Here is a 57,671-nt window from a genome sequence, read left to right as displayed (position 1 = left end):
GCATTGTAGCTGCCGTGCACGCGTTGCACGGTCCCCACTTTTTGTTCTCAACGACTTATGGCTTTTAACGTAACCCTCAAGCAAAGCGGCCGGCAGTTCCAGGTCGAAACCGGCGAAACCGTGCTCGCGGCGGCGCTGCGTCAGAACGTCCATCTGCCCTACGGCTGCAAGAACGGCGCGTGCGGTTCGTGCAAGGGCACGATCTTGCAAGGCCAGTTCGAGCAGGGACCGCACTCCGCTTCAGCGCTGTCGAACGACGAGCGCACGCGCGGCCTCGCGCTGCTGTGCTGCTCGAAGCCGCAGAGCGACCTCGAAGTCGACGTGCGCGAGATCGCCGGCGTCGACGGCGTCCAGGTGAAGAAGCTGCCGTGCCGCGTCGCGGCGCTCGAGCGCCGCGCAGACGACGTGATCGTGCTGAGACTGCAGTTGCCGGCAAACGAGCGCCTGCAATATCTCGCCGGCCAGTACATCGAATTCATCCTGAAGGACGGCGCGCGCCGCAGCTACTCGATGGCGACGGCGCCGCACGAGGAAGGCCAGATCGAGCTGCACATTCGCCACATGCCGGGCGGCAAGTTCACCGACCACGTGTTCGGCGCGATGAAGGAGCGCGACATCCTGCGCTTCGAAGGCCCGCTCGGCACGTTCTTCCTGCGCGAGGATTCGGACAAGCCGATCGTGCTGCTCGCGTCCGGCACGGGCTTCGCGCCGATCAAGGCGATCATCGAGCACGCGCATCATCTGAAGCTCGGGCGCCCGATGACGCTCTACTGGGGTGCGCGCCGCAAGAAGGATCTGTATCTGCTCGACGTCGCCGAGCAATGGGCGAAGGAGATCCCGAACTTCGAGTTCGTGCCGGTGCTCTCCGAGCCAGACGCGAGCGACGCGTGGACGGGCCGCACGGGCTTCGTGCACCGCGCGGTGATCGAGGATCTGCCGGACCTGTCCGGCTACCAGGTGTACGCGTGCGGCGCGCCGGTGATGGTCGAATCCGCGCAGCGCGACTTCACGCAGCACCACAGCCTGCCCGCCGACGAGTTCTATGCGGACTCGTTTACGAGCGCTGCGGACCTCGCCCACGCCGTCTGAGCGCCGCGCGGCCTCGAAAAAAACCGCCGCGACACAGAATTGTCGCGTCGCAGCGGTTTACTTGGGGCCGCGTGATGCCTTATGCTTGCGCACATGAACCGCTTCCAGTCCTCCCTCCGACGTCGCCGCTCGCCGCTCCGCACGGATGCCGCCGGCTCGTCACGGACTCGCGCGTAACCGCTTCCTCGTTACGCGAAAGCTGTTCGAATCACCAAGCCACGGCGTCCCGTGGCTTTTTTTATTGTCTTTTCGCCGACCGCGCCCTGGAGCTTGCCGCTATGCCGCTGAACGATTTTCCGATCGACTCGCTGATGTACATCACGAACCGCCCCGACATCGTGTTTACGCACGGCAAGGGCTCGTGGCTCTACGACCACACCGGCAAGCGTTACCTGGACTTCATTCAGGGTTGGGCGGTCAACTGCCTCGGCCACTGCAACGACGGCCTCGTCCAGGCGCTGCAGGCGCAAGCGGAGAAGCTGCTCAACCCATCGCCCGCGTTCTATAACGAGCCGATGGCGAAGCTCGCGAGCCTGCTCACGCAGCACAGCGTGTTCGACAAGGTGTTTTTCGCGAACAGCGGCGCGGAAGCGAACGAAGGCGCGATCAAGCTCGCGCGCAAATGGGGCCGCAAATTCAAGAACGGCGCGTACGAGATCATCACGTTCGACCACAGCTTCCACGGCCGCACGCTCGCAACGATGTCCGCGAGCGGCAAGGCCGGCTGGGACACGATCTACGCGCCGCAGGTGCCGGGCTTCCCGAAGGCCGAGATCAACAACATCAACTCGGTCGAGAAGCTGATCAGCGACAAGACCGTCGCCGTGATGCTCGAGCCGATCCAGGGCGAAGGCGGTGTGATCCCGGCGTCGAACGAGTTCATGCGGCAACTGCGCGCGCTGACGAAGCAGCACGATCTCCTCCTCATCGTCGACGAAGTGCAGAGCGGCTGCGGCCGCGCGGGCACGCTGTTCGCGTACGAGCTTGCGAACATCGAGCCGGACATCATGACGCTCGGCAAGGGCATCGGCGGCGGCGTGCCGCTCGCGGCGCTGCTGTCGAAAGCGGACGTCGCGGTGTTCGAGGCAGGCGACCAGGGCGGCACCTACAACGGCAACCCGCTGATGACGGCGGCCGGCCACGCGGTGATCTCGCAGCTCGTCGCGCCGGGCTTTCTCGAAGGCGTGCGCGCGCGCGGCGAATACCTGAAGCGCAAGCTGCTCGAACTGTCGGACGAGCGCGGCTTCGAGGGCGAGCGCGGCGAAGGCCTGTTGCGCGCGCTGCTGCTCGGCAAGGACATCGGCCCGCAGATCGTCGAGAAGGCGCGCGACATGCAGCCGGACGGCCTGCTGCTGAACGCCGCGCGTCCGAACCTGCTGCGCTTCATGCCGGCGCTCAACGTGACGAACGAAGAGATCGACCAGATGATGGCGATGCTGCGTTCGGTGCTCGACTCGCTCTGATCGCCCATGTCGACCGCGCTCGTTGCCGACGACGTCGCGATCCGCCCGTTCGAGCACGGTGACACCGATGCCGTGCTCGCCGTGTGGCGCGATACGTTTCCCGCGTACTCGGACGCAAGCACGCCTCATCGCGATCCGCGGCGCTCGATCGAGCTCAAGCTCGCGACGCAGCCGGAGCTGTTCTTTGTCGCGATCGCCGGCGGGAGGGTCGCCGGGACCGTGATGGCTGGCTACGACGGCCACCGCGGCTGGCTGTATTCGCTCGCCGTCGAGCGCGGCGCACGGCGGCTCGGTATCGGCCGTGCGCTGCTCGCGCACGCGGAAGCGGCGCTCACCGCGCGCGGCTGCCCGAAAGTGAACCTGCAGGTGCTGCCCGGCAACGACGACGCGTGCCGGTTCTACGAAGCGCTCGGCTATTGCGCGGAAGAGCGGATCTCGTTCGGCAAGCGGCTCGCGGCGGATTGAGGCTGCAAACGCGGGCAGCGCGCCGCCGGACTGAGCGGCGCGCCCCGCCCTCGTCCGGTCACCACGGCGCGTGCGGCCCCGAGCAGGTGCCGGTTGACGTGATTCCCCACCTGCATGCCGGCCGACGCGCCACCGCAAGCGCACGCCCCTTCCCGCCGCTTGCGTCTCGCTACGAAATCGGCCCCGCGCCCGGCAACGGATTGCCGAGGCTGTCGGTCGGCACCGCCTGCTGCTCGAACGCCGCGAAATATGCGGCCCACTGCTCGCCGCCGAGATCAACGAGAAGCGCGCCGTCCTGCCACACGTCGTTGTGGTCGTTCGCGTCGTCGCCCGCCTGATGCAGAAAATGCGTGCCGGCCGATCCCTGATTCATGTGCGTGTCGTGAATCCCGTTGCCTTCGACATACGTGCGCCCGAATACGTACAAATCGAGATTCTGCTGACGCGCGGCGTCGACGAGCCGCAACACCGACGGAATCGGTTCAGGATGCTCGGTGCCGTCCATCACGTCGCTGACCCGCCACGCCCCCGTTTCGCTCAGGACGTCGCTGCGCACGTAGTCGAGCGCCGGCAACGCATCGCCGTTCGTCAGGTCGGTGTAGCCCTCCGCGGCGGCGGCGAGCGTCTGCGTGAGCGGATGATGAAAATCGTAGACGAGCTTGTACTTGAGCAAGTCGTCCGCGTCGCTGGTGCCGACATTGATCGCGACGTCCCAGTCGCCGTCGGGCAACGCGAGCGTCAGGTGGACGTGATACTGCGTCTCGTTCGCGCGCCCCACCGCCTTCAGACTCGCAACCGCTTTGATCTTCGCTTTCACGAAACCGTAATCGAGGCTCATGTGCGTCTCCGTTCAATGGCGGCGCGCACATTGTGCCCGAGCTGCGTGTCGGTTTTCGGTATGCCGATCAGCGAACGCCGCGCGTCGCGCATCGAGGCCTCGGTCGGGCACGAAAGCCGACATCGCACGTCGCTTCGAGTGCCGCAGTCAGCGGCACGCCATCGCACTCAGCCGCCCCCGATGCACACGCCGCGCCGATGCACAAAACAAAAAGCCGCCGCGGCGAACCGTGGCGGCTTCCTGAAAATCACGCCGCGCGAACCGGCGCGCGGCAAGCGTCGATCGTGCTTACTCGCCCAGATACGCGGCGCGCACCTTCGGATCGTCGAGCATCTGCTTCGCATCGCCCTCCATCGTGACCGTACCCGAATCCATCACGTAGCCGCGGTCGGCCGCCTGCAGCGCGAGACGCGCGTTCTGCTCGACGAGCAGCACCGTGATGCCCTCCTTCGAGATCGTGCGCACCACTTCGAAGATCTTCTCGACCATGATCGGCGACAGCCCCATCGACGGCTCGTCGAGCAGCAGCAGCTTCGGCTTGGAGAGGATCGCGCGCGCCATCGCGAGCATCTGCTGCTCGCCGCCCGACAGCGTGCCCGCGAGCTGCGTCGCTCGCTCCTTCAGGCGCGGGAAGAAGCCGAACATCCGGTCGACATCCTTCTTGATCCCGTCCGTGTCGTTGCGCAGATACGCGCCCATCTGCATGTTCTCGACGATCGACATCCGCGCGAAGATCCCGCGGCCTTCCGGCACCATCGCAAGGCCGCGCTTCAGGAGCTCGTGCGGCGGCACGCCCTTGATCGACTGGCCGTCGTACTCGATGTCGCCCGCCGAGTACGGTTTGAGACCCGTGATCGCCTTCATCGTCGTCGTCTTGCCCGCGCCGTTCGCGCCGATCAGCGTGACGAGTTCGCCCTGACGGACTTCCATGTCAACGCCCTTGACGGCCTGGATGCCGCCGTAGTTGACTTGCAAGCCCTTGATTTTCAACATTGCCGCTGCCATCAGTGCACCCCTGCGCCGAGATATGCCTCAATCACCTTCGGGTTCTTCTGCACGTCCTGCGGCAGACCCTCGGCGATCACCTTGCCGTAATCGAGCACCGTCATGCGGTTGCACAAGTGCATCACGAGCTTCACGTCGTGCTCGATCAGCAGGATCGTGCGGCCGTCCGAGCGGATCTTGTCGAGCAGGCGCGTCAGCTCGACCTTCTCTGTCGCGTTCATGCCCGCCGCCGGCTCGTCGAGCGCAAGCAGCTTCGGATCGGTCGCGAGCGCGCGCGCGATTTCCAGCCGACGCTGATGGCCGTACGACAGGTTGCGCGCGGTGTAGTCCGCGTACTGCAGCACGCCGACGTAGTCGAGCAGCTCGATCGCGCGCTCCTTGATCTCGCGCTCTTCCTTGCGCTCGGCGGGCGTCTGGAACACCGCGCCCAAGAGGCCGTGCTTCGTGCGCACGTGGCGCCCGACCATCACATTCTCGAGCGCCGTCATTCCGCCGAACAGGCGGATGTTCTGGAATGTGCGCGCGATGCCCGCCTTCGCGACCTGGTGGACCGCGGTCGGTGTGTACGTGTCGCCGTCGAGCCGGAACTCGCCGGAGTCGGGCGTGTAGAGCCCCGTGATCACGTTGAAGAACGTGGTCTTGCCCGCGCCGTTCGGGCCGATCAGGCCGTAGATCTCGCCTTCCCGGATCTCGAGGCCGACGTCGGACAGCGCCTGCAGGCCGCCGAAGCGCTTGTTCACGCCTTTGACGGACAGTCGAATTTGTTCGCTCATTACCTTTTCTCCTGTGTCGACCAGCGTCGTTTAAGCGCGCACCGGCTTCTTGCCGCCGCGCTTCGCCAGCTTCGCGATTCGGTCTTCATGCTTCGGCGCGGGCCACAGGCCTTCCGAGCGATACAGCATGATGATCACCATCGCGAGGCCGTAGAGGCCCTGGCGGATCACTTCCGTATCGATGACGTCGTGACCGAACAGCATGTGCTGCAGCGGGCTCATCGTCGAGCGCAGGAATTCGGGGAACACGGCGAGCAGTACCGCGCCGAGGATCACGCCGGGAATGTGGCCCATGCCGCCCAGCACGACGCAAGCGAGCACGACGATCGACTCCCAGAACGTGAATGATTCCGGCGACACGAAGCCCTGGAACGCGCCGAACATCGCGCCCGACAGGCCGCCGAACGACGCGCCCATCGCGAACGCGAGCAGCTTCACGTTACGCGTGTTGATGCCCATCGCCTTCGCAGCGATCTCGTCCTCGCGGATCGCGGCCCACGCGCGGCCGATCCGCGAATGCTGCAGGCGCGTACAGACCCAGATCACGAAGAGCGCGCAGATCACGAACAGGTAGTAGTACATGTAGACCGACGGCAGCGAGAACCCGAAGATCTCGTGCGTCTGCGCGAGGTTGAAGCCCGCGACATTGACGGGATCGATGCCCGTGATCCCCTGCGGCCCGTTCGTCACGTTGACCGGACGGTCGAGATTGTTCATGAAGATCCGCACGATCTCGCCGAAGCCGAGCGTCACGATCGCGAGGTAGTCGCCGCGCAGACGCAGCGTCGGCGCGCCGAGCAGGATGCCGAAGAACGCGGCGAGCGACATCGCTATCGGCACGATCACGAAGAACGGCACGTGCAGGCCGCCCGGCAGCAATTGCGCGATCCAGTCGAAATGCGACGTCAGGTGCGGCGAGCTCAGGAGCGCCGCGGTGTACGCGCCCACCGCGTAGAACGCGATGTAGCCCAGGTCCAGCAGGCCGGCGAAGCCGACCACGACGTTCAAACCCAACGCGAGCATCACGTACAGCATCGCGAAGTCGAGCACGCGCACCCAGTAGTTGCCGCCCGCCGCGCCGATGAGGAGCGGCGCCGCGACGACGAGCGCCGCGGTCAGCACGCCGATGGTGACGGTCTTCGCGGTGTGGCGCTCTTCGACGAGCGAAGCCGACGTTTCGATCGGTTGAATGGATGTCATGTTGTTCTCCTTACGCGCGATCGGCGACACGTTCGCCCAAGAGGCCCGACGGCCGGAACACCAGCACGATGATGAGCACGATGAACGCGAACACGTCTTGGTAGTTGCTGCCGAACACCCCGCCCGTCAGATTGCCGATATAGCCCGCGCCCAACTGCTCGATGAGGCCGAGCAGCACGCCGCCCACCATCGCGCCGCCCAGGTTGCCGATCCCGCCCAGCACCGCTGCCGTGAACGCCTTCATGCCGGGAATGAAGCCCATGTAGAAGTGCACGTTGCCGTATTCGGAAGCGATCATCACGCCCGCGAGCGCGGCGAGCGCCGAGCCGATCATGAAGGTCGCCGAAATCACGAAGTTCGGATTCACGCCCATCAGGCTCGCCGTGTTCGGGTTCTCGGCGATCGCACGCATCGCGCGGCCGAGCTTCGTCTTGTGCACGAGCAGCAGCAGCCCCCCCATCACGATGAACGCGACGATGATGATCGTGATCTCGGTCATCGAAATCACCGCGCCCGGATTATTCTCGCCCGCCTTGATCACGTTGATCGGATCGGTCGGCAGCAACTGCGGGAACGGCAGCGGATTGCGCGACCAGATCATCATGGCGGCCGTCTGCAGCAGGATCGACACGCCGATCGCGGTGATGAGCGGCGCGAGACGCGGCGCCCGGCGCAGCGGCCGATAGGCGACGCGTTCGATCGTGAAGCCGACGCATGCGCAGACGATCGCCGCGATTCCGAGCCCGATCGCCAGCGTCGCGACGTGGCCAAGACCGGGGAAGTGGTTCTGCAGCACCGTGATCGCGGAAAGCGCGACCATCGCGCCCACCATCAGCACGTCGCCGTGCGCGAAGTTGATGATGCCGAGAATGCCGTACACCATCGTGTAGCCCAACGCGATGATGGCGTAGACACTGCCGAGCACCAGTCCGTTGAGGATCTGCTGGACGAAAATATCCATTTAAAGCTCCTTGGCCCGTGCCGCCGGATGAGCGCTCCGCCACGCGGATAAGCGATGGAATCGCGCCAACTCGACGACACTGCGGGTACTAAATCAATACCGGTAAGGTGATGTCGGCCCGGCGCGGACGGTGCGGACTGTGCGACCGCGCGTCTTGCCGGGACGGATACGAAAACGGCACCGCACTGAAGCTTCGGTGCCGTCGCGAGTCCCGTCTGTAATTCACGACTTGAGGACGGTGTGCTTGGCCTCCTTGAAGTCGTAGAGCGTCCATGCGCCAACCTTCGCGTCGTCGATGCGGCCGCGCACGACGTCGGCCGTCGCCTCGCGGGCAGGCGCCGGCATCGGATGCGGCACGTCGAATGCTTCGCTCGGGTCGGCGCGCCTCGTGGTGTCGGCGGTCGCGCGCACTGCGTCGTTTGCGATCGGCGCACGTCCGGACGACGCCGTCGCGCGAACGACGGCCTTTCGTCTCGCGACCGGGTCGCCCGGCGCGCCGATGCCGACGAACACGACGACGTTGGTGCGCGCGCGCTTGATCTGAGTCGGCATCGTGACGAAATTCGCCGCAGGACGCCCGCCCCTGGCGACGGGCACGTCGCTCGGGGAAGCCGTCGGGGCCGCCTCGGCTTGCGCCGCCGCCCCGCCGTCGCGTCCGTCGGCGGCCGCTGCGAAGAGCGCAACCGCAGCGTCGACGGGCCCGGCGTCAACCAACTTCAGATGCATCGAATAAGGTCTCCAGCGCCTTGCCAAAACCATGTTTCAAGGCCACCAGGCCTGAAAACGGGCGCATTGTAACTCTATTTATAGGACGACCAATATTCCTGATTCGACAGGGTTTTCCTGCATTGCAACCTTTTTTGAGCACGCCATTTCAGAAGACATTGCAACCTGGTTGCACTGTCACGGTGCCGAATGGTTGCTCCACGGGACATTTCGCCCAAAATAAAAGCGCGCCCTAAGGCGCGCTTTTTGCAATCTAACTGAAACGAAACCGGCGATCAGGCCGCGGGCGACAGATTCAAGCCGCGCGGCAACGGGAACGACACGTTCTCCTCGATGCCCTCGAGCGCACGCACGTTGGTCACGCCGAGCTCGCGCAAACGCGCGATCACCGCTTGCGCGAGCACCTCGGGCGCCGACGCGCCCGCCGTCACGCCGATCCGGCGCTTACCGGCAACCCAGGCAGGGTCGATCTGCTCGGGTGCGTCCACCATGTAGGCGGCAACGCCGCGCTTCTCGGCGACTTCGCGCAAGCGGCTCGAATTCGAGCTATTCGGGCTGCCGACGACGATCACGACGTCGCACTGCGGCGCCATGAACTTCACCGCATCCTGGCGGTTCTGCGTCGCGTAGCAGATGTCCTGCTTCTTCGGTTCGCGGATCGCGGGAAATTTCGTCTTGAGCGCGCCGATGATCTCGGCCGCGTCGTCGACCGACAGCGTCGTCTGCGTGACGAGCGCGACGCGCTCCGGATCGGGCAGCTCGAGCTTCTGCACGTCGTCGACGCTTTCGACGAGATGCATCCCGCGCTCCACCTGGCCCATCGTGCCTTCGACTTCCGGGTGCCCCTTGTGGCCGATCATCACGATGTCGACGCCCTCCTGACGCATCTTCGCGACCTCGACGTGCACCTTCGTGACGAGCGGACACGTTGCGTCATAGATACGCAGGCCGCGCACGGCCGCCTCGTCGCGCACCGCCTTCGACACGCCGTGCGCACTGAAGATCACCGTGTTGCCGGACGGCACTTCCGCGAGCTCCTCGACGAAAATCGCCCCCTTCTTCCTCAGATCCTCGACGACGTACTTGTTGTGCACGATCTCGTGGCGCACGTAGATCGGCGCGCCGTGCATCGCGATCGCGCGTTCGACGATCTCGATCGCGCGATCGACGCCTGCGCAGAAACCGCGCGGCTGAGCGAGCAGAATCTCGGCGTCGGCCGCGGCGACCTGACCGGACAGCGTATCGGTGGTGCTCATGATTACAGAATCCCGATGATTTTCACTTCGAACGTGAGCGCCTGGCCCGCGAGCGGATGGTTGAAATCGAAGAGCGCGGACGTCTCGCCGATCTCCTTCAGCACGCCCGCGTAGCGGCCGCCGTCCGGCGCGTTGAATTCGATCAGGTCGCCCGGCGCGAAATCGTCGCCGACCATGCCGTTATCGCGCAGCGTCGCGAGCGACACGCGCTGGATCATGTCCGGATTGCGCGGCCCGAATGCTTGCTCAGGCGTTAGCCGGAAGGTCGAATGGTGGCCTGCCTTGAGGCCGATCAGAATTCCTTCCAGCGACGGCGCAAGCTGCCCCGCGCCGAGCAGGAGCGTGGCGGGCTTGTCGGAGAATGTGTTGACGATGTCGGCGCCGTCGGCAAGGGCGAGCCGGTAATGAAGCGTGACGTGCGAACCGGGCTTCACTTCTGCAAGGTCGATGAGGCTCATGTGGTACTCGTTCAATCGGCGCCCGAAAACGACGGGCGGCACAACGCAAAGGCTTTATTGTAAGTCACCTCGGCGATCGAGGCGGAATGCGGACGTGATTCGCCTTGCGAGCACGCAGGATATTGGAGGTCGGCAGCATGCAGTATGAGACTTTTACAGTCGGCGAGAACGTCGACGACGAGCCCCCACGCGATCGGCTCGCCCCGCCGCCGGCCGCTCCGCCGGCTCCGGCTGCACCGCGCCCGCGGCCCGCCGCCGCGGCGCACCGCGGGCGCGACCTGCCGCGCGAACGCCTGCTTGCGCGCGGGCCTGCCGCGCTGTCGGACGCGGAGCTCGTCGCGCTCCTGCTCGGCTCGGGCCTGCCCGGTCACGACGTGTTTGCGCTCGCGCACACGCTGCTCGCGCGCTTCGGCTCGCTGCGCACGCTCCTCGACGCGGCGCCCGACGACTTCAAGGGCCTGCGCGGAATCGGCCCCGCGCGCACCGCAATCTTGGTCGCGGTCGTCGAGCTGGCGCGCCGCGCGCTCGCCGAAAAGGCTCGCGAGCGGCCGCTCGTCGATTCCCCGGGCGCGGTCGAGGATTATCTGCGGCTGCTGATCGGCACGCGGCAGCACGAAGTGTTCGTATGCCTCTTCCTCGATGCCAGGCATCGGCTGCTGCAAACGGAGGAGACCGCGCACGGGTCGCTCACGCGCATGGCCGTCTATCCCCGCGAAATCGTGCGGCGCGCACTATCGCTGAACGCGGCGGCGCTCATCGTCGCGCATAATCATCCGTCGGGCGCGGTACGACCGAGCGCCGCGGACCGGCGCTTGACGCGCGTACTGCGCGACGCGCTCGCGCTCATCGACGTGCGATTGATGGACCATTTCGTCGTCAGCGCAAGCGACACGTTTTCATTCGCGCAGGCAGGCTGGATCTAGCGTGTCGCCGGTCCCACGCCACCGGCCCACCCTGGCCCCGCATCGCCTGGGCCGACGCCGTGCGATCCCCATTGCGAAATTAGGTTTGATTTTCCTGAAGTTTTTCTGTTAAAATTGCCGTCTGTCTTTTTTCCAACCAGTTCTGAAGCCGCTGAAGCGGTCTCGTGGCCTTGTCGATCAAGGATCAACCACGGATCGGAGGCGCTTTTCCTGGCACGGCCGAGACTTACGTGGTCGCGCAAAGAAGAGAACCTTCACCGGCGATCGAACCCCGAATTCAGCGTATTAGGAGTGCTCTCATGGCACGCGTATGCCAAGTAACTGGGAAAGCGCCGATGAGCGGCAACAACGTTTCCCACGCCAACAACAAGACGAAGCGTCGCTTCCTGCCGAATCTGCAAAACCGCCGGTTCTGGGTTGAAAGCGAAAACCGTTGGGTGCGTCTGCGCGTTTCGAACGCCGGCCTGCGCCTGATCGACAAGAACGGCATCGATTCCGTGCTCGCCGACCTGCGCGCACGCGGCGAAGCCTAAGTCCAAGGAGCACTAGCATGGCGAAAGGCGCACGCGACAAGATCAAGCTCGAGTCGACCGCTGGCACGGGTCACTTCTATACGACCACGAAGAACAAGCGCAACATGCCGGAAAAGATGGAGATCATGAAGTTCGATCCCGTCGCCCGCAAGCACGTGGCGTACAAAGAAACCAAGATCAAGTAATTCTCCGGTTTCGAAGAGCCTGATGACGACGAAAAGCCCCGCAATCGCGGGGCTTTTTGCGTTGGCGGGCGTACACCCTCTTTTCCGACGCGGTATGCTCTGCCCTTTCCGCTCGCATTGCGCACGGCGGAAAAGATAAGACAAAACGCGCAAGAAACGGAGATGCAGATGAATTTCGATGTGGCGATCGTCGGCAGCGGCCTCGCCGGCTTGTCGGTCGCGCTCAATCTCGCACAAACGCGACGCGTCGCGCTGATCGCGAAGCGGTCGATGATGGAGGGTGCGAGCGACTACGCGCAAGGCGGCATCGCCGCGGTGCTCGATTCGGCGGACAGCGTCGAGAATCACGTGAACGACACACTGATCGCGGGCGGCGGCCTGTGCGACGAAGCCGCGACGCGCTACATCGTCGAGCACGGCCGCGAAGCGATCGAATGGCTGATCTCGCAGGGCGTGCCGTTTACGAAGGACGACGCCGCGGAACTCGGCTTCCACCTGACCCGCGAAGGCGGCCACAGCCATCGCCGCATCATTCACGCGGCCGATGCAACGGGCCACGCCGTGCTCGCAACGCTTTCCGAGCGCGCCCGCACACACCCGAACATCACGTTCTTCGAGGATCACCACGCGATCGACCTCATCACGTCCGATCGCCTCGGGCTGCCCGGCCTGCCGGGCCGGCGCTGCGTCGGCCTCTACGCGCTCGACGTACAGACCGGTCAAACGGTGACGATCGAGGCGCCGCACACGGTGCTCGCGACGGGCGGCGCCGGCAAGGTCTATCTGTACACGACGAACCCGGACACCGCGACAGGCGACGGCATCGCGATGGCGTGGCGCGCGGGCTGCCGGATCGCGAACATGGAGTTCATCCAGTTCCATCCGACCTGCCTGTTCCACCCGTACGCGAAGTCGTTCCTCATTTCCGAGGCGGTGCGCGGCGAAGGCGGCCTCCTCAAGCTGCCGGACGGCACCCGCTTGATGCCCGCGCACGATCCGCGCGCGGAGCTCGCGCCGCGCGACATCGTCGCGCGCGCGATCGACTTCGAGATCAAGAAGCGCGGGATCGACTGCGTGTATCTCGACATCAGCCACCAGCCCGAAGCGTTCCTGCGCGAGCACTTCCCGACGATCTTCGCGCGCTGCCTCGAGTTCGGCATCGACATCTCGAAGGAGCCGATCCCGGTCGTTCCGGCCGCGCACTACACGTGCGGCGGCGTCGTCACGGATCTTGCCGGACGCACCGACATCGCGGGCCTTTACGCAGTAGGCGAGACGTCGTGCACAGGCCTGCACGGCGCGAACCGCCTCGCGAGCAATTCGCTCCTCGAATGCCTCGTGATCGGCCGCGCGACCGCCGACGCGATCGAGAGCGCCGGCTACGATTCGGCGACGCACGGCCCGCTGCCAGCATGGGACGAGAGCCGCGTGGCGGACGCGGACGAGGAAGTGGTCGTCGCGCACAACTGGGACGAATTGCGCCGCCTGATGTGGAACTACGTCGGCATCGTGCGCACCGACAAGCGCCTCGAACGCGCGCAGCATCGCCTGAAGCTGTTGCGCGACGAGATCCACGAGTATTACGCGCACTTCCGCGTGAGCCGCGATCTGCTCGAGCTGCGCAATCTCGTCGACGTCGCGTCGCTGATCGTCGACAGCGCGCGAGCGCGCCACGAAAGCCGCGGCCTGCACTACAGCCGCGACTGGCCGCAGGCATTGCCGAAGGCGCTGCCGACCGTACTCACGCCGACGCGGCGGGCATCGAAATGAAGCACAAATGAAGCACGCATGACGCGCGCCGAAAACGGCGCGCAATGAACAAAGGGCTGCCGGCGCATGGCACGCCGACAGCCCTTTGCTTCAGCCCAGCCGCCCGCCCGACGATCCGGACACGCGCAGCCGTTACATCATTCGACGATGCGCATCGAGTAATCGGTCGCGCGCACGTCCTTCGTCAGCGCGCCGATCGAGATCCGGTCGACGCCCGTCTCCGCAATCGCACGCACCGTGTCGAAATTCACGCCACCCGACACCTCGAGCACCGCGCGGCCCTCGGTGACGCGCACCGCGTCGCGCATCATGTCGAGCGTGAAGTTGTCGAGCAGCACCGACTGCGCGCCGTGGGCAAGCGCCGTGCGCAACTGGTCGAGCGTTTCGACCTCGATCTGCACCGGCACGTCGGCGTTCAGCGCGAACGCCGCGTCGAGCGCCTTGTCGACGCCGCCCGCCGCCGCGATGTGATTCTCCTTGATCAGGATGCCGGCATAGAGCGCGAGCCGCTGGTTCGCGCCGCCGCCGACGCGCACCGCGTATTTCTGCGCGAGCCGCAGGCCCGGCAGCGTCTTTCGCGTGTCGAGGATGCGCGTGCGCGTATCCTCAATCCGGTCGACGTAGCGGCGCGTCGCGGTCGCAACGCCCGACAGCAGTTGCAGGAAGTTGAGCCCGTTGCGTTCGGCCGTCAATAGCGACCGCGCAGGACCGCGCAATTCGCAGACGGTCGAGTCGGCCGTCATCCGATCGCCTTCGCGATACCGCCAGTCGACTTCGATCGACGGATCGACCGCGCGCACCACCGCGACGAACCACGGCACGCCGCACAGCACGGCCGCCTCGCGCACGATCACGCGCGCGCAGCGCGGTGCGCCGTCCGGCACGAGACGCCCGGTCTGATCGCCGCTGCCGACATCCTCGGCAAGCGCATCGGCGACATTACGCGCGATCGCCGCTTCGAATGCGGCGCCGTATTCGTGCGAGATCTCAACGAAGAGCGGCGACACTGCGTCGTTCGTCATGCCGCCCCCACGTTCGCGAAGAGTTGCTGATCGCGCTGCAGATCGCCGCTCGCCTGTACGCGCCTCCTGTGGCGCGCGGCGAAGTCGAGCATCCGGTCGATCGGCACGCGCGCGCGTTCGGCGATCGGCGCGTCGACGAAGATCTCGTTGTGGCCGCGCTCGAGCACCTCGGACAGGTTCGACAGCGCGTTCATCGCCATCCACGGGCAATGCGCGCAGCTCTTGCACGTCGCACTGTTGCCGGCCGTCGGCGCCTCGATGAAGGTCTTGCCGGGCGCCGCGAGCCGCATCTTGTGCAGGATGCCGAGATCGGTCGCGACGATGAAGCGCCGCGCATCGTGCTTCACGGCCGCGTCGATGAGCTGCGTCGTCGAGCCGACGACGTCCGCAAGCGCGACGACGCTCTCGGGCGATTCGGGATGCACGAGGATCTTCGCGTCCGGATATTCGGTGCGCAGCAGATCGAGCTCGACGCCCTTGAACTCGTCGTGGACGAGGCACGAGCCCTGCCACATCAGCATGTCGGCGCCCGTTTTCTTCTGAATGTATCCGCCGAGGTGACGGTCCGGCGCCCAGATGAGCTTCTCGCCGCGCGCATGCAGCTCGGCGACGATCTCGAGGCCGATCGACGACGTGACCATCCAGTCCGCGCGCGCCTTCACCGCGGCGCTCGTATTCGCGTAGACGACGACCGTGCGGTCCGGATGCGCGTCGCAGAACTGCGAGAACTCGTCGATCGGGCAGCCGAGATCGAGCGAGCACGTCGCGTCGAGGTCGGGCATCAGCACGCGCTTGTTCGGGCTCAGGATCTTCGCCGTCTCGCCCATGAAGCGCACGCCGGCGACGACGAGCGTCTGCGCGTCGTGATCGCGGCCGAAGCGCGCCATTTCCAGCGAATCGGCGACGCAGCCGCCCGTCTCGTCCGCGAGCTCCTGCAGATCCGCGTCGACGTAATAGTGCGCGACCAACACGGCCTTCTCGCGCACGAGCAAGGCCCTGATCTGCGCCTTCAGCGCGTCGCGCTCGCCGGCGGCGAGCGGCTCAGGCACCTTCGCCCACGCCTCGCCGACGCCGCAGGCCGCCCCTGCCGCGAGCGGGCGGTCGTACTCGACGGGTTTGATCGCCGATTGCATCTTCATCTCCTGTCGACCAGAGTTGGCGCTCGAGCCCGCACTCTGGTTCCGTACCAAGTTCAGCCCTGCTGATCACCGCCGCGGAAAAACGGCCGGCCCAAAAGAAAAACCCCGCCAGCGCGGGGTTTGTGACGTCCTGAAATTCTAATCGATTTCGGCTCGGACGACTCAGGCGTAGCGGCGCAGGCGCGTCGCGAACTCTTGCAGCGCCTTGATGCCGCTTTGCTCCGCGCGATGGCACCAGTCCTGCAGTTGCGCGAGCAACTGTTCGCGCGACGCATTCGAACGCTCCCAGATCGCGGCAAGTTCGGCGCGCAGCTGGAAGAACGTGTGCAGCTTCTGGCTGTTCGCGAAGATCTCCGGCAGCATCCGCTTCTGCGGCTCGTCGAGGCCCGCCTCGTCCTTGTGGAACCACTTGCGCGCGCCGCGCATCAGCTGGTACTTCTCGCGTGCGCCGAGCTCCTTCAGATGCGCGAGCTCCTGCCTGTACGCGCGCTTCAGCGTCTTCGCGTAGCGCGCCATCACCTCGTAGCGGTTCGACAGCACGGCCTGCAGCGTTTCCTGGTCGAGCACGGTCTTGCGCGCGGCGAGGCGCGGCGTCGGCGCGATCTTCTTCACCTTCGCGAGCCCGAACGCCGACATGATCCGGATGTACATCCAGCCGATGTCGAACTCGTACCACTTGTTCGACAGCTTCGCCGACGTCGCGAAGGTATGGTGGTTGTTGTGCAGTTCCTCGCCGCCGATCACGATGCCCCACGGAAAGAGGTTCGTGCTCGCGTCGGCCGCGTTGAAGTTGCGATAGCCCCAGAAGTGGCCGAGGCCGTTGACGACGCCCGCCGCCCAGAACGGAATCCACACCATCTGGACCGCCCACACGGTGAGGCCGACGAGGCCGAACAGCGCGACGTCGATCACCATCATCACGCTCACGCCGAGAATCGGATACTTCGAGTAGAGGTTGCGCTCGAGCCAGTCATTCGGCGTGCCGTGGCCGTACTTGCGCATCGTCTCTTCGTTCTTCGCTTCCGCGCGATACAGCTCGGCGCCTTCGAGCAGCACCTTCCAGATGCCGCGCGTCTGCGGGCTGTGCGGATCTTCCTCGGTCTCGCACTTCGCGTGGTGCTTACGATGGATCGCCGCCCACTGGCCCGTCAGCATGCCCGTCGTCATCCACAGCCAGAAGCGGAAGAAGTGGCTCACGATCGGATGCAGATCGAGCGCGCGGTGCGCCTGGCAGCGGTGCAGATAGACGGTCACGCCGACGATCGTCACGTGCGTGACGGCGAGCGTGAACAGCACGATCTGCCACCACGTGAAGCGCAGAAGCCCGTTGGCAAAGAAATCGAGCAGGGAATTCAACAAGGCAGTTACCTGTACAAGTAGTAAGGACGCCGGCTCAAATGACCTGCGTCAAGAAAATGAAAGCATACCGCGTAGTAGGACGGGATTTTACTTCATCCGTTCCAAGTCTTTGTAAAAAATGAATATTTCTTGCGGCAGTGCAATACGCGCGCGGGTGTTTTCGGGCTAAAGGGGCGCGCGACGGCGCCCCGCCCCGCTATGCGTCCTGCCGCGTCCGCTCTGCCGCGAAGCCGTTTGCGCCGGCTGCGGGCGCGATACCGTCCGGCAGCCCGATCACGCGAACTTCGCGCTGCGGAAACGGGATCGAAATCCCGTGTGCGACAAAAAGCCGCCAGACGTTCCGGTTGACCGCCGAGCGCACGCCCGCCGTTCCCTTCGCCGCGTCGGCAATCCAGAAACCGAGTTCGAGATCGATGCCGTCCGCGCCGAAGCCGACGAGATACGGCGTCGGCTTCGGCTCCTCGAGCACGCGCTCGACGCCCTGCGCCGCCTCGACGAGCAACGACATCGCGTGCTCGACATCCGACGTGTACGCTACCTGCACCGCGATCTTCGCATAGCCGCGCGTCAGGTACGACGACTGGTTCTGCACGACGTCGGTGATCAGCTTCTCGTTTGGAATCAGCGTCTCGTTGCCGTCGAGGCCGCGCACGACCGTGTAGCGCGTGCGGATTTGCGTGACGACGCCCTGCAGGCCGCCGACGTTGATCGCATCGCCGAGCCTGAGCGACCGGTCGAGCAGGATGATGAAGCCCGATACGTAATTGCTCGCGATCTTCTGCAGGCCGAAACCAAGCCCGACGCCGACCGCGCCGCCGAACACGCCGAGCACCGTCACGTCGATCCCGACGAGCGACAGGCTGATCAGCACCGCCGCGAAGATGAGCAACGCGCGGCCGACGCGCGCGAGCACGACGCGCAGGTTCGCATCGAGCGAGCGCGCGCGCATCAGCCGCTCTTCGAGCACCGAGCCGAGCCACATCGCGAGGACGAGCGTCACGCAGACCCACAGCGCGCCCGACACCACCGACAAGAGCGTCAGGCGCGCGTTCGCGACGCGAAACTGGACGCTGTCGAGCCATGCGAGCACGTCGCGCTGGATGCCGAGCACCGTGAGCGCCATCGCGACCCACACGACGATCGACACGACCTTCTCGACGATCGACAGCCACGCGTGCGTGTGGCCGTCGCGCGCGAACACGCGGCGCGCGACGAAGAACAAAATGTAGATGAGGCCGATGCCGAAGAGCGGCACGAGCGCGAGTTGCAGGAGCGACGTCGGCATCAGTTCGTCGAACACCGTCTCCGCGAACCACATGAACGCGCCACCGATGAGCGGAAACAGCGCACGGTTCAGGCTCAGCGCGCCCGCCCCGGGCGGCCGGCCGGCCGCCCGGCGGCGCGCGTCGATCCGGCCGCGCAGAAAACGCGCGACGAGCCAAGCGAGCGCGAGCGAGCCGAGGAACGCGACCGCCTGCCAGATCATCGCAGGCTGGCCGAAGTCATGGGCGACCGCCGCGAGCCGCCGGGTCAGGTGATTCGTGACCATCCGCGAACCCGCCCGTTATTGCGTGCGCCGCTCGAGGACCGCGGCGAAGAAGCCGTCGGTCGCATGGCGGTGCGGCCAGAGCGACAGGTAGTCGCCCGTGTCGAGCGTGATCCGCTGCTCGGCGAGCAAGCGGTTCGCCGGCACCAGCACGAACTCCGGATGCGCGGCGAGGAATTCGGACACGATCGCCTCGTTCTCCGCTTCGAGCACACTGCAGGTCGCGTAGACGAGCCGCCCGCCCTTCTTTACGAGGCGCGCGGCGCTCGCGAGGATCGACGCCTGCTTCGGAGCGAGTTCGGCGACCGACTCGCGCGACTGGCGCCACTTCAGATCCGGATTGCGGCGCAGCGTGCCGAGGCCGCTGCACGGCGCGTCGACGAGCACGCGATCGATCTTGCCCGCAAGCCGCTTGATCTTCGCGTCGTGCTCGCTGTCGATCAGCACCGGGTTCACGTTCGACAGCCCGCTGCGCGCGAGGCGCGGCTTCAGCTTCGCGAGGCGCTTCTCGGACACGTCGAACGCATACAGGCGGCCCGTCGAGCGCATCATCGCGCCGAGCGCGAGCGTCTTGCCGCCCGCGCCGGCGCAGAAATCGACGACCATCTCGCCGCGCCGCGGCGCGACGAGCGAGCACAGCAGCTGGCTGCCCTCGTCCTGAACTTCGATCTGCCCCTCTTCGAACAGCTTGAGCTTCGTGAGCGCCGGCTTGCCGACGACGCGCACGCCGAACGGCGCGAACGGCGTCGCGCCCGCATCGACGCCCGCCGCGCGCAGGCCGTCGATGACCTGGTCGCGCGTCGCCTTCAGCGCGTTCACGCGCAGGTCGAGCGGCGCCGGATAATTGACGGCGGCGGCGAACTGCGCGAGGTCATCCGCGCTGACACGCTCGGCAAGCGCCTGATGAATCCAGTCCGGCAGGTTCGTGCGCACGCGCAGCGGCAGGCTCGCCGGATCGATCTTCGCGACGTGGTCGAGCCACGCCCACTCGGCGTCCGACACGAACGGCTTGAGCGCCGAGCGGCCGACCGTCTGCATCAGACCGAGCAGCGCGAGGCGTCGCGCCGGCGCGCCCGTGCCGCTCTCGGCAAGGTGCGCATATTCCATCTTCCGCCGCAGCACCGCGAACACCGCCTCGGCGATCACGCCGCGCTCGGCGTGGCCGAGCTTCGGATGCGCGCGGAAGAAGCGGCTCGTCGTGACGTCGGCCGGGCCGACGAATTTCAGGACCTCGGCGAGCAGCGCCTCGGTCTGGCCAATCAGGAAACCGTGCAGCTTCATACGCCCTCGCTCGTCGATGTGTCGATTGCATCCGTGAACAGCCAGCGCGCCTCGTCGGGCGCGACGACCGCGCGCCCCGCCTCGAGGCGCAGCTTCCCTTCGACGAACCAGCGCACCGCGCGCGGATACAGCACGTGCTCGGCCGCGAGCACGCGCGTGGCGAGCGCGACGGCGTCGTCGCCCGCGACGACGGGCACCGCCGCTTGAGCCACGATCGCGCCGCTGTCAAGCTCCGGAATCACGAAGTGGACGGATGCGCCGTGCAGCGCGACGCCCGCGTCGAGCGCCTGCTGGTGCGTATGGATGCCCTTGAAGCTCGGCAGCAGCGACGGATGGATGTTGAGCATCCGACCCGCATATCTGGCGACGAAGGCCGGCGTGAGTATGCGCATGAAGCCGGCGAGCACGATGAGATCGGGGCTGAAACGGTCGATCTCGGCGGCGAGTGCCGCGTCGAAGCTGTCGCGGCCATCGAATGCGCGATGGTCGACCACGGCGGTCGCGATGCCGTGCGACGCCGCGAATTCAAGGCCCGCGGCGCCCGGCCGGTTGGAAATCACAGCGGCAACCTCGGCAGGCCAGCCCTCGCGCGCGCAAGCGCGTACGATGGCCTCCATGTTGCTGCCGCGGCCGGAAATCAGGATGACGAGTTTTTTCATCCGCGGATTTTACCATTCGGCCCTGCCGTTTCCGGCATCCTGAGCCGCCCGGCCGCCCGAGCGTTTATAATCTTTTGCTTTGCGGCATCCGGCCGCTCATCCCCCACGCTGCCATCCGCTATCGTGAAAGTCTTTCGCGGCCTGCCCAACGCCGAAAGCCGCGCCCCGTGCGCGCTGACGATCGGCAACTTCGACGGTGTCCATCGCGGCCACCAGGCCCTGCTCGCGCGCGTGCGCGCGGCGGCGGATGCGCGCGGGCTGCCCGTGTGCGTGATGACATTCGAGCCGCACCCGCGCGAATTCTTCAATCCGGCCGGCGCGCCGCCGCGGATCGCGATGCTGCGCGACAAGCTCGAAGCGCTGCGCGAGCACGGCGTCGACCGCGTGGTCGTCGAGCACTTCAACCACACGTTCGCGAGCCAGTCGCCCGAGGCGTTCGTCGAGCGCACGCTCGTCCACGGGCTGCACACGCGCTGGATCATGGTCGGCGACGACTTCTGCTACGGCGCGAAGCGCGCGGGCAATTTCGCGTCGCTGAAGGCGGCGGGCGAGCGTTTCGGCTTCGAGGTCGAGCAGATGGAAACGCTCGCCGACGCCGACGGCGCGCGAATCTCGAGCTCCGGCGTGCGCGCCGCGCTCGCGGCGGGCGATCTCGACGCGGCCGCGCGCGCACTCGGCCACGGCTACGCGATCAGCGGCCACGTCACGCACGGGCTCAAACTCGGCCGCGACCTCGGCTTCCCGACGCTGAACCTGCCGATCGCGCACAAGCGCCCGGCGCTGTCCGGCATCTTCGTCGTCCACGTGCACGGCATCGGGCCCGAGCCGCTGCCGGGCGTCGCGAGCCTGGGCGTGCGGCCGACCATCGACGATTCGGGCCGCGTGCTGCTCGAAGTGCATCTGCTCGACTGGCACGGCGACGCGTATGGCAAACTCGTTCGCGTCGAATTCCTGAAGAAGCTGCGCGACGAGGCGAAATTCGTCGATCTCGAGACGCTCGCGCGCGCGATCGCGCAGGACGTCGTCGATACGCGCGCGTACTTCGCCGCACACGGCCGCGCGCCAGGCAGCCGCGCGACCGGTTTCGCGACGTCGGCCACCGACCGAATTAGCTGATCGACGCTGCGCCCGCGCCGGGCGACGCCGTCCGCCGCGCCGCCCGCAGTCCGCGCCGCACCTCCCCGATTTCACGACGCACGAGCGTCCCCAAGATTCCATAGCGATCCCGACATGAGCAACAAAAAAGCCGATTCGAAACCGCAGGCCAAGTATCCGGTCAACCTGCTCGACACGCCGTTCCCGATGCGTGGCGACCTCCCGAAGCGCGAGCCGCAATGGGTGAAGGACTGGGAGGCCCGCGGCGTCTACGACAAGATCCGCGCGGCGAGCCAGGACCGCCCGAAGTTCATCCTGCATGACGGCCCGCCGTACGCGAACGGCGACATCCACCTGGGCCACGCGGTCAACAAGATCCTGAAGGACATGGTCGTGAAGTCGCGCAACATGGCGGGCTTCGACGCGCCGTACGTGCCCGGCTGGGACTGCCACGGGATGCCGATCGAGATCCAGATCGAGAAGCAGTTCGGCAAGTCGCTGCCCGCCGCCGAGGTGATGGAGAAAGCGCGCGCATACGCGACCGAGCAGATCGAGAAGCAGAAGGCGGGCTTCAAGCGCCTGGGCGTGCTGGGCGACTGGGGCAATCCGTACAAGACGATGAACTTCCAGAACGAGGCGGAAGAAATCCGCGCGCTCGGCAAGATCATCGAGAAGGGCTACGTGTACCGCGGTCTGAAGCCCGTGAACTGGTGCTTCGATTGCGGCTCGGCGCTCGCCGAAGCGGAAGTCGAATACAAGGACCGCACCGATCCGACGATCGACGTGCTGTTCGCGTTCGCGGAGCCGGAGAAGACCGCGCAGGCGTTCGGCCTGCCCGCACTGCCGCGCGCCGAAGGCGGGATCGTGATCTGGACCACGACGCCCTGGACCATTCCGGCGAACCAGGCGCTCAACCTCCATCCGGAAATCGTCTACGCGCTCGTCGACACGCAGCGCGGCCTCCTCATCATCGCGGAGGAACGCGTCGAAGCGTGCATGAAGGACTTCGACCTGACGGGCAACGTGATCGCGACGACGCGCGGCGACAAGCTCGCGAACCTGCGCTTCCATCACCCGCTCGCCGCCGCGCATCCGGGCTACAAGCGCACTGCGCCCGTCTATCTCGGCGACTACGTGACGACCGACACCGGCACGGGCGTCGTCCACTCGTCGCCCGCTTACGGCGTCGAGGATTTCGTCTCCTGCAAGTCGCACGGCATGACCGATTCGGACATCATCAACCCGGTGATGGGCGACGGCCGCTACATCGAATCGCTGCCGCTCTTCGGCGGCCTCACGATCTGGGACGCGAATCCAAAGATCGTCGACGCGCTGAAGGCGGCGGGCTCGCTGCTGCGCAACGAGCATTACTCGCACAGCTACATGCACTGCTGGCGCCACAAGACGCCGATCATCTATCGCGCGACGTCGCAATGGTTTGCCGGCATGGACACGCAGCCGAAGAACGGCGGCCGCACGCTGCGCGAGACCGCGCTCGACGCGGTCGACGCGACCGCGTTCTATCCGTCGTGGGGCAAGCAGCGGCTGCACAGCATGATCGCGAACCGTCCGGACTGGACGCTGTCGCGCCAGCGCCAATGGGGCGTGCCGATGGCGTTCTTCGTCCACAAGGAAACGGGCGAGCTGCATCCTCGCACGCTCGCGCTGCTCGAAGCAGTCGCGAAGCGCGTCGAGCAGGCGGGCATCGAGGCGTGGCAAACGCTCGATCCGCGCGAGCTGATCGGCGACGACGCGAACCTCTATGAAAAGAACCGCGACACGCTCGACGTGTGGTTCGACTCGGGCACGACGCACTGGCACGTGCTGCGCGGCTCGCACAAGGATCAACTGCAGTTCCCGGCCGACCTGTACCTCGAAGGCTCGGACCAGCACCGCGGCTGGTTCCACTCGTCGCTCCTGACCGCGTCGATGCTCGACGGCCGCGCGCCGTACAAGGGCCTCCTCACGCACGGCTTCACGGTCGACGGCGAAGGCCGCAAGATGAGCAAGTCGCTCGGCAACGGGATCGATCCGCACGAAGTCGCGAACCGCCTCGGCGCGGAGATCATCCGCCTGTGGATCGCATCGACCGATTATTCGGGCGAGCTCGCGATCTCCGAGGAGATTCTCAAGCGCGTAACGGAAGGCTATCGCCGGATTCGCAACACGCTGCGCTTCCTGCTCGCGAACCTGTCGGATTTCGATTACGCGAAGGACGCGTTGCCCGCGAGCGAATGGCTCGAGATCGATCGCTATGCGGTCGCCTTCGCCGCTCAGTTGCAGACCGAGCTGCTCGCGCACTACGAGAAGTACGAGTTCCACCCCGTCGTCGCGAAGCTGCAGACATTCTGCTCGGAAGACTTGGGCGGCTTCTATCTCGACGTCCTGAAGGATCGTCTGTACACGAGCGCGCCGGCGTCGAACGCGCGCCGTTCCGCGCAGACGGCGCTCTACCACGTGACGCAGGGCCTCCTGCGCGTGCTCGCGCCGTTCCTGTCGTTCACGGCCGAGGAAGCGTGGCGCGTGTTCCGGCCGCAAAGCGACACGATCTTCACCGAAACCTATTACGCGTATCCGGAAGTCGCCGGCGCCGACGCGCTCGTCGCGAAATGGTCGCTGCTGCGCGACGTGCGCGGCAGCGTGACGAAGGCGCTCGAGGAAGCCCGCACCGAGAACCGCATCGGCTCGTCGCTGCAGGCGGAAGTCGAAGTGCGCGCGTCGGGCGCGCGCTACGACGCGCTCGCGAGCCTCGGCGACGATCTGAAGTTCGTGCTGATCACGTCGGCGGCTAAGGTCGCGAAGGTCGATGCGGAAGCGGACGAAGGCGTCGACGTCGCGACGTCGAAGCACCAAAAGTGCGAGCGCTGCTGGCACTACCGCGACGATGTCGGCGCGCACGCCGATCATCCGACGCTCTGCGGCCGCTGCTTCTCCAACCTGTTCGAAAACGGCGAAACCCGGAGCGCTGCATAAATGGCGAAGAGCACCCTGTCGAAATCCTCGGGCGGCGCGCTCGCGCCGTGGCTCGGCATCTCGCTGATCGTGATCCTGTTCGATCAACTGACGAAGATCGCCGTGCTGAAGACATTCGTGTACGGCGTAATGCATCAGTTGACGCCGTTCTTCAACCTGACGCTGATCTACAACCGCGGCGCGGCGTTCGGCTTCCTCGCGACCGCGGGCGGCTGGCAGCGCTGGGCGTTCACGGCGCTCGGCGTCGGCGCGACGCTCGTGATCTGCTACCTGCTAAAGCGCCATGGCCATCAGCGCCTCTTCAGCCTGTCGCTCGCGCTGATCCTCGGCGGCGCGCTCGGCAACGTGATCGACCGCCTGCTGTACGGTCACGTGATCGACTTCCTCGATTTCCACGTCGGCGCGTGGCACTGGCCCGCGTTCAACCTCGCCGACTCCGCGATCACGGTAGGCGCGGTGCTCCTCATCTACGACGAGCTGCGCCGCGTGCGCGGCGCACGCTGAGCGCATACACTTCGCGCAGGGGCCGGCGCGCGCCGGCTCCACGTGCTTTCGGAGACATCAGTTGGCACACGCAGAACTCGCAGGAAAACACCTCGTCCTCGGCCTCACGGGCGGCATCGCCTGCTACAAGATCGCCGAGCTCACGCGTCTTCTGACGAAGGCGGGCGCGACCGTGCAGGTCGTGATGACCGACGCCGCGACGCAATTCATCACCCCCGTCACGATGCAGGCGCTGTCGGGCCGCCCCGTCTACACGAGCCAGTGGGATGCGCGGATGCCGAACAACATGGCGCACATCGATCTATCGCGCGAAGCCGGCGCGATCGTGATCGCGCCGGCATCGACCGATTTCCTCGCGAAGCTCGCGCACGGTTTCGCCGACGATCTGCTGTCGACGCTGTGCATCGCGCGCGACTGCCCGCTTCTCGTCGTGCCCGCGATGAACCGCCAGATGTGGCAGAACCCGGCGACGCAGCGCAACGTCGCGCAATTGCGCCACGACGGCGTCGCGGTGCTCGGGCCCGATTCGGGCGCGCAGGCGTGCGGCGAAGTCGGCGACGGCCGGATGCTCGAGCCGGAGGCGATCTACGAAGCAACCGTGTCGCACTTCCAGCCGAAGGTGTTCGCACACCGCCGCGTGCTGATCACCGCGGGTCCGACGTTCGAGCCGCTCGATCCGGTCCGCGGGCTCACGAACCGCTCGAGCGGCAAGATGGGCTTCGCGATCGCGCGCGCCGCGCAGCAGGCGGGCGCCGACGTGCATCTCGTCGCGGGCCCCGTCCATCTGCCGACGCCGTGGGGCGTGTACCGCGAAGACGTGCAGACCGCGCAGCAGATGTACGACGCGGTGCTGAACGCGGTGCCGGACGCCGACGTATTCATCGCGGTCGCCGCGGTCGCCGACTGGCGCGCCGCGCAGCCCGCCGAGCACAAGATCAAGAAGACCGCCGACCACAAGATGCCGGCGCTCACGTTTGTCGAAAATCCTGACATCCTCGCGACCGTCGCGGCGCGGCCCGATGCGCCCTATTGCGTCGGCTTCGCGGCGGAGAGCGGCGATCTCGACGTGCACGGCGAGGAAAAGCGCGTGCGCAAGAACGTGCCCCTTCTGATCGGCAATCTCGGCCCGCTGACGTTCGGCCTCGACGACAACGAAGTCGTGCTGTTCGAAGCGAGCGGCACGACGCGCCTGCCGCGCGCCGACAAGATGACGCTCGCGCACGCGCTCGTCGCCGAAATCGCGAAGCGGCTGCCCGACACGAGCCTCATCTGACGCACCGCCGCAGCCGCCTCGCGCGTCCGCGCCTCTCAACCACCGTCACCGATTTTCGCCGCATGAAACTCGATCTCAAGATTCTCGACGCGCGTGTGCGCGACTACCTGCCCAAATACGCGACGACCGGCAGCGCGGGCCTCGATCTGCGCGCGTGCCTCGACGCGCCCGTCACGCTGAAGCCGGGCGACACGACGCTCGTGCCGACCGGCCTCGCGATCCATCTCGCCGATTCCGGCTACGCGGCGCTGATCCTGCCGCGCTCGGGCCTCGGCCACAAGCATGGGATCGTGCTCGGCAACCTGGTCGGCCTCATCGATTCGGACTACCAGGGCGAGCTGATGATCTCGACGTGGAATCGCGGCCAGACCGAATTCGTGCTGAATCCGTTCGAGCGCCTCGCGCAGCTCGTGATCGTGCCGGTCGTGCAGGCGACGTTCAATCTCGTCGATGATTTCGCGCAAAGCGAGCGCGGCGCGGGCGGCTTCGGCAGCACCGGGCGCGGCTGAGTCCAAGCGACAAAATACGTGCGGTGCCCAACCGACCCCGCACGCGCTTCCGTTCCCGCCTCTTGCCCTTCCCGCCTCTTGCCGTTACGCCGGCGCTCACTCCTCGAGCGCTGGCTGCTTCCAGCCGAGCTGCGGCTGCTCTCCTTCTTGCTTCGCCTGTTTCGCTTCGGCGAACATCGCAGAGATCACGAGCGCGATCAGCACGCCCGCGAGAATTGCCGACGAACCGACGGTGCCGAACCCAAGGCCGCCCTTTGCGACGGGCTTCGTCAGCAGATCGCCGACTGTCGCGCCGAACGGCCGCGTCAGCACGAACGCCGCCCAGAACAGAAACACCTTCGACACATTCGTCAGGTACGCGGCGAGCACGATCACCGCGAGCAAGCCGCCGATCAGGAACGCCCCGCCCGCGAAGCCGAGGCCCGAGCTGTCGGCGAGGAAGTCGCCGAGCGCGGTGCCGAGCGTGTTCGAGAACAGAATCGCGATCCAGTAGAGGAGCTCGACCTTGCGCGTGCGTATCTCGGTGACTGCGAGCGATTCGCCCTGCAGCCGCCACACGGCGAAGATCGTCAGCAGGATCGCGACGAGAATGCCGGAGCCGGCCGCATAGCCGAGACCGAGCGTGCGGTCCATGAAGTCGGACATCGTCGTGCCGGCGGTGCTCGTCGCGACGATCACCGCCCAGTAGATCGCCGGGCGGTAGCGCGTCGCCGCGAGCTGTGCGGCGAGCGTAACGATGAAAAACGAGAACAGGATCAGCGAGCTGTACGCATAGCCGACATTGAGCGTCATCGACAGCAGATCGCCGCCCGTTTCGCCGAGCGTCGTCGCGCAGATCTTCATCACCCAGAACGCGAGCGTAATCGCAGGGAGCTTGTTCATGCGAGCCTCTCGAAGGAATTCGGAATAGACCAATCGCCGCAGCGCGGCACGAGACTCGAATGCTAGAAAATGGTGGCTTAAGAACGCGTTAACCCGCATGCGCGGCTTGCGGACATCGGCCGATTCGTGGGGTGACGCACACCGGCCGTTCACGTTATCGCTGTCTGCGCAGGATTCCCTCCGGATTCACGCCATGGATGAAACAATCCCGCGCGGTCACGACAAGATAGTCGTCGAGGCGCCGCACGTCGAGATCGCATACGCCGTCCGACGCTTGCGCGCGCGACAGCGTCGCTTCAGCGTCCGACACGGGCCGCATCCGCAACAGCATCTCGACACGCGACTGCGCGCCGCCCCCCATGAACGAATAGCTGACGCGATCGCCGCGCACGATCAGCCTGCGTGCGCCCTCGCTGCTGCGCCAGCGGCCGTCCCAGCCGGGCGCGCGCGTGGGCGTGCGGACCGGCTGCAAGTGCGAGCGCACGAGCCATCCGGACGTCGCGGCGCCCGCGCGGTCGATGTACGTCGCGTGCACCATGCCGCCCAGCCACATGTCGCCGTCCGCCGACTCGCTGACGACCACCTCGCCGCCCTTCGCGACGTAGCGGCCGCTGTTCTTGAAGTGGAACGACACGCCTTCTGCGTCCGATTCGCGCGTGAAGAACGGGGACTTCGGCGCTTGCACGCTCGCGAGCCACGGCGTCGTGTCGAGGAGCGGCACGGCCCTGCTGCTCGAAGACGCGCGCAAGGTCGACCCGAACGCGGCCGCGAACGGACAAGCGAACGCGACGCCGACGAGCGCGCCCAACACGACGCGCCTCACCGCACGCACGAACGCTCCCGCGCCCGCGCGTCCGCCGATGCACGCTCGGCATCGACCGCTTCGCCGGTCTTCTTCGTCGTCGTCATTCTGTCTCTCGTCAGAAGTGCCGCCCCGAATTCGGCGCCGTTACGACGACGCCGCGCCCCGGCTTCGCGCTCGTCGCGCTGCAGCTAGCCGGCGTGCCGCGCGCGGTAATGCAGCCGATACGCGAGCGTCAGCAGCACGATGAACGCAATGCCGATCATCATCGTCATTCTGAACTCGCGCGTAAACGCCGTCGTCACGAGCACCGCGCCGACGAGCGCCGCGCCGAGCAGACTGCCCACCGGATGCAGCCACATCCTGAACGCGGGCGTCGGACCGCGATAGCGCGCGCGAAAGAAGAGATGCGTGACGAAAATCATCAGCCACGTGAACAGCGCGCCGAACATCGCGATCGCCATCAGCAGCGTGAACGCGGTTTCCGGATACAGCGCAACCAGCACGGCCGCGACCGCGACGCCGCTCGTCGACACGACGAGCGCCGCGAGCGGCACGCCGTTCGCGGCGATGCGCCCGAAAAGCGCGGGCGCGAGCCGCGCGCGCGACAGGCTGAACATCATCCGCGTCGTCACGTAGAGCTGGCTGTTCATCGCGGAGAGCGCCGCGATGAGCACGACGAAGTTGATGACGCCCGCCGCGTACGGCACGTGCGTCGCGGCCATCACCTTGACGAACGGGCTTTCGTCGGTGCCGGCCTGCGTCCACGGCACGATCGCGAGCATCAGCGACAGCGTGAGCAGATAGAACAGCACGAGGCGGAGCACGGTCGACCGAAACGCTTGCGACACCGCGCGCTGCGGATCGCGTGCTTCGCCCGCCGCGATCGCGACGGTTTCGATGCTCATGTAGCTGAAGATCGCGACGATCACCGCGACCCACGCGCCCGAGAAACCCTTCGGAAAGAAGCCGCCGTGCGCCGCGTAGTTCGCGAAACTGATGCCGGACGAAGCAGGCGCAGTCGAGACAAAGTACGCGCCGAGCCCGATGAACGCGACGATCGCGGTGATCTTCAGCAGCGAGAACACGTATTCGACGACGCCGTAGAGCGTGACGCTCGCCATGTTCACCGCGATCAGCACGGCGGAAAACCCGATGACCCAGTACCAGCCGGGCACGGCCGGATACCAGTACTTCATGAAGACGGCGATCGCGCTCACTTCGGTGCCGACCGCGAACACGACCGCCGACCAGTACGCATAGCGGACGAGAAACCCGGCGAGCGGACTGACGTAATGCTCGGCGTACGCGCCGAACGAACCCGACGTCGGATGCGCGACCGTCATTTCCGCCAGCGCGCCCATCAGCAGCAGCGCGATCAGCGCGCCGATCGCGTAGGACACCAGCACGCCCGGCCCCGCGAGCCCGATCGCGAAGCCACTGCCCAGAAAGAGCCCCGTCCCGATCGCGCCCCCGATCGCGATCATCGCCATCTGCCCCGACGAGAGCCCGCGCCGCAGGCCCTTCTCGCGTTCGACGATCGAGTCGAACGTTTGTTGTTGTTGCGTCAAACCAAACTCCTGCTTTTGTACTTTTTATCGGCTGCAAACAAAACGAAACGGCGCGGGAGACTTCCCGCGCCGTTCGTTCGAAGCGTTCGACCAGCGGTTATTCGACTTCCACCGTCTCTTCGTTGGGCTTGCTGGGCGGCGTCGCCGCCTTGTCGAACGACAGTTGCACCTTGTCGTTCTCGTCGACGTCGACCGTCACGTGACCGCCGTTGACGAGCTTGCCGAACAGCAGTTCGTCGGCGAGCGCGCGCCGGATCGTGTCCTGGATCAGCCGCTGCATCGGCCGCGCGCCCATCAGCGGGTCGAAGCCGTGCTTCGCGAGATGCTTGCGCAACGTATCGGTGAAGAGGGCGTCGACCTTCTTCTCGTGCAGTTGCTCCTCGAGCTGGATCAGGAACTTGTCGACCACCCGCATGATGATTTCCTCATCGAGCGAACGGAAGCTGATCGTCGCATCGAGCCGGTTGCGGAACTCGGGCGTGAAGAGGCGCTTGATGTCCGCCATCTCGTCGCCGACTTCGCGACGCGTCGTGAAGCCGATCGTCGCCTTCTGCATCGACTCCGCGCCCGCGTTCGTCGTCATGATGATGATGACGTTGCGGAAGTCCGCCTTGCGGCCGTTGTTGTCGGTCAGCGTGCCGTGATCCATCACCTGCAGCAGCACGTTGAAGATGTCCGGATGCGCCTTCTCGATTTCGTCGAGCAGCAACACGCAATGCGGCTTCTTCGTGACGGCCTCGGTAAGGAGCCCGCCCTGGTCGAATCCGACGTAGCCCGGCGGCGCGCCGATCAGGCGGCTCACCGCGTGACGCTCCATGTACTCCGACATGTCGAAGCGAATCAGCTCGATGCCGAGCGTGAACGCGAGCTGCCGCGCCACTTCGGTCTTGCCGACGCCAGTCGGGCCGGAGAACAGGAACGCACCGATCGGCTTGTCGAGTTTGCCGAGGCCCGCGCGCGCCATCTTGATCGCGGCCGCGAGCGCGTCGATCGCCGGATCCTGGCCGAACACGACGCTCTTCAGATCGCGGTCGAGCGTCTGCAGCTTGCTGCGGTCGTCCTGCGACACGCTCTGCGGCGGGACGCGCGCGATCTTCGAGATGATTTCCTCGATCTCGCTCTTGCCGATCGTCTTCTTCTGCTTCGACTTCGGCAGCACGCGCTGCGCGGCGCCTGCTTCGTCGATCACGTCGATCGCCTTGTCGGGCAGATGACGGTCGGTGATGAAGCGCGCCGACAGCTCGGCGGCCGCCGACAGCGCGCCCGACGAATACTTGACGCCGTGATGCTCCTCGAAGCGCGACTTCAGGCCGCGCAGGATCGCAACCGTCTGCTCGACGGTCGGCTCCGTCACGTCGATCTTCTGGAAGCGCCGCGACAACGCCGCATCCTTTTCGAAGATCCCACGATACTCGGTGAACGTCGTCGCGCCGATGCACTTGAGCGTGCCCGACGACAGCGCCGGCTTCAGCAGGTTCGACGCGTCGAGCGTGCCGCCCGATGCGGCGCCCGCGCCGATCAGCGTATGGATCTCGTCGATGAAGAGGATCGCGTGCGGACGCTCCTTCAGCTCTTTGAGCACCGTCTTCAGACGCTGCTCGAAATCGCCGCGATACTTCGTGCCGGCGAGGAGCGCGCCCATGTCGAGCGAATACACCTGCGCGTTCGCGAGAATGTCCGGCACCTCGCCGCGCGTGATGCGATACGCAAGGCCCTCGGCGATCGCCGTCTTGCCGACGCCCGCCTCGCCGACGAGGAGCGGATTGTTCTTGCGGCGGCGGCAGAGCACCTGCACGACGCGCTCGACCTCGGACTCGCGTCCGATGAGCGGATCGATGCGGCCGTCCTTCGCCATCTGGTTCAGATTTTGCGTGAACTGCGCGAGCGGCGTTTCCTTCTGCGTGTTCGCGTCGTCGGCTTCCGCGCTCGCGTCGGCCGGCTTCGCGGACTCGCTGCTACTCGTCTTCGCGATGCCGTGCGAGATGAAGTTGACGACGTCGAGGCGCGTCACGCCCTGCTGCTGCAGATAGTAGACCGCATGCGAATCCTTCTCGCCGAAGATCGCGACGAGCACGTTCGCGCCCGTGACTTCCTTCTTGCCGTTCGACGTCGATTGCACGTGCATGATCGCGCGCTGGATCACGCGCTGAAAGCCGAGCGTCGGCTGCGTGTCGACGTCGTCGGTGCCGGGTACGGTCGGCGTGTTGTCGTGGATGAAATTGCGCAGGTTCTGGCGCAGATCCTCGATGTTTGCAGCGCACGCGCGCAACACTTCGGCTGCCGTCGGATTATCCAGCAGTGCCAACAAGAGATGCTCGACCGTAATGAACTCATGCCGCGCCTGGCGCGCTTCCATGAACGCCATGTGCAGGCTGACTTCCAATTCCTGGGCAATCATGCTTCCTCCATCACGCACTGCAGCGGATGCCCGGCCTGCCGCGCATGGGTAACGACTTGCTCGACTTTGGTCGACGCGATGTCTCGCGTATAGACCCCACAAACCCCCCGCCCTTCGCGATGCACCTTCAACATAATCTGTGTGGCCGTTTCGCGATCTTTCTTGAAATACTCCTGCACGATCATCACGACGAATTCCATTGGCGTGAAGTCGTCGTTCAGGAGCACCACCTTGAACATCGAAGGTGGCTTGAGCTTCTGCTCCTTGCGTTCCAGGACGGTGCTGTCCTGCTTGTCCGGGATAATCGCCATACACTCATTCTAAACAACTCGGACAGGCCCGCAATCCTGTCATTAACCGACTGACCAGCCGGCGCCCTCCCCGGCTCCCCACGTGCGGCAGCATCCCTCTCACGTCGAACGGGAGCCGGCTGCGGGGCCGGCTCCCGTTCGACGTGCAAGCATGCGGCGTGCCGCCCGCGCACTGTGCATGGATCGAGTATCCCACAACGCGAACAACCTCGAACGCGTGTCACTCGAGCCTGGTATATGCGACGATTATGCGACTTTTCAAGCCGCCTGGCTCGCTCCGATGCTGCGAAGCAAAGCGGGATAAACCCTGAAAATGGGTTCTTTACAACGTCCCCGTATACGTCTAAAAATTTTCTTGACACTCCATTAAAGAGCGCCAACAATCAAGCTGGCACTTTTTTCAATTTGTCTTTGACAATCGAAAGAGGCCGAGGTGAGCTTGTGAGGGGGGAACGGCTGCGTATGCCGGTCGTTTAGCTTTTCGAGCGTGCTCGTTGTAAGTAGCGACTGTGTGACAGGGGAAGTAGGTATGGCAACTGGTATTGTCAAATGGTTCAATGACGCGAAGGGCTTCGGCTTCATCACGCCCGACGAAGGCGGCGAAGATCTGTTTGCGCATTTCTCGGCGATCAACATGCAGGGCTTCAAGACCCTGAAGGAAGGCCAAAAGGTCAGCTTCGAGGTTGTGCAGGGCCCGAAGGGTAAGCAGGCGTCGAACATCCAAGCTGCTTGAGGGCCGTCTGGATCAGGAATAGAAAACCCGGCTTCCAGCCGGGTTTTTTTCGCCCGCGAGCCGCGGCAAGCCGAGCATGCGCTCGGTCGCCGAACTCGACCGCAAGGCATTTCAAACGACTTTCAGCGTTCCCATCATCCCGAGATCCTCGTGCTCAAGGATGTGGCAATGGAACATCCGCTCGCCGCGCTCCGTCTGCGTCGTGAGAATCCGCACGCGCTCGCCCTTCGGAACGTTCACCGTGTCGCGCCATGCTCGATAGGGCTCCGGCGTCTTCTTCCCCGCCGTCTCGCGCTCGATCACCTGGAACTGCGTGCCGTGTAAATGAAATGGATGATCCATGTCGGTTTCATTACGAATCGTCCATGACTCGACATCGCCGCGCCGGCTTGTCAACGTCGCACGATGCGGCTCGAACGTCGCGCCGTTCACCATGAAGCGCATGCCGGCCGGTCGGCCGTGCGCGCCCGCGCGCATCATCGCGTCCATGTCCATCTGCTCGCCGAACACGACTTCCTTGCGCGCGACGGGCTCGCCGAGCGCGGGCACCGCACGCAGCCGCTCGGGCAGCGCGCGCGCCGCGGCGGGCGCGAACGCGACGTCAGCAAGCGGCTGCGAGGGATCGGGCGGCAGGCCGCCATGCTCGGCATCCGACATCGACATCTTGCCGCGATCGTACTCGAGCGCAGTCAGCACCGCATGAGACGCCTTATCGCCCGCGCGCACGACGAGTTCAGCGCGCTCGCCCGGCGCGAGCAGCAGCGACGTCATGTCGCGCGGCGCATCGAACAGGCCGCCGTCGGTGCCGACGTGCGCGAACGATCGCCCATCATCGAACGCGACGTGCAGATAACGCGCGCTGCACGCATTCCACACGCGCCAGCGCTCGTCGCCGGTGAGTGAAATGCGCGGCCGGCGCGCACCGTTGACGAGCACGAACTGACCTTGGCGGCCGTTCATCCAGTCCATCATGTCGTTCGGTGCAATCGTGCCGTCGCGTGCAAGCTTGAGATCGGAGACGAACAGATGCCGCTCGGGCCAGCCGGCGAGCGGATCGTCGGCCGCTCGCACGACGAACGGCCCCGCGAGCCCGCGAAACACCTGCTCGGCCGTCATCATGTGCGGATGCGGGTGATACCAGTACGTGCCCGCGCTCCCCTTCGGCAGCGTGAAGCGATAGACGTGCGTCGCGCCTGGCGCGACGAGTTCGGACGGATTGCCGTCCTGGTCGGGCGGCACGGGCAGCCCGTGCCAGTGGATCGTCGACGGCTGCGACAGGCGATTCACGAAGCGGATCTCGACCGTGTCGCCTTCGCGCACGTCGATGAGCGGACCGACAGACGGCCCCTGCACGCCCGCGCCGAATTGCCAGAACGTCGTCGGCGCGGCGCCCGGCAGCAGCGCACGCGCGACGGGCTGCGCGGTGAGCGTCGCACGGAATACACCCGGCTCGCGGCTCTCGTTCGCGAGCACGCGCAGCGCGGAAAGCGGCGCGCCCGCGGGCAGCGCGTCGGCGGCCGCGAGCGCGGGCGGCGCAAGCTTGCCGTGCCGCGCGCGGGCGGGCGCGGGCCTCATGTCCGGCATGTCGTCCATCCCTTCCATGCCGTCCATCGCGCGGCCCGCGGCGAACGCGCCACGCGCGAAGAGCGACGCGGCGGCTGCCGCCAGCGCGCTCGAAAGAAAATGTCTGCGCAACATCGATCGATTCCTGTATCGCTGAAACGGAGGTTCCGACGATACACCAGTCCGGATGCGCAACGCTCACTGCTTCCGGTCGCTGCGCGCACACGCCGCACCAAAACGAAACACCCCGGCGGGCACGAGGCCCGACGGGGTGTCGTTCGACATCGGCCAAGCCGATGCGCTTACTGCATGTTTTCGATCAGCACCTGACCAAAGCCCGAGCACGACACTTGCGTCGCGCCTTCCATCAGGCGCGCGAAGTCGTACGTGACGCGCTTCTGCAGGATCGACTTTTCCATCGCGGCGATGATGACGTCGGCCGCTTCGGTCCAGCCGAGGTGGCGCAGCATCATTTCGGCCGACAGGATTTCCGAACCCGGATTCACGTAATCCTTGCCCGCGTACTTCGGCGCCGTGCCGTGCGTCGCTTCGAACATCGCGACCGAATCCGACAGGTTCGCGCCCGGCGCGATGCCGATGCCGCCGACTTGCGCGGCGAGCGCATCGGAGATGTAGTCGCCGTTCAGGTTCAACGTCGCGATCACGTCGTACTCGGCCGGACGCAGCAGGATCTGCTGCAGGAACGCGTCGGCGATCGAATCCTTGATGACGATCTCGTTGCCCGTCTTCGGGTTCTTCACGCGCATCCACGGGCCGCCGTCGATCAGCTCGGCGCCGAACTCCTTCTGCGCGAGCGCGTAGCCGGCGTCACGGAACAGGCCTTCCGTGAACTTCATGATGTTGCCCTTGTGCACCAGCGTGACCGACTTGCGGTCGTTGTCGATCGCGTACTGGATCGCCTTGCGCACGAGGCGCTCGGTGCCTTCCGTCGACACGGGCTTGACGCCGATCCCCGAGGTTTCCGGGAAGCGGATCTTCTTCACGCCCATCTCTTCCTGCAGGAACTTGATGACCTTCTTCGCCTGCTCCGAGCCGGCCGCCCATTCGATGCCCGCGTAGATGTCTTCCGAGTTCTCGCGGAAGATCACCATGTCGATCTTTTGCGGCTCGCGCACCGGCGACGGCACGCCCTTGAAGTACTGCACGGGACGCAGGCAGACGTACAGGTCGAGTTCCTGGCGCAGCGCGACGTTCAGCGAGCGGATGCCGCCGCCGACCGGGGTCGTGAGCGGTCCCTTGATCGACACGACGTATTCCTTCAGCACCTGCAGCGTCTCTTCCGGCAGCCACACGTCCGGACCGTAGACCTTCGTCGCCTTCTCGCCGGCGTAGATCTCCATCCAGTGGATCTTCTTCTTGCCGGCGTACGCCTTCTCGACCGCCGCGTCGACGACCTTGATCATCACCGGCGTGATGTCGAAGCCCGTGCCGTCGCCTTCGATGTAAGGAATGATCGGCTGATCGGAAACGTTGAGCGAGAAATCCTTGTTGACGGTGATCTTGTCACCGCCTTCCGGAACCTTGATGTGCTGATACGGCATGATCGACTCCAGTGATATGGCTGGGCTGGTGGATATCTGGTTTTGCGCGGTCGGGCAGCGGCGCCTGCCCGGCGCCGACAACAGCGAGCCGCTATTCTAGCGCTCCCGCGGCGCAAGGCGGCGCGAGCCTGGCGTGTCGCCCCCGCACAAGTCTTATATAAGACAAAAGACTTGCCGTTCCGTATTATGCATTAAGATTCCGCCATTTGCCATAGAACGCGGCCCGCGTTGCGCCACCCGCCACCCGCCACCCGCGAGCCTTGCCCATGCACTTCATCGCTCTCAACAAGCCGTTCGGCACGATCTGCCAGTTCTCCCCGCACGAAACCCGCGGGTCGCTCGGCGACTGGGTGAAGACGCCCGGCGTCTATCCGGCGGGCCGCCTCGACGCCGACAGCGAGGGGCTCCTCCTCCTCACCGACGACGGCGCGCTGCAGGCGAAGATCGCCGAGCCGCGCCACAAGCTCGTCAAGCGCTACTGGGCGCAAGTCGAGGGTGCGCCAGATGCGCCCGCGCTCGCGACGCTCGAGCGCGGCATCGACCTCGGCGACTACGTGACCCGCCCATGTCGCGCGCGCTTCGTCACGCCGCCCGACACGCTCTGGCCGCGCAATCCGCCGATCCGCCACCGCGCGGCGATCCCGACGACCTGGATCGAACTCGAGATCGCCGAGGGCAAGAACCGCCAGGTGCGGCGGATGACCGCATCGGTCGGCTTCCCGACGCTGCGCCTCATCCGGGTCGGCATCGGCGCAATCGACCTGTTCGCGCTCGGTCTCGCGCCCGGCGAAACCTGCGAGCTGCCGCCGCGCGCACCGTGGGAGCGCGCAAAGCGGCCCGGATGACATTTCGGTGACGCGCGAAACCGTGCGTCAACCGACTGCGAACCCGACGCGTTAAACGACGCAGATGCCACTTCCAGCTATCCGGCATTGGCAGCCGAACCGCAGGTCCGTCGTTCGAGCAACGACCCGCCGCGGAGAGGCCGCCCGCAGCGCGGCGAGATTTTTCTCGATGCGCCTGTCAACCGAAAGGTGGATGGCACGTTAGACGACATGACTCCTATGCCGGGTCATTTGGTTAATTAACTAAAGCTGAGGAACACAACATGAACAAACTGATCGCCGCTCTGGTCGCTGGTCTCTTCGCAACGGCTGCTTTCGCGCAAGCCTCGGCTCCGGCCGCCGCTTCGGCTCCGGCTGAGAAGGCTGAAGCTGCTTCGGCACCGGCTAAGAAGGCCCACGCCAAGAAGCATCACGCCAAGAAGCACCACGCAGCGAAGAAGGCTGCTAGCGAAGCCGAAGCCCCGGCTGCCGCCTCGAACTAAGCAAGCAAGTTGTAAGACGCAGTTTAGAACAACGTTGTTGCCGTTCTAACGGCGTTGCAAGGCAGATCGCCGCGAGGCGATCTGCCTTTTTCTTTTTGTCCGCCCGCTTCGCGCTGCGTGCCCGATCCGCGCGCGACGCCGCGCTTCGCGTACCATGCGGGTCTCGAATTCCCGATAGGAGCCCTTGCCGTGCGATTTTCCCTGCGCTCTTCGCTCGCCCGTCTCGCGCGAGCTACCGTCTTTCCGGTCGCGCTCGCGCTCGCCGCGGGCGGCATGCACGCCGCGTTTGCGCAGACCGCGCAACTGCCGCCCGGCGCGAAGCAGCCGAGCGAATTCCCGCGCGTCAAGCTGCGCGCCGGCATGTACGTGATCGATGCGGCCGTCGCCGCGAACGACGCCGATCGCGAGCAGGGTCTCATGTACCGCTCGCAGCTCGCGCCGAACGAAGGCATGCTGTTCGTGTTCAACGAGAACGCTGTGCATTGCTTCTGGATGAAGAACACGCTGATTCCGCTGTCGATCGCGTTCGTCCGCGCGGACGGCACGATCACCGACATCGACGAGATGAAGGCCGAGACGACCGACAACCACTGCCCGCGCAACAACGGCGTCTACGCGCTCGAAATGAGCCGCGGCTGGTTCGCCGCGAAGGGCATCAAGCCGGGGATGAAGATCGACGGACTGCCGAAGCCGCAGTGACGCCGGCGGCCGATGCGCGCCGCTCGTCCCCGCCCGAAAGCCGGCCGCGCGCCGGCTTTTTTGCGCGCGCCGTCTTCGTGCGCGGGCGGCGCGGATCGGTGCGTCGCCGACGGCAACGACTTGATTGCCGATACATCGCCCGCATCTGCAAAAGCCTCGAGCAAGCGCTATGCTTTAAGTCTCGAAAGAGCGACGGGCCGGCCGCCCCGGCCGGCCCGTTTCCGTCCAGAACCATCAGGAGGTTCACGTGCCCCGCAAAACCCCCATCGAGCGCTATCGCAACATCGGTATCAGCGCTCACATCGACGCCGGCAAAACCACGACGACCGAGCGCATCCTCTTCTATACCGGCGTGAGCCACAAGATCGGCGAGGTTCACGACGGCGCGGCCACGATGGACTGGATGGAGCAGGAGCAGGAGCGCGGCATCACGATCACGTCCGCGGCGACGACGGCGTTCTGGAAAGGCATGGCCGGCAATTATCCGGAGCATCGGATCAACATCATCGACACGCCGGGCCACGTCGACTTCACGATCGAAGTCGAGCGCTCGATGCGCGTGCTCGACGGCGCGTGCATGGTCTACGACTCGGTCGGCGGCGTGCAGCCGCAGTCCGAAACCGTATGGCGCCAGGCGAACAAGTACAAGGTGCCGCGAATCGCGTTCGTCAACAAGATGGACCGCGTCGGCGCGGATTTCTTCCGCGTGCAGCGGCAGATCGGCGAGCGCCTGAAGGGCGTCGCGGTGCCGATCCAGATTCCGATCGGCGCGGAAGAGCACTTCCAGGGCGTCGTCGACCTCGTGAAGATGAAAGCGATCATCTGGGACGACGAAAGCCAGGGCGTCAAGTTCACGTACGAGGAGATCCCCGAGAACCTGCGCGCGAGCGCCGAGGAATGGCGCGACAAGATGGTCGAGGCGGCCGCCGAGGCGAGCGAGGAATTGCTCGAAAAATACCTGACCGACCATCACTCGCTGACCGAGAACGAGATCAAGGCCGCGCTGCGCAAGCGCACGATCGCCAACGAGATCGTGCCGATGCTCTGCGGCAGCGCGTTCAAGAACAAGGGCGTGCAGGCGATGCTCGACGCCGTGATCGACTACCTGCCGTCGCCCGCCGACGTGCCCGCGATCATGGGCCACGATCTCGACGACAAGGAAGCGGAACGCCATCCGAACGACGACGAGCCGTTCTCCGCGCTCGCGTTCAAGATCATGACCGATCCGTTCGTCGGCCAGCTGATCTTCTTCCGCGTCTATTCGGGCGTCGTCGAATCGGGCGACACGGTGCTGAACCCGACAAAGGACAAGAAGGAACGGCTCGGCCGCATCCTGCAGATGCACGCGAACGAGCGCAAGGAAATCAAGGAGGTGCGCGCGGGCGACATCGCGGCCGCGGTCGGCCTGAAGGAGGCGACGACGGGCGACACGCTGTGCGACCCGGCGAAGCCGATCATCCTCGAGAAGATGGAATTTCCCGAGCCGGTGATCTCGCAGGCGGTCGAGCCGAAGACGAAGGTCGACCAGGAGAAGATGGGCCTCGCGCTCAATCGCCTCGCGCAGGAAGATCCGTCGTTCCGCGTGCAGACCGACGAGGAATCCGGACAGACGATCATCTCCGGGATGGGCGAGCTGCACCTCGAGATCATCGTCGACCGGATGAAGCGCGAGTTCGGCGTCGAGGCGACGGTCGGCAAGCCGCAGGTCGCGTATCGCGAGACGGTGCGCACCGCCGCGGAGGATGTCGAGGGCAAGTTCGTCAAGCAGTCGGGCGGCCGCGGCCAGTACGGCCATGCGGTGATCAAGCTCGAGCCGAACCCGGGCAAGGGTTATGAGTTCCTCGACGAGATCAAGGGCGGCGTGATTCCGCGCGAGTTCATCCCGGCCGTCGACAAGGGCATCCAGGAGACGCTGAAGAGCGGCGTGCTCGCCGGCTACCCGGTCGTCGACGTAAAGGTGCACCTGACGTTCGGCTCGTACCACGACGTCGACTCGAACGAAAACGCGTTCCGGATGGCCGGTTCGATAGCGTTCAAGGAAGCGATGCGCCGCGCGAAGCCGGTGCTGCTCGAACCGATGATGGCGGTCGAAGTCGAGACGCCCGAGGACTTCATGGGCAACGTGATGGGCGATCTGTCGAGCCGGCGCGGCATCGTGCAGGGGATGGAAGACATCGCGGGCGGCGGCGGCAAGCTCGTGCGCGCCGAGGTGCCGCTCGCCGAGATGTTCGGCTATTCGACGTCGCTGCGTTCGGCAACGCAGGGCCGCGCGACCTACACGATGGAGTTCAAGCATTACGCGGAAACGCCCAATAACGTGTCGGAAGCCGTCATCAACGCGAAGCAGGTCGGCCGCGGCTGAGCGGCCGCCATGCAAGGCCGCGCGGCGGCGGCATGGCGCTGCGCGGCCCATGAACGAAAGCCCGTCCGGAAACGGACGGGCTTTTTTACTGCACGCACCGCCCGGGCCTCGACGAGGTCGTGGTGAAGCTTCACGGCCGCCACCTCATGACGATCGTCGTCGCTCCGCCACGCTTGGCGTCGCGCTGGCCGCGTTTGCGCCGCGCGACCGTTTCGACACATTTCGCGACATCGGCGGCAGCTCGGCACCAGTATCCGCAACGTTCCTGCTCGTGCCGGCAGGCGTGAACCTCGCGATCCTGCTCGACGCGTGGCAGCGCATTCGCCGCGCGCCGACGATGCACACACGGCCGCCACGCATGCTTACGGCCGGCTTGTTCGCGCGCCTGGCGCGTCCGCTGTTCCGGTTCGTCTCGGCGAGCCGAAACATGTATCCGGTCGGCGTGCCGCTTGGCTCGGTTTCAATTCTGTAACCGAAATCGATCTGCTTGCGATCGCCGCTACGCAGGCGAGTCAGGGCCTGCCGCTCTTCGGGATCTTGCTGTTTCCCAAGCTATTCATGGCTGGGATGACGCTGATCGACGCGACGAAGTGCTGATGATCCACACATGCGGCTGGGCGATGGACGATCTGCCGCACAAGCCCCTTTGCAACGCGGGCATCACGCCCGTGTCCGCGCCGGTTGCGCCCGAGACCAGCGGCATCGAGACGGCCGGCGAGGGGTTCGGCGCGATCGGATACGGGATTGCCGCACCGTTCCTGGCCGGCCGGATCGCATCGATCCTGTTCCACCGCTGGCACCGTGCGGCCGACGCGCCGGCGCGCTGATTTTCCTCCTGATGTTTCATTTCAGAAACAAAACAGCTTCACCGATGTTTCAGCGCCGCACTCGCAAAGCGCTCACGCCTTGTGCGATGGGTGTGCGCGGCCGATGGCACGGTTATCGCAAAGAGAGGTTCGCACGGCGGGCCCGCGTGCCGATCCACGTTGCCGGCTGGTCGTACATCTGTCTGAACGAAATCGGCCACTGAAACAACAACGCATCTTTGGGCCCCTGGGCAACACACGCATAAAGCAGCGCGGCGACAGGGACTGCGCGCTTCGGGAGACCAATGATGCACAAAACGAAACAGCTGTTCCACGCGGCTGGACGATGCTATCGCGCGACCTTGCTGGCGGCAGCGGCAACCGCATTCGCTCACTTCTGCGGCTCGTATGCGGTTGCGCAAGAGACCCTGCCCCCAGGGCCGAGCACCGTACAGTCGCACGACGGAGCGCCATTCTCCACGCCGTTGCAAGTGGTGCAGAAAGCGACGCCGGCCGACACGCGCGACGTATCCGCCAATACGGACATCACGATGCTGCCCGCGGAACTGGCGTCGCCCTGTTCTGCTGACCCGGTGGTAGCGTGCGGATCCGTGCTTCATCTCGCCGACGGCGCGGGGGGCAACGGCGAGAGCGGAATCGGAAGCGGCGGCAGCCCGGGCAACGGCCGTGGAAGCGGTAGCGACGGAAACAATGGGGATGGCGCCGTCGGGCCTGCGGGTATCGGAGCCGGCGGAACGACTGGTTCGGCCTCCGGCGGCACGATCGGCACGGGTCGCGGCCGCGGCAACTCCACGGGCAACGCATCGGGCATCGGTAACTCCGGCAGCGGAACGTCGGGTAGTGGTGCATCAGGTGGCGGCTCTTCTGGCGGCGGCTCTTCTGGTGGCGGCTCTTCTGGCGGCGGTGCTTCTGGCGGTGGTGCTTCTGGCGGCGGCTCTTCTGGCGGCGGTGCTTCTGGCGGCGGTGCTTCTGGCGGCGGTGCTTCTGGCGGCGGTGCTTCTGGCGGCGGTGCTTCTGGCGGCGGTGCTTCTGGCGGCGGTGCTTCTGGCGGCGGTGCTTCTGGCGGCGGTGCTTCTGGCGGCGGTGCTTCTGGCGGCGGTGCTTCTGGCGGCGGTGCTTCTGGCGGCGGTGCTTCTGGCGGCGGTGCTTCTGGCGGCGGTGCTTCTGGCGGCGGTGCTTCTGGCGGCGGTGCTTCTGGCGGCGGTGCTTCTGGCGGCGGTGCTTCTGGCGGCGGTGCTTCTGGCGGCGGTGCTTCTGGCGGCGGTGCTTCTGGCGGCGGTGCTTCTGGCGGCGGCACTTCCGGTGGCAACACTTCCGGCGGCGGCACTTCCGGTGGCGGCACTTCCGGTGATGGAGGCCATGGTGGACACAGCGGCGGTAACGGCAGTGGTCACGGTAACGGCGGTCATGGCAATGGCGGCACCAACGGCAATGGCAGCGGCGGTGCTGGCAACGGTGGTGCCAATGGTGTTGGCAATGGCAACGGCAATGGCGGCACCAACGGCGGTCATGGCAACGGCGGCAGCAACGGCAACGGTAATGGCAGCGGCGGCGCCGGCAACGGTGGTGCCAATGGTGTTGGCAATGGCAACGGCAATGGCGGCACCAACGGCGGTCATGGCAACGGCGGCAGCAACGGCAACGGTAATGGCAGCGGCGGCGCCGGCAACGGTGGTGCCAATGGTGTTGGCAATGGCAACGGCAATGGCGGCACCAACGGCGGTCATGGCAACGGCGGCAGCAACGGCAACGGTAATGGCAGCGGCGGCGCCGGCAACGGTGGTGCCAACGGTGTTGGCAATGGCAACGGCAATGGCGGCACCAACGGCGGTCATGGCAACGGCGGCAGCAACGGCAACGGTAATGGCAGCGGCGGCGCCGGCAACGGTGGTGCCAATGGTGTTGGCAATGGCAACGGCAATGGCAACGGTGGTGCCAACGGTGTTGGCAATGGCAACGGCAATGGCGGCACCAACGGCGGTCATGGCAACGGCGGCAGCAACGGCAACGGTAATGGCAGTGGCGGCGCCGGCAACGGTGGTGCCAATGGTGTTGGCAATGGCAACGGCAATGGCGGCACCAACGGCGGTCATGGCAATGGCGGCAGCAACGGCAATGGCAGCGGCGGCCACGGGAACGGCCACTGATCCGTGGCGTCGCTCAGGTCAAAGCACGGCGAGCGCGCGTTTGCGGCGCGGCGGACCGAAGCGCGCATCGAGCTGTGCGCGCTCGTCATCGCTCGACACGAGATCGAGCGCGGCGCGGTTGTCGCGCACATGCTCGATCCGCGCCGCCTTCGGGGCCGCGAACACGCCAGGCTGAACGAGCACCCAGGCGAGCGTGTTGCGCAACCGTGCGAACTAGGGCGTGCTCACACTATCGAAGAGCTTCGACGATCAATGCGAAGTTGATAAAGGCGATGAACATCAGATCGAGCTTGTCAAAGCGCGAGAAGATGCGACGAAAGCCTTTCAGGCGTCGGAACAGTCGCTCGACTTCGTTTCGACGCTTGTACATTTCGCGGTCGTATTCCCAAGGCTCAACGCGTGTACGCAACGGAGGTACGACCGGGATAAAGCCGAGGTCGAGGGCGAGTTGCCGGGTTTCGTTGCCCTCGTACGCTTTAGCGGCCGGTTCGGAGGCCCCAGGCTTTCGAGCAATGCGCGCCCCTGCGGAGCATCGCCAGCCTGGCCGGGCGACAGTGCGAACGTTATGGCTGTTCGAGCATCCGCGGCAACCATATGAATCTTGGTTGTCCATCCTCCGCGAGATTTGCCGATGGCTTGTGGTCCATTTTTTTTAATGCGCCGGTCCCGTCAGGATGAACTTTGACGATGGTGCTATCCAGCGAGACCGCTTCGATCCGGATGCGGATAATCTGCGCACGCTGCAACTCCGTGAATACCCGGTCCAGCACGCCATTCCGGGACCAACGGTTCATGCGCGTGTAGATCGTGTGCCAACGGCCGAAACGCGAAGGCAAGCCGCGCCACTTGCAGCCATGCTCAGCCACATAGAGGATCGCATTGAGCACTTGCAGATTCGATAGGCTCACATTGCCCCGCTGGCGCGGCAGGCAATGTTCGATCTGTTTGAATTGAGCTTCGGAGATTTGCATCTCCGAAGCATAACCTCAAATCATCATAGTGTGAACACACCCTAGTCCAGCCGCACACGCTTCGGCAGGCGCGCGTGATCGACCGGACTATAGGGCATCACCGGCATCCGACGCGCTGCGAGCCACGGCGGCAGGTCGAATTCCGGTCCGCGCCCTGCGCGATGCTGTAGGGAATCTGGTTGGTCACGCATGGGGTGCCGCCCGCGTCGTCGACGAGTTTCTCCATGCCAGCCGTGTCGAAATTGCTCACGTCCCAGTGGCGGACACGGTGCTGCGCGACCCATGACGATCGCATCGTCGCGGCGTGCGCGGCTACAGCATTTCGAGCGGCTGCTTGCCGCGCGGCGGCTCGAAGTGCACATCGAGCCGCGCGAGCTCGCCATCGTCGAGCACGAGATCGAGCGACGCGCGATTGTCGCGCACGTGCTCGACGCTGGCCGTCTTCGGAATCGCCAGAACGTTCGGTTGCCTAAGCACCCACGCGAGCGCGACGCGCATCGGCGACACGCCGCGCTCGCGCGCGATGTCGTCGAGCGTCGTACGCTTCGGCAGCCGCATGTGATCGATCGGGCTGTACGCCATCGCCGGCATCTTGCGACGCGCGAGCCATGGCAAGAGATCGAACTCGGGGCCGCGGCGCGCGAGGTTGTAGAGAATCTGATTCGTCGCGCAGGCAACGCCGCCCGCGACGGCTGCGAGTTCCTCCATGTCGCCGACGTCGAAATTGCTGACGCCCCAATAGCGGATCTTGCCCGCGTCGCGCAGCGTCTCGAAGCCGGCAAGCGTCTCCGCGAGCGGAATCGAACCGCGCCAGTGCAGCAGATAGAGATCGATGCGGTCGGTGCGCAGGCGCTTCAGGCTCGCCTCGCACGCGGCGACGACGCCCGCGCGGCTCGCACGATGCGGCAAGACCTTGCTGACGACGAAGAGGTCGTCGCGCACGCCGGCGAGCGCTTCGCCGACGAGCGTCTCGGTCGCGCCGTCGCCGTACATCTCCGCGGTATCGATGAGCGTCATTCCGAGGTCGACGCCCTCGCGCAGCGCAGCGATCTCGGCCGCGCGCTTCGCGTGCCGCTCGCCCATTTCCCAGGTGCCCTGCCCGAGCTTCGGTATGTGTTCGCCGCCGGGCAGCGCGATGGTTTCGAGCATGCTGGTCATATCGCTCCTCGTCACGTGTTCGAGCGCGGAACGCGTCGCATGCGGCCCGCGCGTGATTCGTCAGTGTAGCGATTCGCGCGGCTTCGGGCAGCATTCAGCGCAAGCCCCGGCTATAAGCGCGGCACGCGATGTCTTAGAATGGCCGCACCGTTTTCTACCTCCACTCCATGAAGCCATCGACGGAAGACCGCTGGTCCAACCTGCGCCCCGACCCCGACAACGACACGCCGCTCTATCTGCAACTCGCACGCAAGCTCGGCGACGCGATCCACGACAACCGCTGGACCGCGGGCGAAGCGCTACCGTCGGAGCGATTGCTCGCGGAGTCGCTCGGCGTGTCGCGGATCACCGCGCGCAAGGCGATCGCGCTCCTCGTCGAACAAGGGCTCATCCGGCGCACGCAAGGCGCGGGCAACTTCATCCAGCCGCGCTATGAAGATCCGCTGTCGCGGCTGTCGAGCTTCAGCGAAATGCTGAAGCGCCGCGGCTTCACGCCGAGCTCGACGTGGATCGCGCGCGAGATCCAGCCCGCGAACCGCGACGAGGTGATCCAGCTCGGGCTGTCGCCCGCCGCGTCGGTCACGCGCCTGAAGCGCCTGCGGCTCGCGGACGGCATCGTGATGGCGGTCGAGAACTCGACGTTTCCCGCCACGATCGTTCCCGATCCGCAGGCGATCGGCGATTCGCTGTACAGCTATCTCGAGCAGCGCGGCACGCCGATCGTGCGCGCACTGCAGCACTTCCGCGCGGTCAACGCGACCGACGAGATCGCCCGGCAGATGGGCATCGCGCCGCACGACGCGCTCCTGCTCATCACGCGGATCGGCTTCACACACGATCAGCGCGCGATCGAGCTCACCGACACTTACTGTCGAAACGATTATTACGATTTCGTCGTCGAGCTGCGCAAGTAGGCCGCCGGCGGCAAGCCCGCGTCACGGCAGCCAGCGCGGCGCATCGCTGCCGAGCGGCACGGATCCGCGCGCGAAGCGCGGCGGCGTCGCCGACAGCCTCTCCGCCGGCCGCACGCCGCGCACCGCGCCGAACGGCGATGCGAGCGCGTCGTCGAGACAATCCTGCACATCGTCGAGCGTCGTGTCGGGCACGCGCTCGCCGCCTTCGACGAGACCGAACGACTGCAGCCACCGCCCCGTCTGCGCGAGCGACACGCGCACGTGCCAACTGCCGCCTTCCCGCGCGCGCCGCACGAGCGCCGTCATCGCGCCGAACGCGGCGAGATAGCCGGTCGCGTGATCGAGCGCCTGACACGGCAGATGCCTGGGCACGCGCCCGCCCGCCGCCTGCCGTTCGACCCACGCGATGCCGCTCGCCGACTGCACGAGACTGTCGAAGCCGCGCCGCGCCGCCCACGGGCCGTCGCCGCCGTATGCACACACCGATACGCAGACCATGCCCGGATGACGCCGCGCGAGATCGTGCGCGCCGAAGCCGCACGCATCGAGCGCACCCGGCCGATACGACTGCACGAACACGTCCGCTTGCGACGCGAGCGCATCGAGCGCCGCCCGGCCCGCCGCGTCGCACAGATCGACGAACGCCGAACGCTTGCCTCGGCCGTTGTCGATCACGAAAGCGGGAATGTTCGGCAGATGTGGGCCGGTGACGAGCAGCGTCTGCGCGCCGTGCGCGGCGAGCGTGCGTCCCGCGACGGGCCCTGCGATGATCCGCGTCAGATCGAGCGCGCGCGCGCCGGACAGCGGCTGCGCGGCCGCCCCCGAGCCGATTGGCCGCTGCGGCGAATCGCCGATCCGCTCGATCTCGAAGAGCGGCCGCCGCGCGAGCGCGCGCGCCTGCTCGTGCGCCTGCCATTCGTCGGGAGACCGTATCAGTGCCGCGCACAAGCCCGCATCGGCGAGCTCGGCGTCGAGCGCCTCGCCGTCCCGGCCGCGAATCGCCGCTGCGACCCGTTCGCGCTCGCCGCCGCAGCCGAACACGTCGAGCACGCCTTGCCAGTGATGCGGGAAATTCGCGTGCAACTGGATCCAGCGCGCGGCGCGCGTCTCGTAGAAGCCGGTGACGGGATGCCGCGGCTCGGGCGGCGCGCGGCCGTCGACGCGCAGATACCGTTCGCTGCGAAACGCCGCGAGCGCGTGCCGCACCGATACGCGGACGCGCTGCGCGCGCTCCGTTCGCACGCGATCGCATTCGGCGGCGGCGAGGCCCGCCGCCGCGATCGAGGCCGCCGCGAGCGTGCCGACCCGATGGACCGACGGCAGGCACGGATCGTCGCCGTCGAGATCGACGCGCTCGAGCGCGGCCGGATCGCCGCCCGCGAGATGCCACAGATGCGTCAATGCGTGCCGGGGGTTCATCGCGTCAGCCTCGTCGTGGTGAACATGCAAACGAGTCTAGAATTGCGCGCAGACGCATTCAATCCCGATTGCGAGAATCCATGCTCGACGAACGGCCGCGACGTGAACGCCCGCGCGCGTCGCATCCGGTCGTCCGGTCTTCGACACGAGGAACCGTCGCCATGTCCCGCTTGAGCGCGAACGAAGCCGCGCAACTGCTCGGCGTCAGCGTGCCGACCCTCTACGCGTATGTGAGCCGCGGTTTGCTGCAATCGCGCGCCGACGGCGCGAGCAAGCGCCGCTATTACGACGCGAACGAGGTCCGCCTTCTCGCGCGACGCCGCGCGGACGCGAAGCGCGCGGGCAACGTCGCCGAACGCACGCTCGATTGGGGCGTGCCCGTCCTCGAATCGCGGATCACGCAGGTCGCGGACGGCAAGCTCAGCTATCGCGGCCGCGATGCGATCGCGCTCGCGACGACCGCGACGCTCGAAGAAGCCGCCGCACTGCTGTGGGAACGCCCGCTCACGCGCGTGCAAGCAGCGCCCTTCGTCGCCCGATCGTTCGACGCGGCACGCTGGCGCGGCTGGCTCGATCTCTGGCGCGATCGTCCGCCGCTCGAACGCGCGCTCGCGCTGCTGCCCGTCGCCGCACCCGCGACGCTGTCAGAAGCCGGTCGCTCTTCGCCGTCGATCGCCGATGCGGCACCATTCGATGCATCGCCCGGCATGCCCGCGTCCGCGCCCGATATCGATGCCGATGTCGATGCCGCTCTCCCGCGCCGCGACGCACAACTCGACGAAGCCGCCACGCTGCTGCGCCTCGCGACGGCCGCGCTCGCGGCGAGCACGCCGTCCGCCGAGCCCGCGCATCGGCAGCTCGCCGCCGCGTGGCGCGTGAACGATCCGCGCGATGTCGACCTGCTGCGGATCGCGCTCGTGCTCTGCGCCGACCATGAGCTCAATCCGTCGACGTTCACCGTGCGCTGCATCGCGTCGACGGGCGCGCCGCTGTTCGGCGCGATCGCGGGCGGGCTCGCCGCGCTGTCCGGGCCGCGGCACGGCGGCGAGACGCTGCGCGTCGCGGCGCTCCTCGACGGCGCAGCGCGGGCACGCGATCTCAACCGCTACGTCGCCGCGCAGATCGCATCGTACGCGCACGAGCCCGACGCGCGCACGCAGCTGCCGGGCTTCGGCCATCCGCTGTATCCCGACGGCGATCCGCGCGCGACACTGCTCATCGACGCGCTCATCGAGGCGCTCGCCGCCCGCTCGGCCGCGCGTCCCGCGCTCGACGGCACGCTCGCGCTCGCCGAAGCCGTGCAAGCCGCGCTCGGCGAGAAGCCGACGATCGATTTCGCGCTCGCCGCGCTCGAACGCACGCTCGCGCTGCCGGCGGGCGCGGCATCCACGCTGTTCGCCGCGGGGCGCGTCGCGGGCTGGATCGCCCATGCGCTCGAGCAGCGCGCGGACGGCAAGCTGATCCGGCCGCGCGCGCGTTACGTCGGCGTCGACCACGCGGCGTGACTGCGGCGCCGGCGCGCCGACCACCACGCGCCGACGTGCATCGCGATCGCGCGAAAGCACGGTTGCACGCCGACGACGGCAGCCGGCGCCACTTCGATCCGCGCGCCGCCGCGTCCCGCGCCGATCCACACGCGCCATCCGCGCGGCAGCTCGAACGATTGGCCGGCCGCGAGCCGATAGTCGTCGCGGCGGCCATCGACGGCGAGCCAGGCTTCGCCCGCCGTCACGCGCAGCGTCGTGACGCGCGCGGCACGCCAGACGGCGGCGGCTCGCGACAATCGAGCATGCTGGTGCGGATTTCGCGCATCGTCCGCTCAGGTAGCCTAGATCGTTTGATGTCCCGATTATCGCGACGTACGCGCGTCGCACCCCGTGCACACTTGCGTGCGCATCGCCCCGCACCGTACCGGCGCGCGGTCGGGCACGGCCGGTCAGGCACGGCCGGGCATCGGCGGCCGCATGACCCCGCTGCACGCATCGCCGGCTTTCCCTACAATGTCGGCTGCCTGCCCCGAACGCGCCCGCCGCGCCTCGCTTTCATGCTCCAAGCCCCGCCCGCCGTCTCCCCCAGCGAGAAATCGCTGACCGTGATGCTGTGGCTCGTCGCCACCGGCTTCTTCATGCAGACGCTCGATGCGACGATCGTCAACACCGCGCTGCCGTCGATGGCGGCAAGCCTCGGCGAATCGCCGCTCAGGATGCAATCGGTCGTGATCGCGTACTCGCTGACGATGGCCGTGATGATCCCCGTATCCGGCTGGCTCGCCGATACGCTCGGCACGCGCCGCGTGTTCTTCAGCGCAATCCTGATCTTCACGCTCGGCTCGCTGCTGTGCGCGAACGCGCATACGCTGTCGCTCCTCGTCGCGTTCCGCGTGATCCAGGGCATCGGCGGCGCGATGCTGCTGCCCGTGGGGCGTCTCGCCGTGCTGCGCACGTTCCCCGCCGAGCGCTATCTGCCCGCGCTGTCGTTCGTCGCGATTCCGGGCCTGATCGGCCCGCTGATCGGCCCGACGCTCGGCGGCTGGCTCGTGAAGATCGCATCCTGGCACTGGATCTTCCTCATCAACGTGCCGGTCGGCATCGCGGGGTGCATCGCCACGTTCTACTCGATGACCGACGCGCGCAATCCGGCCGTGGGCCGCTTCGATCTGAAGGGCTATCTGCTGCTGACGATCGGGATGATCGCGATCTCGTTGTCGCTCGACGGCCTCGCCGACCTCGGGATGCAGCACGCGATGGTGCTCGTGCTGCTGATCCTGAGCCTCGCGTGCTTCGTCGCGTACGGCCTCTACGCGGTGCGCGCGCCGCAGCCGATCTTCTCGCTCGAGCTCTTCAAGATCCACACGTTCAGCGTCGGCCTGCTCGGCAACCTGTTCGCGCGGATCGGCAGCGGCGCGATGCCGTACCTGATTCCGCTGCTGCTGCAGGTGAGTCTCGGCTACAGCGCGTTCGAGGCGGGCCTGATGATGCTGCCTGTCGCGGCCGCGGGAATGTTCTCGAAACGGATCATCACGGTGCTCATCACGCGCCACGGCTATCGCAAGGTGCTGCTCGCGAACACGATCATGGTCGGGCTGATGATGGCGAGCTTCGCGCTGATCGGCGACGCGATGCCGACATGGCTCAAGATCGCGCAGCTCGCGCTGTTCGGCGGCTTCAACTCGATGCAGTTCACCGCGATGAACACGCTGACGCTGAAGGATCTCGGCACGGGCGGTGCGAGCAGCGGCAACAGCCTGTTCTCGCTCGTGCAGATGCTGTCGATGAGTCTCGGCGTGACGGTTGCGGGCGCACTCCTCGCGACCTTCACCGGGATGATGCCGAGCGTCACGCCGACCCACTCACTGCCCGCGTTTCATGCGACGTTCGTTTGCGTCGGCATCATCACCGCCGCGTCCGCATGGATCTTCGCGCAGTTGTCCCCCGACGTCCGCGGCGCCGCGCGGCGCAAGACCGATCCGTCCGAGCGCGCGTGACGCGAAAGTGACCGGTGCGTGACTGACGGACATGCGGCGCGCGCCGCGGCGGCGACGTGCTCACGGCAAGCGCCCGGCGCGCGGGTGTTCGGCGCAGATCGGGCCGGACCGACGCACGGTTACGCTGGCGTCGCTGCGTCAGCGTAAAGCGCGCTCGCGCGAGAGGCGCTCGCATCAAAGACGCTCGCGTCGAGTCCAAGTCCAAGTCCAAGTCCAAGTCCAAGTCCAAGTCCAAGTCCAAGTCCAAGTCCAAGTCCAAGTCCAAGTCCAAGTCCGAGTCCGATTGTCGCAGCGCGGCCGGCTCCGCCGCCGTCCGGCGTCCGTTCGCGGCGCTCCGGAGAACCGGCCCGACGTCCGCGCACCCTGCTCCCGCGCCACTGCGAAGCGCGGCGCACCACGCGGGTGCACGAACCCCGCGCCGCGCGCGATGCGGCGGCACGTCGGGGCGGCTTTTTGCGCACGGTTCTTGCTCGCCTATTCTGTAGGTAAACTGACAAACTGACGGTTCTCAAGCAGCCGACATCATGAGCATGATCGACATCGATCCCCCAAGCTTCCAGTCGCCGCGCCCGATCGCGGGTGACGACGGCAACCGGCGCACCGTGCTGTACGGCGACTACACCGTATTCAGCGTGTTCCAGCCGGTCTTCTCGGTGTCGCATCGCCGCGCGATCGGCTACCACGCGTCGCTGCGCGCGCACGATGCGCACGGCAACCAGGTGCCGTCGCACGAGGTGTTCACGCAGGCGGCGCGCCGCGGCGACCTGCTCGAGCTCGGCCGCCTCGCCGAATCGCTGCATCTCGGCAATTTCCATACGTTCGACAGCCACGACGAATGGCTCTTCCTGAGCCTGCATCCGGCCGCGCTGATGGACACTGTCTACGGCGACGCGCTCCTCGCGAACCTGAAGACGCTCGGGCTGCCGCCGCAGCGCGTCGTGCTCGAAGTGCCCGAGCAGGCGGGCGGCGAGACGCCGCGCTTCGCGGCGATCGTCGACGGGCTGCGCAAGGCGGGCTTCCTGATCGCGCTCGGCGGCTTCGGCGCGAAGCATTCGAACATCGACCGCGTCTGGCACCTGCATCCGGACATCGTCACGCTCGATCGCGGAATCCTCGCGCAGGCGAGCGAGCATTCGCATCTCGAGCGCGTGCTGCCCGGCCTCGTGTCGCTGCTGCACGAATCGGGGCAACTGGTGCTGATGGGCGGGATCACGACCGAGCGCGAGGCGCTCATCGCGCTCGAATGCGACGTCGATTTCGTGCAGGGGCAGTACTTCGCCGGACCGAGCGTCGAGCCCGTGCAGCCGCAGGTCGCGGCGGGAATCATGGATACGCTGTCTGCGGCGCTGCGGCTGCGCGTCGCCGAGCGCGCACGCGCGCAGGACGCGCGCCTCGCGCCGTACGTCGCCGCACTGCTCCAGGCGAGCGCGCTCTTGCGTAAAGGCCGCGACCTGACCGACGCGTCGAAGGAACTGCTCGAGCTGCCGGAAGCGGCGCGTTGCTTCCTGCTCGACGCGTCGGGCCGACAGATCGGCGACAACGTGCTGCCGCGCGTCCACGCGTCGCAGCGCGCGAAGCGCTTCAGCCCGCTGCTGCATTCGGAAGGCGCGAGCTGGGAGCGCCGGCCGTACTTCATCGAGGCGATGCGGGTGCCGGGGCGCGTGCATTTCACGCCGCCCTATCTGTCGATCAACGAAGCGCACCTGTGCGTGACGGCGTCGATCGCGACGCCCGCCGCGCAAGGCATGCAGGTGCTGTGCGTCGACATCAACTGGGAAGCGGCCGCGCACCGCGATTAGACGAGGCGCGCCTGCGCCACCCCGCTGCTCCGCCGATCGCGCGCGCGGCCGGCATCAGCCGGCCGCGCGCGCGTCCTTCCTGACGACGAGCCGGTGCACGCACTTGCCGGACGACTCGCTCACCTGCTCGTGCTCGAACAGCACCTCGCATGCGTCGCCGAGCGCCGCGTGCACGCGCGCCGTATCGACGACTTCGTAGAGACGGCCGCGGCCGTCGCGCTGCGCGTCGCCCGTCGTCACGCGCCAGCTCAGATACAGCGTGCCGCCCGGTGCGAGCAGCGCGACGAGCCGCGCGAGCGCCGCGTCGACGTCGCCGCTCGGCAGATGCATGATCACTGTCTCGCACAGCACGTTGCGGAACGCACCGGACGGCACGCCCGCGAGCTCGGGCAGCAGCGCCTGTTCGAAGCGCAGCGCCGGATGGCTGCGCCGCGCTTCGGCGACGAGCGACGCGCTGCCGTCGTAGCCGCACGCTTCGAAGCCACGGCTCGCGAGCCACGCGACGTCGCGGCCCGCGCCACAGCCGACGTCCGCGGTCGGCCCGGGCTCGAAGTAGCGTTCGAGCAGCGCGTACATGTCGTCGGGCGCGGGTTGTTCGTGCCATTCGCGCGCATAGTCGGCCGCGTGGCGGTCGTACACGTCGAGTGTCGTGCGGTCCATACCATCTCCTCGGTTGACGGTTGCGCGCTGTGGTTCGCGGGGCGCGAACGCGCGCTGACGCCATGTTAATCGAGGCGGGCGATGCGCACAGGCGAGCGCCGCGCGTCGACGACGATGCGGCAACCTGCCCGTACGGCCCCGCCCGCTAAGCCCGCCGCTCAGCGACCACCTTTCCCGCCCGCGCCGCCGCGCGTAATTCGGCGAACAGCGCGTCGCCACCCCACGCCGGCCGGGCACCCGCACGCTCCGCGTCGTGCACGAGCTCGCAAAGGCGCTCGTTGACGGGCGCCGCGCGCCCGAGCCGCTTGGCAAGATGCACGATCTCGCCGTTGATCCAGTCGACCTCGGTCATCCGCCCGGCAGCCAAATCGTCCGACATCGACGAGCGCGCGAGCGGATCGATTTCGAGCATCTTCCGGCCGAGCCGCGCGAACAGCGCGTCCGGCATGCTCAGGAATCGCGGCACCCACGCGGCGGGCAGCGGCGTGAGCCGAGCCGGGCGGATTCCCGCATCCGAGAGCAGACGCAACGCTTCCGTCTGCGCGAGCGCGAGACAGCGCCGATAGCCGCGCGCCGAAAGCTCGTCTTTCAGCGGCCGGTTCGCCAGCGCGTTGATCGCGTTGTTGAGATTGAGCAGCAGCTTCGCCCATTGGACGGCGCGCATGTCCGCGCGCTGAACGAGCGGCAGTCCCGCGCGTTCGAATGCGTCCGTGAAACGCCGCAGCGCGGGTGCGGCCTCGACCTGCAGGTCGCCCGCCGAACCTTGATGAAATCCGCCCGCACCGCGCGCGATCACGTTGAACGGCACCATTCCGGCGAGCACGGTCGCGCCCGGCAGCGCCACGCGCAGCGCGTCGGCGTTGCGCATGCCGTTCTGGAAACTGACGACGACTGCGTCGGGCCGCGCGACATGCGCAAGCGCGGCGGCGACGGTGGGCGTCGCGGCCGACTTCACCGTCACGAGCACGAGCTCGGCGGTAGCGGCCACGGCGTCGCTCGTCGAAAACGCGATCGCGGACGGCGGCACCCGCGCGTCGCGGCCGCGGTAATCGGACAGCGCAAGACCGTGCGCGCGCAGCTCCGCGCCGATCCGCTCGCGGCCGATCAGCGCGACGTCCGCGCCGCCCGCGAGCAGCCGGCCGCCGATGTAGCAGCCGACCGCGCCCGCGCCGTAGATGCAGATCGTCGCCATCGACGCGGATCAGACGCGCGCATTGCGCGCGCCGACACGCACCGGCCCGACGCGCCGCTCGACCTCGTCGCGCACTTCGCCGCGCAGCCCGGCGAAGAACGCGACTTCAGCGACGACGAACAGCGGCCCGACGATGAGTCCGATCAGATCGTCGACGAACGCGGGCTTACGCCCCTCGAAGTAATGGCCGACGAACTGGATCACCCAGCCGACGAGAAAGAGCCCGAGCCCGGCGGCGAGCCACAGCGCAGTCGTCTGCGCGGCGAGCGCGCGGCCGGCCCAGAGGCTCAGCGCGAGCAGCACGGCCATCGCGACGCCGAAGCGCAGATCGAGCCGCAGATAGAAGATCGCCGCCGCGAGCGCGACGAGCGCCGCGGGCGTGAGCGCGAAAGCGCCCCAGACGCCGAACGCCGGCCGCGACAGCAGCACCGTCACCGCGACGACGATCATCGGAATGCCGACCAGATGCGTCGCGATGTTGCGCGCATCGCGGTGATAGGCCGCGTACTGCGCGAGTTGATCGACCAAGGTTTTCATCGTGTCTCCTCCTGATGCGAGTGAGCGCTATCATGCCCTTCACGCGACGATTTCTCTGTCAGCTACCCGACACCGCGACCGCCGATGCATCCGCTTTTCGAACCCTACCGATCCCAGCTCGATGCGCATCCGTGGTTCGGCGCGCTGCCCGCCGAGCTGCGCGATGCGCTCGTCGCGGCGGCGTCGCCGCGCCGGCTCGCGGCGGGCCAGATCCTGTTCCGCCGCGGCGACGCGCCGTGCGGGCTCTACGCGGTGCTGAGCGGCGCGCTGTCGGTGGGCGCCGTCGACGCGAGCGGCAGGGAGGCGCTCCTCACGGTCGCCGAGCCGACGACGTGGTTCGGCGAGATCGCGCTCTTCGACGAGCTGCCGCGCACGCACGATGCGATCGCGCTCGAAGACGCGCTGCTGATGCACGTCCCGCAAGCCGCACTGCAGCAATTGCTCGACGAAACGCCGCGCTACTGGCGACATTTTGCGCTCCTGATGGCGCAAAAGCTGCGGATGTCGTTCATGAACGTCGAGGCGCTGACGCTGATGCCCGCCGCGCAGCGGCTCGCGTCGCGGCTTCTCATGATCGCGGACGGCTACGGCGGGATCAGCGCGCGGCACCGGCGGATCAAGCTGTCGCAGGAACGGCTCGGCGCGATGCTGTCGCTGTCGCGGCAGACTGCGAACCAGTTGCTGAAGAATCTCGCGGCGCGCGGCGTCGTGAAGCTGCACGTCGGGGAAATCGAGATCGTCGATCTGGATGCGCTGCGGGCGGCGAGCGGCGCGGCCGATCGTGCGGATGGCGGCGCGCGCGGTTCTTGCGATGCGCACGGCGTCGACGACATCGCGCGTGGCGGCGGCCGAGGGCAAGGCGATGCACGGGCCTCCGGCAATGTGGACGCCACCGGCGACGCAAGCGGCGCCGATACATCGCGCGCATCCCGCAGCCGTCCGTAGTCACGCAGGCGGCGACAGCCGCGCGAACGTGCGCCATCGTCGATGCCCTTCTCCGCGCAATGCGCACGCTCGTTTGCGCGCACTGCGGCAAACCATGACGACTGCGATGCGGGACGTCGAAGCAGAGCGCGCAACACGCGTGCCGTTCGTGCCGTTCGTTCCGTGTGTTCCGTGTGTTCCGTGTGTTCCGTGTGTTCCGTGTGTTCCGTGTGTTCCGTGCGTTCCGTGCGTTCCGTGCGTTTCGTGCGTTTCGTGCGTTTCGTGCGCATCGATCGCTCGCTTTCGTCGAGCCGCCCGCGACAAGGGTATTCACGCCTGTCCCACGGCGCGCTCGCGTTTCGCGCCGAACCATTCCCGCGCGTTCCGCCGACGCCCACGCGCGTCCGCTATCATCGCGCATCGC

At 66.6% G+C, this 57,671-nt stretch carries 49 protein-coding genes and 6 pseudogenes (1 of these 55 running past the window's edge); 24 read left to right on the top strand and 31 right to left on the bottom strand.

The genetic code is table 11. From position 1 onward, the window contains the following. Positions 1-29, bottom strand: partial view of an NAD-dependent epimerase/dehydratase family protein gene (locus tag WS70_RS05145; RefSeq protein ID WP_059469298.1) — the start only. It extends 1,051 nt beyond the left edge of the window; the window shows 29 of its 1,080 coding nt (coding positions 1-29); its start codon is at positions 27-29; its stop codon lies off the left edge, out of view. A gap of 28 nt (positions 30-57) precedes the next feature. Here WS70_RS05145 and WS70_RS05140 point away from each other — a divergent pair, with 28 nt between their 5' ends. The 3 genes from WS70_RS05140 to WS70_RS05130 all read left to right on the top strand — a co-directional run bounded on the left by WS70_RS05140 (position 58) and on the right by WS70_RS05130 (position 3,017). Continuing rightward, complete coding sequence (locus WS70_RS05140) at positions 58-1,089, top strand: CDP-6-deoxy-delta-3,4-glucoseen reductase (RefSeq protein ID WP_059469237.1); 1,032 nt, start codon at positions 58-60, stop codon at positions 1,087-1,089. Between the two features lie 278 nt (positions 1,090-1,367). Then, complete coding sequence (locus WS70_RS05135; RefSeq protein WP_059596444.1) at positions 1,368-2,552, top strand: acetylornithine transaminase; 1,185 nt, start codon at positions 1,368-1,370, stop codon at positions 2,550-2,552. A 6-nt stretch (positions 2,553-2,558) separates the two neighbouring features. Next, positions 2,559-3,017, top strand: a complete 459-nt coding sequence (locus tag WS70_RS05130) for a GNAT family acetyltransferase (protein ID WP_059596445.1) — start codon at positions 2,559-2,561, stop codon at positions 3,015-3,017. Positions 3,018-3,186: 169 nt separating this feature from the next. On the opposite strand, the gene WS70_RS05125 is transcribed toward WS70_RS05130, so the two are convergent. The 8 genes from WS70_RS05125 to WS70_RS05090 all read right to left on the bottom strand — a co-directional run bounded on the left by WS70_RS05125 (position 3,187) and on the right by WS70_RS05090 (position 10,234). Further along, entirely contained in the window at positions 3,187-3,855 is a 669-nt protein-coding gene (locus tag WS70_RS05125; protein WP_059469240.1) for a DUF2278 family protein, read from the bottom strand. A 288-nt stretch (positions 3,856-4,143) separates the two neighbouring features. Beyond that, entirely contained in the window at positions 4,144-4,860 is a 717-nt protein-coding gene (locus tag WS70_RS05120) for an ABC transporter ATP-binding protein (protein WP_059469241.1), read from the bottom strand. Further along, positions 4,860-5,633 (bottom strand): ABC transporter ATP-binding protein, encoded by a 774-nt coding sequence (locus WS70_RS05115; RefSeq protein WP_059469242.1) that lies wholly within the window; start codon positions 5,631-5,633, stop codon positions 4,860-4,862. Before WS70_RS05115 ends, WS70_RS05120 begins: the two co-directional genes overlap by 1 nt. A gap of 30 nt (positions 5,634-5,663) precedes the next feature. Then, positions 5,664-6,833 carry an ABC transporter permease subunit gene (locus tag WS70_RS05110; protein WP_059469299.1) on the bottom strand — a complete coding sequence of 390 codons (1,170 nt, stop codon included), beginning with the start codon at positions 6,831-6,833 and terminating at the stop codon, positions 5,664-5,666. Between the two features lie 10 nt (positions 6,834-6,843). After that, the gene (locus WS70_RS05105; RefSeq protein ID WP_059469243.1) at positions 6,844-7,794 is read right to left on the bottom strand and encodes a branched-chain amino acid ABC transporter permease; all 951 of its coding nucleotides are present in this window, start codon (positions 7,792-7,794) and stop codon (positions 6,844-6,846) included. Positions 7,795-8,016: 222 nt separating this feature from the next. After that, complete coding sequence (locus tag WS70_RS32115) at positions 8,017-8,520, bottom strand: hypothetical protein (protein ID WP_059596446.1); 504 nt, start codon at positions 8,518-8,520, stop codon at positions 8,017-8,019. A 275-nt stretch (positions 8,521-8,795) separates the two neighbouring features. Next, positions 8,796-9,776, bottom strand: a complete 981-nt coding sequence (gene ispH / locus WS70_RS05095; protein WP_059469245.1) for a 4-hydroxy-3-methylbut-2-enyl diphosphate reductase — start codon at positions 9,774-9,776, stop codon at positions 8,796-8,798. Between the two features lie 2 nt (positions 9,777-9,778). After that, on the bottom strand, positions 9,779-10,234 hold the full coding sequence (locus WS70_RS05090; protein ID WP_059469246.1) for an FKBP-type peptidyl-prolyl cis-trans isomerase: 456 nt from the start codon (positions 10,232-10,234) through the stop codon (positions 9,779-9,781). 137 nt (positions 10,235-10,371) lie between these two features. Here WS70_RS05090 and radC point away from each other — a divergent pair, with 137 nt between their 5' ends. From radC to nadB, 4 genes are all read left to right on the top strand, one after another. Further along, a complete protein-coding gene (radC, locus tag WS70_RS05085) occupies positions 10,372-11,157 on the top strand; it encodes a RadC family protein (protein ID WP_059469300.1) in 786 nt (261 codons plus the stop codon). 299 nt (positions 11,158-11,456) lie between these two features. Next, positions 11,457-11,690, top strand: coding sequence for a 50S ribosomal protein L28 (rpmB, locus tag WS70_RS05080; RefSeq protein ID WP_004186391.1), 234 nt, complete (start codon positions 11,457-11,459; stop codon positions 11,688-11,690). A gap of 17 nt (positions 11,691-11,707) precedes the next feature. Further along, a complete protein-coding gene (gene rpmG, locus WS70_RS05075) occupies positions 11,708-11,875 on the top strand; it encodes a 50S ribosomal protein L33 (RefSeq protein WP_004185395.1) in 168 nt (55 codons plus the stop codon). A gap of 168 nt (positions 11,876-12,043) precedes the next feature. Beyond that, positions 12,044-13,645 carry an L-aspartate oxidase gene (nadB, locus tag WS70_RS05070; protein ID WP_059596456.1) on the top strand — a complete coding sequence of 534 codons (1,602 nt, stop codon included), beginning with the start codon at positions 12,044-12,046 and terminating at the stop codon, positions 13,643-13,645. A gap of 137 nt (positions 13,646-13,782) precedes the next feature. Here nadB and nadC read toward each other — a convergent pair whose 3' ends face one another. From nadC to purN, 6 genes are all read right to left on the bottom strand, one after another. Further along, entirely contained in the window at positions 13,783-14,667 is an 885-nt protein-coding gene (gene nadC / locus WS70_RS05065) for a carboxylating nicotinate-nucleotide diphosphorylase (protein ID WP_059469247.1), read from the bottom strand. Continuing rightward, complete coding sequence (nadA, locus tag WS70_RS05060) at positions 14,664-15,800, bottom strand: quinolinate synthase NadA (RefSeq protein WP_059469302.1); 1,137 nt, start codon at positions 15,798-15,800, stop codon at positions 14,664-14,666. Before nadA ends, nadC begins: the two co-directional genes overlap by 4 nt. A gap of 168 nt (positions 15,801-15,968) precedes the next feature. Continuing rightward, the gene (locus tag WS70_RS05055) at positions 15,969-17,165 is read right to left on the bottom strand and encodes a DesA family fatty acid desaturase (RefSeq protein WP_059469248.1); all 1,197 of its coding nucleotides are present in this window, start codon (positions 17,163-17,165) and stop codon (positions 15,969-15,971) included. Between the two features lie 196 nt (positions 17,166-17,361). Continuing rightward, positions 17,362-18,714 (bottom strand): mechanosensitive ion channel family protein, encoded by a 1,353-nt coding sequence (locus WS70_RS05050; RefSeq protein ID WP_059596447.1) that lies wholly within the window; start codon positions 18,712-18,714, stop codon positions 17,362-17,364. A 15-nt stretch (positions 18,715-18,729) separates the two neighbouring features. Beyond that, on the bottom strand, positions 18,730-19,992 hold the full coding sequence (locus WS70_RS05045; RefSeq protein ID WP_059469250.1) for an RsmB/NOP family class I SAM-dependent RNA methyltransferase: 1,263 nt from the start codon (positions 19,990-19,992) through the stop codon (positions 18,730-18,732). Beyond that, entirely contained in the window at positions 19,989-20,651 is a 663-nt protein-coding gene (gene purN / locus WS70_RS05040; RefSeq protein ID WP_059469251.1) for a phosphoribosylglycinamide formyltransferase, read from the bottom strand. The genes WS70_RS05045 and purN overlap by 4 nt, the downstream gene beginning before the upstream one ends. A gap of 123 nt (positions 20,652-20,774) precedes the next feature. Between purN and WS70_RS05035 the strand changes: the two genes are divergently transcribed. The 5 genes from WS70_RS05035 to dut all read left to right on the top strand — a co-directional run bounded on the left by WS70_RS05035 (position 20,775) and on the right by dut (position 27,005). Further along, positions 20,775-21,767: a bifunctional riboflavin kinase/FAD synthetase gene (locus WS70_RS05035; protein ID WP_059469252.1), complete on the top strand. Its 993-nt coding sequence runs from the start codon at positions 20,775-20,777 to the stop codon at positions 21,765-21,767. Between the two features lie 114 nt (positions 21,768-21,881). Then, on the top strand, positions 21,882-24,719 hold the full coding sequence (gene ileS, locus WS70_RS05030; protein ID WP_059596448.1) for an isoleucine--tRNA ligase: 2,838 nt from the start codon (positions 21,882-21,884) through the stop codon (positions 24,717-24,719). Continuing rightward, positions 24,720-25,223: a signal peptidase II gene (lspA, locus tag WS70_RS05025; RefSeq protein WP_059469254.1), complete on the top strand. Its 504-nt coding sequence runs from the start codon at positions 24,720-24,722 to the stop codon at positions 25,221-25,223. It abuts the gene before it with no gap. 61 nt (positions 25,224-25,284) lie between these two features. Further along, positions 25,285-26,496: a bifunctional phosphopantothenoylcysteine decarboxylase/phosphopantothenate--cysteine ligase CoaBC gene (gene coaBC / locus WS70_RS05020; protein WP_059469255.1), complete on the top strand. Its 1,212-nt coding sequence runs from the start codon at positions 25,285-25,287 to the stop codon at positions 26,494-26,496. 62 nt (positions 26,497-26,558) lie between these two features. Continuing rightward, complete coding sequence (gene dut, locus WS70_RS05015) at positions 26,559-27,005, top strand: dUTP diphosphatase (protein ID WP_059469256.1); 447 nt, start codon at positions 26,559-26,561, stop codon at positions 27,003-27,005. A 96-nt stretch (positions 27,006-27,101) separates the two neighbouring features. On the opposite strand, the gene WS70_RS05010 is transcribed toward dut, so the two are convergent. The 5 genes and pseudogenes from WS70_RS05010 to clpS all read right to left on the bottom strand — a co-directional run bounded on the left by WS70_RS05010 (position 27,102) and on the right by clpS (position 32,969). Further along, positions 27,102-27,887: a COG4705 family protein gene (locus WS70_RS05010; RefSeq protein ID WP_059469257.1), complete on the bottom strand. Its 786-nt coding sequence runs from the start codon at positions 27,885-27,887 to the stop codon at positions 27,102-27,104. Between the two features lie 154 nt (positions 27,888-28,041). Continuing rightward, positions 28,042-28,796 (bottom strand): annotated as a pseudogene (locus WS70_RS05005) (hypothetical protein). 84 nt (positions 28,797-28,880) lie between these two features. Further along, positions 28,881-30,260 (bottom strand): amino acid permease, encoded by a 1,380-nt coding sequence (locus WS70_RS05000; RefSeq protein ID WP_059596450.1) that lies wholly within the window; start codon positions 30,258-30,260, stop codon positions 28,881-28,883. 97 nt (positions 30,261-30,357) lie between these two features. Further along, entirely contained in the window at positions 30,358-32,658 is a 2,301-nt protein-coding gene (gene clpA, locus WS70_RS04995) for an ATP-dependent Clp protease ATP-binding subunit ClpA (RefSeq protein WP_059596451.1), read from the bottom strand. Then, a complete protein-coding gene (gene clpS, locus WS70_RS04990; RefSeq protein WP_059469261.1) occupies positions 32,655-32,969 on the bottom strand; it encodes an ATP-dependent Clp protease adapter ClpS in 315 nt (104 codons plus the stop codon). Before clpS ends, clpA begins: the two co-directional genes overlap by 4 nt. A gap of 529 nt (positions 32,970-33,498) precedes the next feature. On the opposite strand from clpS, the gene WS70_RS04985 reads away from it, so the two are divergent. Beyond that, entirely contained in the window at positions 33,499-33,702 is a 204-nt protein-coding gene (locus WS70_RS04985; RefSeq protein ID WP_004196460.1) for a cold-shock protein, read from the top strand. A gap of 111 nt (positions 33,703-33,813) precedes the next feature. Here WS70_RS04985 and WS70_RS04980 read toward each other — a convergent pair whose 3' ends face one another. Together WS70_RS04980 and icd are read right to left on the bottom strand one after the other, a co-directional pair. After that, positions 33,814-35,400, bottom strand: a complete 1,587-nt coding sequence (locus tag WS70_RS04980) for a multicopper oxidase family protein (RefSeq protein WP_059469262.1) — start codon at positions 35,398-35,400, stop codon at positions 33,814-33,816. A gap of 167 nt (positions 35,401-35,567) precedes the next feature. Beyond that, complete coding sequence (gene icd, locus WS70_RS04970) at positions 35,568-36,827, bottom strand: NADP-dependent isocitrate dehydrogenase (RefSeq protein WP_059469263.1); 1,260 nt, start codon at positions 36,825-36,827, stop codon at positions 35,568-35,570. A gap of 266 nt (positions 36,828-37,093) precedes the next feature. Between icd and WS70_RS04965 the strand changes: the two genes are divergently transcribed. The 6 genes and pseudogenes from WS70_RS04965 (at position 37,094) to WS70_RS32715 (ending at position 44,189) form a co-directional block, all read left to right on the top strand. Next, a complete protein-coding gene (locus WS70_RS04965; protein ID WP_059469264.1) occupies positions 37,094-37,672 on the top strand; it encodes a pseudouridine synthase in 579 nt (192 codons plus the stop codon). A gap of 263 nt (positions 37,673-37,935) precedes the next feature. Further along, a complete protein-coding gene (locus WS70_RS04960; RefSeq protein ID WP_059469265.1) occupies positions 37,936-38,154 on the top strand; it encodes a hypothetical protein in 219 nt (72 codons plus the stop codon). 189 nt (positions 38,155-38,343) lie between these two features. Further along, positions 38,344-38,853, top strand: a complete 510-nt coding sequence (locus WS70_RS04955) for a DUF192 domain-containing protein (protein WP_059469303.1) — start codon at positions 38,344-38,346, stop codon at positions 38,851-38,853. Between the two features lie 247 nt (positions 38,854-39,100). After that, positions 39,101-41,215 (top strand): elongation factor G, encoded by a 2,115-nt coding sequence (gene fusA, locus WS70_RS04950; protein ID WP_059469266.1) that lies wholly within the window; start codon positions 39,101-39,103, stop codon positions 41,213-41,215. A gap of 163 nt (positions 41,216-41,378) precedes the next feature. Next, positions 41,379-42,042 (top strand): annotated as a pseudogene (locus WS70_RS32720) (HoxN/HupN/NixA family nickel/cobalt transporter); the annotation flags it as partial. Positions 42,043-42,329: 287 nt separating this feature from the next. Continuing rightward, entirely contained in the window at positions 42,330-44,189 is a 1,860-nt protein-coding gene (locus tag WS70_RS32715) for a hypothetical protein (protein WP_226382834.1), read from the top strand. Between the two features lie 18 nt (positions 44,190-44,207). Here WS70_RS32715 and WS70_RS04930 read toward each other — a convergent pair. The 4 genes and pseudogenes from WS70_RS04930 to WS70_RS04915 form a co-directional block, all read right to left on the bottom strand. Then, positions 44,208-44,393, bottom strand: a pseudogene (locus tag WS70_RS04930) (aldo/keto reductase); the annotation flags it as partial. A 25-nt stretch (positions 44,394-44,418) separates the two neighbouring features. After that, positions 44,419-45,160, bottom strand: a pseudogene (locus tag WS70_RS04925) (IS5 family transposase). A 44-nt stretch (positions 45,161-45,204) separates the two neighbouring features. Continuing rightward, positions 45,205-45,428, bottom strand: a pseudogene (locus WS70_RS04920) (aldo/keto reductase); the annotation flags it as partial. Positions 45,429-45,472: 44 nt separating this feature from the next. Continuing rightward, positions 45,473-46,318, bottom strand: a complete 846-nt coding sequence (locus tag WS70_RS04915) for an aldo/keto reductase (RefSeq protein ID WP_059596705.1) — start codon at positions 46,316-46,318, stop codon at positions 45,473-45,475. Positions 46,319-46,485: 167 nt separating this feature from the next. Between WS70_RS04915 and WS70_RS04910 the strand changes: the two genes are divergently transcribed. Beyond that, positions 46,486-47,232, top strand: coding sequence for a GntR family transcriptional regulator (locus WS70_RS04910; RefSeq protein ID WP_059596706.1), 747 nt, complete (start codon positions 46,486-46,488; stop codon positions 47,230-47,232). A 21-nt stretch (positions 47,233-47,253) separates the two neighbouring features. On the opposite strand, the gene WS70_RS04905 is transcribed toward WS70_RS04910, so the two are convergent. After that, a complete protein-coding gene (locus WS70_RS04905; protein ID WP_059596707.1) occupies positions 47,254-48,651 on the bottom strand; it encodes a CoA transferase in 1,398 nt (465 codons plus the stop codon). A 161-nt stretch (positions 48,652-48,812) separates the two neighbouring features. On the opposite strand from WS70_RS04905, the gene WS70_RS04900 reads away from it, so the two are divergent. After that, positions 48,813-50,156 (top strand): citrate/2-methylcitrate synthase, encoded by a 1,344-nt coding sequence (locus tag WS70_RS04900; RefSeq protein ID WP_059596708.1) that lies wholly within the window; start codon positions 48,813-48,815, stop codon positions 50,154-50,156. Here WS70_RS04900 and WS70_RS04895 read toward each other — a convergent pair. Beyond that, a pseudogene (locus WS70_RS04895) lies at positions 50,129-50,463 on the bottom strand (DUF2917 domain-containing protein). The gene WS70_RS04900 and the pseudogene WS70_RS04895 sit on opposite strands and share 28 nt — an antisense overlap. Positions 50,464-50,695: 232 nt before the next feature. On the opposite strand from WS70_RS04895, the gene mdtD reads away from it, so the two are divergent. Further along, positions 50,696-52,135, top strand: a complete 1,440-nt coding sequence (gene mdtD / locus WS70_RS04890; protein WP_059596725.1) for a multidrug transporter subunit MdtD — start codon at positions 50,696-50,698, stop codon at positions 52,133-52,135. 524 nt (positions 52,136-52,659) lie between these two features. Continuing rightward, positions 52,660-53,934, top strand: a complete 1,275-nt coding sequence (locus tag WS70_RS04880) for an EAL domain-containing protein (RefSeq protein ID WP_059469274.1) — start codon at positions 52,660-52,662, stop codon at positions 53,932-53,934. A 54-nt stretch (positions 53,935-53,988) separates the two neighbouring features. On the opposite strand, the gene WS70_RS04875 is transcribed toward WS70_RS04880, so the two are convergent. From WS70_RS04875 to WS70_RS04865, 3 genes are all read right to left on the bottom strand, one after another. Further along, positions 53,989-54,594 (bottom strand): class I SAM-dependent methyltransferase, encoded by a 606-nt coding sequence (locus tag WS70_RS04875; protein WP_059469275.1) that lies wholly within the window; start codon positions 54,592-54,594, stop codon positions 53,989-53,991. A gap of 145 nt (positions 54,595-54,739) precedes the next feature. Next, entirely contained in the window at positions 54,740-55,786 is a 1,047-nt protein-coding gene (locus WS70_RS04870) for a 2-dehydropantoate 2-reductase (protein ID WP_059469276.1), read from the bottom strand. 9 nt (positions 55,787-55,795) lie between these two features. Beyond that, entirely contained in the window at positions 55,796-56,323 is a 528-nt protein-coding gene (locus tag WS70_RS04865) for an Mpo1 family 2-hydroxy fatty acid dioxygenase (RefSeq protein WP_059469277.1), read from the bottom strand. Positions 56,324-56,407: 84 nt separating this feature from the next. Here WS70_RS04865 and WS70_RS04860 point away from each other — a divergent pair, with 84 nt between their 5' ends. Then, complete coding sequence (locus tag WS70_RS04860; protein WP_059469278.1) at positions 56,408-57,268, top strand: Crp/Fnr family transcriptional regulator; 861 nt, start codon at positions 56,408-56,410, stop codon at positions 57,266-57,268. The last annotated feature ends 403 nt before the right edge of the window (positions 57,269-57,671 follow it).

Origin of the sequence: Burkholderia mayonis (assembly GCF_001523745.2) — a bacterium.
Lineage (GTDB): Bacteria > Pseudomonadota > Gammaproteobacteria > Burkholderiales > Burkholderiaceae > Burkholderia > Burkholderia mayonis.
Note: the sequence above shows the minus strand (reverse complement) of the source record. Positions and strands in the feature narration are given on the sequence as shown.

Bases quoted from the DNA above. Each gene is read 5' to 3' on its own strand.
- WS70_RS05140 (WP_059469237.1), top strand. From the start codon at position 58: ATGGCTTTTAACGTAACCCTCAAGCAAAGCGGCCGGCAGTTCCAGGTC.
- WS70_RS05135 (WP_059596444.1), top strand. From the start codon at position 1,368: ATGCCGCTGAACGATTTTCCGATCGACTCGCTGATGTACATCACGAAC.
- WS70_RS05130 (WP_059596445.1), top strand. From the start codon at position 2,559: ATGTCGACCGCGCTCGTTGCCGACGACGTCGCGATCCGCCCGTTCGAG.
- WS70_RS05125 (WP_059469240.1), bottom strand. From the start codon at position 3,855: ATGAGCCTCGATTACGGTTTCGTGAAAGCGAAGATCAAAGCGGTTGCG.
- WS70_RS05120 (WP_059469241.1), bottom strand. From the start codon at position 4,860: ATGGCAGCGGCAATGTTGAAAATCAAGGGCTTGCAAGTCAACTACGGC.
- WS70_RS05115 (WP_059469242.1), bottom strand. From the start codon at position 5,633: ATGAGCGAACAAATTCGACTGTCCGTCAAAGGCGTGAACAAGCGCTTC.
- WS70_RS05110 (WP_059469299.1), bottom strand. From the start codon at position 6,833: ATGACATCCATTCAACCGATCGAAACGTCGGCTTCGCTCGTCGAAGAG.
- WS70_RS05105 (WP_059469243.1), bottom strand. From the start codon at position 7,794: ATGGATATTTTCGTCCAGCAGATCCTCAACGGACTGGTGCTCGGCAGT.
- WS70_RS32115 (WP_059596446.1), bottom strand. From the start codon at position 8,520: ATGCATCTGAAGTTGGTTGACGCCGGGCCCGTCGACGCTGCGGTTGCG.
- ispH (WP_059469245.1), bottom strand. From the start codon at position 9,776: ATGAGCACCACCGATACGCTGTCCGGTCAGGTCGCCGCGGCCGACGCC.
- WS70_RS05090 (WP_059469246.1), bottom strand. From the start codon at position 10,234: ATGAGCCTCATCGACCTTGCAGAAGTGAAGCCCGGTTCGCACGTCACG.
- radC (WP_059469300.1), top strand. From the start codon at position 10,372: ATGCAGTATGAGACTTTTACAGTCGGCGAGAACGTCGACGACGAGCCC.
- rpmB (WP_004186391.1), top strand. From the start codon at position 11,457: ATGGCACGCGTATGCCAAGTAACTGGGAAAGCGCCGATGAGCGGCAAC.
- rpmG (WP_004185395.1), top strand. From the start codon at position 11,708: ATGGCGAAAGGCGCACGCGACAAGATCAAGCTCGAGTCGACCGCTGGC.
- nadB (WP_059596456.1), top strand. From the start codon at position 12,044: ATGAATTTCGATGTGGCGATCGTCGGCAGCGGCCTCGCCGGCTTGTCG.
- nadC (WP_059469247.1), bottom strand. From the start codon at position 14,667: ATGACGAACGACGCAGTGTCGCCGCTCTTCGTTGAGATCTCGCACGAA.
- nadA (WP_059469302.1), bottom strand. From the start codon at position 15,800: ATGCAATCGGCGATCAAACCCGTCGAGTACGACCGCCCGCTCGCGGCA.
- WS70_RS05050 (WP_059596447.1), bottom strand. From the start codon at position 18,714: ATGGTCACGAATCACCTGACCCGGCGGCTCGCGGCGGTCGCCCATGAC.
- WS70_RS05045 (WP_059469250.1), bottom strand. From the start codon at position 19,992: ATGAAGCTGCACGGTTTCCTGATTGGCCAGACCGAGGCGCTGCTCGCC.
- purN (WP_059469251.1), bottom strand. From the start codon at position 20,651: ATGAAAAAACTCGTCATCCTGATTTCCGGCCGCGGCAGCAACATGGAG.
- ileS (WP_059596448.1), top strand. From the start codon at position 21,882: ATGAGCAACAAAAAAGCCGATTCGAAACCGCAGGCCAAGTATCCGGTC.
- lspA (WP_059469254.1), top strand. From the start codon at position 24,720: ATGGCGAAGAGCACCCTGTCGAAATCCTCGGGCGGCGCGCTCGCGCCG.
- dut (WP_059469256.1), top strand. From the start codon at position 26,559: ATGAAACTCGATCTCAAGATTCTCGACGCGCGTGTGCGCGACTACCTG.
- WS70_RS05010 (WP_059469257.1), bottom strand. From the start codon at position 27,887: ATGAACAAGCTCCCTGCGATTACGCTCGCGTTCTGGGTGATGAAGATC.
- clpA (WP_059596451.1), bottom strand. From the start codon at position 32,658: ATGATTGCCCAGGAATTGGAAGTCAGCCTGCACATGGCGTTCATGGAA.
- clpS (WP_059469261.1), bottom strand. From the start codon at position 32,969: ATGGCGATTATCCCGGACAAGCAGGACAGCACCGTCCTGGAACGCAAG.
- WS70_RS04985 (WP_004196460.1), top strand. From the start codon at position 33,499: ATGGCAACTGGTATTGTCAAATGGTTCAATGACGCGAAGGGCTTCGGC.
- WS70_RS04980 (WP_059469262.1), bottom strand. From the start codon at position 35,400: ATGTTGCGCAGACATTTTCTTTCGAGCGCGCTGGCGGCAGCCGCCGCG.
- icd (WP_059469263.1), bottom strand. From the start codon at position 36,827: ATGCCGTATCAGCACATCAAGGTTCCGGAAGGCGGTGACAAGATCACC.
- WS70_RS04965 (WP_059469264.1), top strand. From the start codon at position 37,094: ATGCACTTCATCGCTCTCAACAAGCCGTTCGGCACGATCTGCCAGTTC.
- WS70_RS04960 (WP_059469265.1), top strand. From the start codon at position 37,936: ATGAACAAACTGATCGCCGCTCTGGTCGCTGGTCTCTTCGCAACGGCT.
- WS70_RS32715 (WP_226382834.1), top strand. From the start codon at position 42,330: ATGCACAAAACGAAACAGCTGTTCCACGCGGCTGGACGATGCTATCGC.
- WS70_RS04915 (WP_059596705.1), bottom strand. From the start codon at position 46,318: ATGACCAGCATGCTCGAAACCATCGCGCTGCCCGGCGGCGAACACATA.
- WS70_RS04910 (WP_059596706.1), top strand. From the start codon at position 46,486: ATGAAGCCATCGACGGAAGACCGCTGGTCCAACCTGCGCCCCGACCCC.
- WS70_RS04905 (WP_059596707.1), bottom strand. From the start codon at position 48,651: ATGAACCCCCGGCACGCATTGACGCATCTGTGGCATCTCGCGGGCGGC.
- WS70_RS04900 (WP_059596708.1), top strand. From the start codon at position 48,813: ATGTCCCGCTTGAGCGCGAACGAAGCCGCGCAACTGCTCGGCGTCAGC.
- mdtD (WP_059596725.1), top strand. From the start codon at position 50,696: ATGCTCCAAGCCCCGCCCGCCGTCTCCCCCAGCGAGAAATCGCTGACC.
- WS70_RS04880 (WP_059469274.1), top strand. From the start codon at position 52,660: ATGAGCATGATCGACATCGATCCCCCAAGCTTCCAGTCGCCGCGCCCG.
- WS70_RS04875 (WP_059469275.1), bottom strand. From the start codon at position 54,594: ATGGACCGCACGACACTCGACGTGTACGACCGCCACGCGGCCGACTAT.
- WS70_RS04870 (WP_059469276.1), bottom strand. From the start codon at position 55,786: ATGGCGACGATCTGCATCTACGGCGCGGGCGCGGTCGGCTGCTACATC.
- WS70_RS04865 (WP_059469277.1), bottom strand. From the start codon at position 56,323: ATGAAAACCTTGGTCGATCAACTCGCGCAGTACGCGGCCTATCACCGC.
- WS70_RS04860 (WP_059469278.1), top strand. From the start codon at position 56,408: ATGCATCCGCTTTTCGAACCCTACCGATCCCAGCTCGATGCGCATCCG.